The sequence below is a fragment of the Psychrobacter sp. PL15 genome, assembly GCF_035984995.1.
Classification (GTDB): Bacteria; Pseudomonadota; Gammaproteobacteria; order Pseudomonadales; family Moraxellaceae; genus Psychrobacter.
Genome location: NZ_JAXCIB010000003.1, coordinates 57,672 through 115,342, shown reverse-complemented (window position 1 = coordinate 115,342; position 57,671 = coordinate 57,672). Strand labels below are relative to the sequence as shown.

Here is a 57,671-nt window from a genome sequence, read left to right as displayed (position 1 = left end):
ACGCGAGTGAGCTTCATGAATGAGATGTCGCGTCTTGCCGACAGTCAGCAGGTAGATATTCAGCAGGTCAGTCGAATTATGGGTCTCGATGAGCGAGTCGGTAGCAGCTACTTGCAAGCAGGGTGGGGCTTTGGGGGTAATACCTTACCAACTGAGCTTGACAAGCTACAGCAATCAGGACAGAAAAATAGTGTAGATATGCCATTATTACAGTCGGTTATGCACATCAATAAGGATCAAAAAGAGCTGATATTCCGTAAGTTTTGGCAGTATTTTGACGGCTTTATTGACAATAAAACAGTGATGATTTGGGGCGGCAGCTACAAATCAGGGTCAGGTCGCACGGCAGGATCTGCTATCCATCCATTGTTAGAGCTACTATGGTCTTATAATATCCGCACCCTAGTTTATAGTGATAAAGCGCAGACTGAGCTTGCTGCGAGTTATGATAATCAACCACTTTTACAATTGGTCACCAGTCCTTATCAGCAACTTGACATGGCGCAGGCCATTTTTATCATTACCTTGTTACCCCAACATCAACTTGATGTGGCACAGCTTAATCAACGAGCACTGCCTATATTTGACGCTCAAAATGCCTTAACACGGCCACAGATTGATGCCTTAGTAGGTGATTATATGGGTATTGGCCGTGCTAAATAGCCTATCAACTAATAATCTACTGCGTTAGATATAGTTAAAATACCTTAAAAACGCGACGGTACTGCTGGTATACGCTTTTTGCAGCCTCTGTCTGCGTAGGCACAGCAAGCAAGAAAAACGTATGCCAGCAGTAGGTTAGGTATCGATATTACTTTTCATTAACTATATAAGTATTTATTAGATGCAAGCCTCCAAAAGATCAAAAAGCGCCTGTTAATTTAGTGATTAACAGGCGTTCTTTTTGTGCTGTAACAAATATAATATAAGTGGTTGATATAAAGGCTAGGCAGGCACAGCGCCTTGATTTGCCAGCCACTGTTGAATATCGTGGGTTTTGGTGGCCAGCAAATTCTCATCACCGCGTGTTTCAATATTTAAGCGAATTAACGGCTCAGTGTTAGAGGCCCGTAGATTAAAACGCCAGTCATCAAAATCAAGGCTCAGCCCATCCAGTGTTGATTTGGTCGGATTTTCCATGCTGAATTTTTCTTCAATGTCTTTAATAATAGTTGGTGCATCGTGATCAGTCAGTCGAAAGTTCAACTCACCTGAACTTGGATAGGCTTTAATGTAACCAGTAACTAACTCCGATAAGGTCTTGCCGGTAATAGATAGCAGCTCAATGGTTAATAGCCAGGGAATCATACCGCTATCGCAATAGCAAAAGTCGCGAAAATAATGATGGGCTGACATTTCACCACCATATACAGCGCCTGACTCGCGCATGACCTGTTTAATAAACGAATGCCCTGATTTACTGATTACTGCTTTGCCATTATGAGTATCGACCACGGCTTCGGTGTTGTATATCACTCGTGGATCATAGACGATTGATTCGCCAGGGTACTTATTTAAAAATGCTTGGGCGAGCATGCCTACTACATAGCTGCCATCAATAAATGCGCCATTTTCATCGAATAAGAAGCAGCGATCAAAGTCGCCGTCAAAGGCAATACCAAGATCTGCTTTATGGTTGATGACCGCTTGCTGAGTAGCCGTTCTGTTGGCTAAAATCATTGGGTTAGGGATACCATTAGGGAAGCTACCATCGGGCTCGTGATGCAGCTTGATAACCTCAATTGGTGCACCTGCTTGCATTAGCTTGTCGACTAGTAAATCCACTACTGGTCCGGCACTACCATTTCCTGAATTGATAACTAGCTTTAGAGGCTGTAACTTATCAATAGCAACAAAGCTCATGACGTGGGCAATATAGGCGCTTTTATCGGTCAATAATTGCCGTTTGCCAGGTTGGTTATTTTCGCCTTGTTGATTAACAGTCGCAAATTGCCCAGATTCTGCCAGCTGCTGAATTTCTGCTAGGCCATCGTCGGCGCTGATCGGTTTTGAATGTTCTTTGACTAATTTGAGGCCATTATAGTTGATAGGGTTGTGACTGGCGGTGACTTCTATGCCGCCAAGCGCCTGATAATGACTGGTGGCAAAATAGACTTCTTCAGTGCCAGTCATTCCCAAATCAATGACATCGACACCCGCATCCATAATGCCAGCAATGGTGGCTTGTTTTAACTGCTCACTGGAATCACGAATATCACTGCCGATAACGATGGCTGGTTTTAAGCCTTGTAATTCATTACGGTCATTAACAGTAGCGTCATCAACACTATTAACGTCGTTGTTATCAATAGTGTCACAAGCTGCATTATAACGCTGAAATAAAATCTGGCCAAAGGCGCGACCGATACGATAAGCGATATGGTCATCAAGAGTCACCCCAAGCTCACCGCGAATATCATAAGCTTTAAATGAGTCAATATTGATAGGGGTAAAATCATTGTGAGAATTGATATAGCCAGAAATAGGAGCAGGGTCGGAGGTGGACATGAGTATAAAATTCCTTTCGCATAAATATTTGTATAATAACGAAATAAACAGCATCACCATAAGCTGATAAGTATTAAATGATACACTAAACTAAAAATAAGTCCTAAAAAGTCAGTACTAAAAAATATGCCCTAAAAAATACGTGGGCAGTCAGTCCTTAATCATTATTCAAAATAAGTAAAATATAAGAGTAAGTTACTATGAGCATCCAAGGAAATAATCGTCTATCAGCGGCCTACCAGACCGCAATATTAACTGGTGAACCACGTTTGATTTCTGCGCCCAAACCTACTCAAGGCTTGCCTATAGCTACTGGTCAATTGGATGACTTATTAGCGCTGATGGCGAGGCTGCGTGCTGATTGCCCCTGGGATCAAAAGCAAAGCAATCATAGCTTGATTCCGTATGCTATCGAAGAAGCTTATGAGTTAGCTGAGGCCGTACAGACCGATGATGATGAAGATATCAAAGGTGAGCTTGGTGACGTCTTGCTACAAGTTATTTTTCATTGTCAGCTGTATGCTGAGCAAGGACGTTTTGACATCGACGAGGTCATCACTACCTTACAACAAAAATTAATTCGCCGTCATCCGCATGTATTTGAGGCTGAAAACCTTGAAGATGAAGCAGCAGTAAAAGTCCGCTGGGATGAGATTAAAGCTGAAGAGCAGGCAGAACGCTCCGCACGCGGCAAGCCGCGTCGTCGGTTAGATGTCACCAAAGCCGGTAGTGCTCTCATGCAAGCGCAGGAAGTACAAAAGCAAGCATCGAAATTGGGTTTTGATTGGGACGGGGTAAGCGGGGCACTAGACAAGCTTGATGAAGAAGTCGCCGAATTAAAAAATGAATTAAAAGAGCGAATATCAACTGATGCTGATAATAGAAATCGCGCTCAGGTGACCGAAGTACAACAGACACATATCAAAGAAATAGAAAAAGACAGAGAAATAGAAAAAAACAGAGAGATAGAAAAAGAATTAGGTGATTGTATGTTTGCATTGGTTAATGTGGCTCGTAAACTAAACCTGGATGCCGAAGCGGCAACTCTAACCTGCGTACATAAATTTAAATCGCGATTTGGCTATATCGAAGCGCAATTAGAGGCCGTTGGCAAGCGCTTAGAAGACAGTAATGTGACCGAGATGGACGCGCTATGGGAAGCGGCAAAACAGCATGAATAGTAGCAAGTTTATAATGCTCCCTAGGGCTATAGACAGTATGGGTAGCTTTTACCATCATAAATTTTGGTGGACGAATATACTGCTAGGTGTCACTCTTTGCTTGATACTAATCTTCAGTATTATGAGCAATAAAGCGCAGGCTGCTCCCTGTTTTGACAGTGCGCAAAGTGCTTATAGCTATCTCTTAGCACAAGAGACTGCAGAGACTCAGGCGCGTGATTATAGTGACGTCAATATCAATCATGCAAGCGAAGGTGAACTGACCTCGTTATACGGTATTGGGAGTAGCAAGGCGCAAGCGATTATCTTATATCGTGATATGTTTGGTGAGTTCAAAACGGTAGATGATTTAGAAAAGGTCAAAGGCATCGGACCAAAAACTTTAGAGAAAAATCGAGAGCGTTTGCAGCTAAGGGAGTAGCCTAATCAATACTAGCTAGAACTTTATGAATAAGATTTATCTAAAAATAAAACCGCGATTTTGAGCACTTATCGACTACTAGGTGGAAAGGACCCTAATGTTGCTAGCTGTTATACTAGTGGTTGTATAAGGTAGCGTGGTTAATTCAATACAGAAATAGTGAAAAATTGCCTAGTACTGGCTATAACTGTTCTCTCAGAACAGCCATGGCAAGCTTGGTTGACCACAGATTACAAATATAATGAGTTGACTATAATGCTAATATTGACAAAATAGCATGTAAGTAAATGTCTAAATACACCTACCGCGTGCAAAATTTGTTAAACTATAGCGTACATCCGCCTGATAAACGTTGTGTTGATCAGGGGTGGTTAAGAATACCGGCGAGGAGTAGATGCATGGCCGAGCGTGCCGCCAAGCAGTTAGAACTGAACAAATCTGAATTACCCAATTCCATTACTGAAGTAATTGCCACCTTATCCCGAGCTGGGTTTGACGCCTATATCGTTGGTGGTGGTGTGCGCGATACTTTGTTAGGGCTGAAGCCTAAAGACTTTGATGCCGTCACTGATGCCAAGCCGCACGAGATTAAAGACGTGTTTGGCAAGCGCTGCCGCATTATCGGTCGTCGCTTTCAGTTGGCACACGTGTACTCAGGGCGTGAATTAATCGAAGTGGCCACTTTCCGCGGACCACCAAATAGTGATGCCAATACCACCCAAGATGGCATGATTATTCGTGATAATGTTTGGGGCGATATTAAGCAAGACTTTTCTCGTCGTGATTTTTCGATTAACGCACTATATTATCAGCCGCTCAAAGGCGTGGTTCATGATTTCTGTGGTGCGCTCGATGATATTGACAACAAAATTATTCGTCTGTTAGGTAACGCTCCGGTTCGTATTGAAGAAGATCCAGTACGGTTACTGCGCGCGCTACGTTTTAAAGCCAAGTTGGGTTTTGAGTTTGACCAAGAGTTAGCTGAGCAGTTTCATGATGGTAACTGGGCGCGTCTAGAACAAATATCGCCGCATCGTCTTTATGATGAGACTCAGAAGATGTTCTCTGGTGGCTATCTGGTACCCCTGTTGCCGCTATTGTTTGAATCAGGCGCTATTGATAGTTTGATTATTTATCCTCCTAATGAACCAAGCTCTTTGGTACAGCAAGTCGCTATCAATACCGATAAGCGTATTGGCGCAGGTAAAAGTATCAATCCAGCATTTTTCTATGCCGCCTTATTGTGGGAAAACTACCTACATCAATTAGAGAAGGCCAAAAAACGTAATATGCCGTTCGCTGAAGCGCAAATGCAAGCAGCCAGCAAGGTCATTGATCGTCAGAGAATCAAAACGGCCATTCCAAAATTTGCAGAACAATTTATCCGTGATATTTGGATCTTGCAGCCTAAGCTTGCCGCGCCACGTAGCAAGCAAATCGAGCAGCTTGCCGAGCATCCCCGCTTTCGCGCCGGCTTTGACTTCTTATTATTACGCGAGCAATGTGGTGATGCTGAGCATCCGTTATCCGAGTCTACTAACGATATGGGTGACTGGTGGCAGACTTACCAAACCTTATCTGAAAGAGAGCAACAGCAAGCTATTAACGACTTTGATGAAAATATCCGCCGTGGCGCCTATAAGCGCGGTCGTGGGCGTAATCGCCAAAAGGAACAGATGACTGATAATAATGAACAAGTGAATCAAACCATAAGTCAAACCACAACTAACGCTCAAGCGAACAGCAATAGCCGTGCTGAGCCGTTAGCGGTTAATGATGCGTCGAATATACCAGCGCGTCGTCGCCGTGCTGCCAATAAGTCACCATCCTCAGAAACACAATCAGAAACACAATCAGTATCACCTGCTAGCAATAAGCCCGATAGCAACAAGCCTCATCATGCGCAGCAAACCAAGCAGGATAGTAGTGAACTTGCGCAGCTGCAGCAGTTGTCTCTTGCTAATAGTGAATCTAAGCCAAACAAACGCCATACGCCTAAACCTGCACCACTATTTGTAATAGAGCACGAAAATATCGTACCGAAACTACAAAAACAGCTGGGTATAGACCAAGCAGGGCAGTCTGAGACTAGTAAGGCGTCTTCTCAGAATAAGGCACCGGCTACCAAAAAAGCACGAGTACAGCCGTCAAAAATGGACGCGCAAGTAGATAGTTCAAATAAAGAGCAGCCGGCTAAAGCAACACAATCTGACGTTAAGCCTGTATCTGCTACTAAAACCAATGCTAAAATCAATGCTAAAGCCAGTGCAACTCGTACAGTAGCTACCATAGCAAAGTCGCCAGCATTGGTGAGTAGCAATAATGAGCCGATACCGCATAAGCGTCGTCGCCGTCAGCCAGGATCAGAACCGCAAGTAGCTGCTGCTGTGCCTACAAATACTAGTACCAGTCAGGGGACACAAGATTTCGCTGTTGAGACTGAGGCTAAGAATCACAGCGCTGCCAGCGATAATAACAGCAAGTCAAAACCAGCTAAAAGTGCGACTGCTGGTCAGCCAGCTAAAACGATTAAAAGCCCTAAAGCGGTTAATACCAATGACCTGGCTCAGGCCAAAAAATCTCAAGCCAAAGCCGCTCAGGTGAATACCAAACCAGCGGTTAAAGCCAGTAAAGACGCCACTAATAAAGGCCCATTACCATCAAAACGTCGGCGCCGTCAGCCCAGTACTGACACGACAGTTGTAGAGCAAGTCGCTATCAAACAGTCAGAGTCAGCTGGTGATAAAGCCTGATATTGGCCACAAATTGTAGAGCAGACTAACCATCATGAACACTTCTCTAAATAGTAGTACGCGACTCAGCAATATTAAAACCAGCAATATCAATAATAGCGCTGAGCAGTGGATAACATGCTATTTAGGATTGGGTAGTAATCTGGCTACTGAGCTCGGCTCACCGGCCGAGCATTTACAACAAGCGCTGGCGGCCTTGTGTCATCATCCAGCGATACGAGGTGTACAAGCATCATCGTTTTATGCTTCTGTGCCAATGGGACCGCAAGATCAGCCAGACTTTGTCAATGCTGTGGTCGGCTTTGAGACTAGGCTGCTGCCGTTTGAGCTCTTGTTGCTTTGCCAACAGTTAGAACAGCAGGCCAAGCGCGCACGCCTGCGCCACTGGGGCGAGCGTAGCCTTGATATGGATATTTTGCTTTATGGTGAGCAGCAGATTGCAGCGCCACAATTAACGGTACCGCACGCCGGACTGGGTGAGCGCAACTTTGTATTGATACCACTGCGAGAGCTCGCACCAGAATTGTTAATTGCGGGCAAGCTGATAAGTAGTTATCCCCAAAGTGAAGATTGGACAGGGTTAAAGCTCTTTATAAGCAATACACCCGCTGAAAGTGTTACTCAGTCTTGCGTAACGACTACGGCAGATCAGTCTGTTTAGCGCTGTAAGGTTGGCAACTTAGGCCAGTTATGGTTGCAATCACATTTTAGCACTTATTATAAATCATATTATAATCGAGTTATTGAGGGTCATATGACGACTTTATCTACCTTAAATAAATTAAAAAAAGACGGCACCAAATTTACTTGTTTGACCTGTTATGACGCCATGTTTGCACGCATGATGGATCAAGCGCAGATTGATACTATTTTGATAGGTGATAGCCTAGGCATGGTCGTACAAGGTCATGATTCAACCTTGCCGGTGACAGTGGTTGACATGGTTTACCATACCGCTAATATTGCCCGTAGTAACAAGCATGCTCTGATTTTGGCCGACTTACCCTTCATGAGCTATGCCACGCTGCCGGAAGCGATAGCTAACAGTCGTCAGTTAATGCAAGCGGGCGCGCATGTTATTAAAATAGAAGGCGGTAGTGAGCTATGCGATCTTGTGACCACTTTGGCGCAAGCAGGTACCCCAACCTGTGTTCATCTGGGCTTAACGCCACAGTCTGTCAATATTTTTGGTGGTTATAAAATCCAAGGACGCGGTGATGAAGCCGCCAATAAGTTACTAGACGATGCCAAAGCGGTGGTGAAAGCAGGTGCTGCATTGTTGGTGTTAGAATGTGTTCCGGCTGAACTGGCTAAAGCGGTAACGCAAGCGGTAGCCGTACCAGTCATTGGCATTGGGGCAGGCGCGGATACTGATGGTCAAGTCCTAGTGATGCATGACATGTTAGGTATGGTGCATGGCCGTGTCCCACGTTTCGTCCATGACTTTTTGACGGATGAGCGTAATACTGAACACAGTATCGTAGGGGCGTTTGAACTGTATCAACAGTCAGTGCGTGACCGCAGTTTTCCTAGTACGCAACACGAGTTTAGCTAATAGCCCTTCAACCAACGACTTTTTAAGTAACAGCTTGCTTGTTAACACTATGCAGCTAGCTCCGTTACCTCATTGATACCAATATCAGATGACGTATTTTTAATAACTTAAACCGTTTAAACTGGCTTATAGTCTAATCCTAATAGCAAATAGTTGAATCCTAATAGCCAAATCTACGGGATTTTGATAGTAGAAGACCGAACGTAGATAGTACGCTTATTAAAGTAAAGATGGCGCAGTAGCAAATTTATATGGGTTTGATTATATTTAGCAAGAGAAGAAGAGTTAGTAATGCCCATTATTCATCATCGTATCAAAGAATTGCGAGCAGCTGTAAAACCCTATCGCAGCCAGCAGCGCGTTGCTTTAGTGCCTACTATGGGTAACCTACACGACGGGCATCTTGAGCTAGTTAGACTTGCCAAACAGCATGCTGATATTGTGATCGTGAGTATTTTTGTGAACCCTACTCAGTTTGGAGTGGGGGAAGATTTTGACAGCTATCCACGTACCCTTGATGACGACGTTGCCAAGCTTGCGACGGTCGAAGCCGACTATGTCTTTGCCCCTAGTATCGATGAGATGTATCCGGTTTTGCCGCCACCTACCTTAATAAGGGCGGGCACTATCACCGATCAGCTGTGTGGACAATCGCGGCCCGGTCATTTCGATGGTGTCGGTATTGTGGTCTCTAAGTTATTTAATATCATACAGCCTGATATAGCGATATTTGGGCAGAAAGACTATCAGCAATTAGCGATCATTAAGCAATTAGTACGTGACTTGAGTTACCCGATCGATATTGTTACTGCGCCCATTGTCCGTGCTACTGATGGACTAGCTTTATCATCGCGTAACCAATACTTGAGTAGTGCAGAGCGGAAAATAGCACCAGTATTACATCAAGAATTACAGTACTTGGCACAACAGTTCGTGGATCGTAAGCACATTGAGCAGGGGTCTGACATCCTAATAGCAGAAGCTGGTAAACGCATTACTGCGGCTGGTTTTGTTATTGATTATCTAGAGGTAAAAACAGACCAGCTAGAATCACTATTAAATAATGATACCGCAGAGTCTCAAACTGAAGCTCAAGATTTGATTATTTTAGTGGCTGCGGTGCTTGGGCGAGCGCGCTTGTTGGACAATCAACTAGTCACTGTTAATCAGTAGTAGAGCAAACTAGAAAATAGTGATGACCGCAGATGCAATAGTAGTAGAAATAACTTGATGTACACAATGTACTAGGATGATAAACCATGGAATCCGCCGACAACGATAGGAATACCAAATCAGTAGCGCAGGTAGCGTCGACATCATTGTCTGATGATAACCTCAGTATTCTTGTCGTATCAGGGCGCTCAGGATCGGGCAAGACCTCCGTATTAAATATTCTAGAGGATTTAGGCTACTACTCTATTGATAACTTGCCGTTATCATTGGTTCCTGAAGCTGCTCAAAAGCTAGTCAGTGAAAGTGGTATCAGACGCATTGCGCTTGGCGTCGATATTCGTACCCCACGTGCAGATTTATCTAACTTTTCAGCGATTCATGACGCGCTAAAACAGGCTTATGGCGAACAGGCTGTCAAAGTGCTGTATGTGACTGCGCAAGAGTCCACACTGGTGGCACGCTTTAATGCTACTAGACGTGTGCATCCATTAATGTCACAAGACGCTGAGGGTGTAGAGCATACGGTTTATAACTTGCCAGCTGCTATCAAAAAAGAAGTGCAGCTACTGGAACCAATAGGTAGACGGGCTGATATCACAATAGATACCAGTATGCTGAATATTCATCAGTTAAAAGAGCGTCTCCGTGATTACACTGGGGTGGACAATCAGATTGTTATTAATCTATTATCGTTTGGTTTTAAATATGGCAGTCCCATCGATGCTGACTTCGTATTTGATGTGAGGATTCTGCCCAACCCACACTGGAATCCTGCCTTACGTACCGCGACGGGCCTTGATGCTGAGGTCGGTGAATTTTTTGCAGATTATCCAGAAGTGGCAGAAATGACCGGCGATATCGACGCATTCTTAACACGTTGGTTGCCAGATTTTTTACACAATAATCGTCATACTGTAACGGTTGCGATTGGCTGTACTGGTGGCAAACATCGTTCTGTGTTTATCACAGAGCAATTGCAGCGTAAGCTTTCAAGTAGTCTGCCACAAGGCTTGACGGTCGCTGCTAAGCATCGTGAAAAACGCCGCTGGTAAGCACTGAACGCGCCCTTTATCTTATTATTTATTATTTTGGAAAGCTTTTATGATTGATTGGTCAGAACACGACATGCGCGTTTCGCGCACCGAACTAAAAAAAGCCCATGAGCGCTTACAAACGCTGTCGGTACCGCTGTCGGGCTTATCCAAAAAGCAGCTAAAAAAACTCCCTGCTAGTGACTATTTTATGGCAGAGTTAATGGCGCTTGCTGACATTACCAGCGCTAATGCGCGTATCCGCCAAACCAAACGGGTCGGCAAATTAATTAGTGAAGAAAACCGTCATGAACTGGTTAAAGCGTTGTTTGAGGCGTTCTTTGCTAATGAACAAGTTGCTAAAATCGAAAGTTGGGCTGAGCGCTTGAATATCAATGATGAAGGGACGCTCAAGCAGTTCGTCAAGCAGTACAAAGCATCAGAACGCAACAGCCTGTATCAGCTGCTTTTATGGATTGAATACGCCAAGCACACGCAAGATGACGAGCTGATGCAAGAGTCTAAGGAAGATTTGGTCAGCTATATTCGTGAAGTGGCTATTCTGACAGAGTTAAAATAGGGCTTAAAAAGGTATTTTAATAGATAGATAGATAGATAGATAAATAAATACAAAAAAGCCAATCTTTAACGATTGGCTTTTTTGATGGGTTTGTCCTGTCCTAGAATGAGTTGACACATTCAGGACGATATTATGAAACTATTTATTTTATTATAGACCTCTATTTTTTCGCAGCGCGTTCTTTAGCGACTAGGTAGTCGACCACTTTAGCGACCTCATTGCCTTCACCAGTTACTACATATTTGCCTTGTACCACGACCGCGGGGACACCGGTTAATTGGTAACGTTTAGCACCTGCTTGTGAACGGCCAATCTTAGTACCAACGGCAAAAGAGTTATAAAGACTGTTGAATTTCTTTTGATCCACACCTTTTGAGGCATACCATTTGCTTAATGACGCTTGATCAAATAGTTTTTTGCCATCTTTATGAATCGCCTCAAATAGGGCGTCATGGGTCTTATCCTCATAGCCCAATAGCTGTGTGGCATAAAAACCACGAGCACTGGCTTCCCAAACAGGATTCAGAGCTGCTGGGGTTTTAAAGAATGCCACGTCCTTACCTTTAGTTTTTGCCCATTTTTCCATAAGTGGGTTAAGATTATTACAATGTGGGCAGCCGTACCAAAAGAACTCCCGGACAATGATAGCGTCACCGCTGATTTTTTCAGGATTATCCAGCACGCGATAGTCTTTTCCGGCGACATAATCGGCGGCTTGTACGCCCATATTGGCTATCCCGATGGCAAACGCCAGACCCGTCAATGCGATGGCACGTTTCATATTTTTTCCTTGAGGTATAAAGACTTAAGGGTTTCTTAAGAAGTTGCTTATGTTTTAAAGTGAGTATTCTAAAATGAGTGTTTTAAAGTGAATCGACAGAGTTTAAAGCCAATAATCTGTCAAGCGCAATCTAACTATAATAACGTAAAATGACGGCGGTTGTGAACTGTATTCTTAACTAACGGTTGTAAAGCTGTGAGGCATTATTAACAGTCATTCATTAATGCCCATTATCGCTGAAAAATATACGAAATATATGATAATAGGCCGTCAAAAACAGCTAATATCTAATGAATGATGTACTGATTCACCTGGTTATTAATATCGTTATAAACCTCTAAAAGTATTCACAATCAGGCACACAAGCTTTCACGACAAACGGTCTACTCCCATGCTAACATTAACCCTAATTAACAAGAATGATAGTAAAGGAAAAACGCTATGAGCTCAGCTTCTTCTTCTTCTTCTTCGCAGTCTAACGACATGCAAGAGAACACCAGTACAGATGATATTATGACTGCCACCACTAATGTTGATCCTAGCGAAGTTGATAAGTTCAATAAACTGGCTGGCGAATGGTGGGATAAAAATGGTGCGCTTGCGACCTTACATGAGATTAACCCGCTACGCCTCAACTGGATAGAGGCAAATACCAAACGTGGCTACCTTAGTAACGATATAGATAAAACAGCGGAGATGGGTCTGTCTGGCAAAAAAATTCTCGACGTTGGCTGCGGTGGTGGTATCTTAGCTGAAGCGATGGCACGTCGCGGTGCTGACGTGACCGGTATTGATCTCGGTACTGAAAACTTAAAGGCAGCCAGCGTCCACGCCACCCAAAGTGGTTTAGATGACACTTTACGTTATCAACATATCCCCATCGAAACCTTAGCAAAGACCCAAGCTGGACAATTCGATGTGGTGACTTGTATGGAAATGCTAGAACACGTCCCTGATCCTAGTGCCATTGTCCAAGCCTGTTTTGAGCTATTGGCACCAGGCGGTGTTTGTGTGTTGTCTACCATTAACCGCAACCCCAAGTCTTATTTATTTGCCATCGTTGGGGCAGAATACGTGCTGCGCTTGTTAGATCGTGGAACTCATGATTATGCTAAATTTATCACCCCAGCTGAGCTGGATAAAATGGCCCTAAACGCAGGTTTTACGCGGCAAGATATGATTGGACTACATTATAATCCCCTAACCAAACGCTACTGGTTGGCACAAAATGTCGATGTCAATTATATGATGGCAGTACAAAAACCACTGGCTTAGGTGGTCGTCCCAATGAGAGATATCTTTAGCAAAACCGCTGTTTGATAAAAGAGGCGTTGATGATAGTTATAATCGAGTTAACTCATAGTTAACGTTGGTAGTGTCGTTCAATAATTCAATTATCTACCTCGACTACTAAACATTTCACTAATAATAAGAGCCTATATTATGACCCAGTTTGTAAAAGCTGTTCTATTTGACCTTGATGGAACCTTGATCGATACCGCTGCTGATTTTGTACGCATTATTGGTAAAATGAGTAGCGAAAACCATTGGCAACCACCCGCCGAGGCTGACATTCGTGAGCAAGTATCTGCTGGCGCATCAGCGATGGTGCAGCTTATGCTGCGGCATAATGAGCAACTAACAACCAATGAAGAGGCGCTACTAAAATTTCGCCAGCAGTTTTTGGATGATTATGAGGCCGAGATTTGCGTGGACAGTTGCGTATTTCCTGAACTTGAAGAAGTATTGACCACACTTGAGCAAAAAGGCGTGCCATGGGGCATTGTCACTAATAAGCCGCGTTATTTAGCAGAGCAGCTGTTAAAGGTTATGCAGTTAGATGAGCGTTGTGCGGTCTTGGTCTGTCCTGATGATGTATCACGTCCCAAACCTGATGCAGAACCCATGTACTTGGCACTAGAAAAGCTTGGTATTCCTCGTGGGGCGTCAGGTTGTGTCCTGTATGTGGGTGATCATGTGCGTGATATCGATGCAGGTAAAGCTGCTGGCATGCCGACCATTCTCGCCGCTTATGGTTATATCCCGCCTGAAGACCAGAAAAGCTTGAAGAAATGGGGTGCAGATTATATTACCGAGACCCCTGAACAGTTGAATAAGCTACTGTTATCCTCAGGTAAGTTTGAATATCTATAAACAACCATACTTCCAATTATTAAATGTTAAGTAGTGAGTAATGCCATGAGTGACCGTACAAATCAGCCAGCCCACCAAAACACCGACCAAGAACAACAAGTTGAGCCACGTCCCGAGTCGCTGTTGTCCCACGATGATATTCGTAACTTTGTACCAGCAGAAAATTGCTTAGACGGCAAGACGATCTTGGTGACGGGTGCGGGCGATGGTATCGGACGGGTAGCCGCATTGACTTATGCCCGCTATGGCGCAACGGTACTGTTATTAGGCCGCACTAGTAGCAAGCTTGAATATGTTTATGATGAGATTGAGAGTTTTGGTGGCAAACAGCCAGCGATGCTACCGCTGAATCTTGAGAGTGCTACTTATGCTGAGATGCAGCAGATAGAGGGAATGATTAATAAAGAAGTTGGACAACTTGATGGCATATTGCATAATGCTGGCATACTAGGTGAGTTGACACCGCTTGAGATGTACGATGTGGATATCTTTGCTAAGGTGATGAAGGTCAACTGTACCGCCACCTTTATGCTCACTCAAGCATTATTACCGCTGCTCAAAGACGCTGTACATGGTTCTATCGTCTTCACCTCTAGTACAGTGGGTACCCATCCTCGTGCGTTCTGGGGCGCATATGCGCTCTCTAAACAAGCGACTGAAGGCATGAGTGATATCTTCACCCAAGAGACTCAGAACACCACTAATTTGCGTTTTAACTGTATTAATCCTGGTGGCACCCGTACCAATATGCGCGCCCATGCTTTTCCAGGTGAAAACCCGATGTCTCTCAAAACACCAGAAGACATCATGGCAGGTTATGTGTGTCTAATGAGCGATGCTAGCGTTAATGTGCGCGGCCAAGTAGTGGCGCTGCAACCTAAAAATTAGTGGCGATTGTGCAGGGTAAGGGACCTTATTTTAGTGCTTTTTTCATACACATCTATATATTGAAGTTAACGCTAAATAACCCCATCTATCTGTTATAAAAAACTTTTATAGTATGAATAATAAGCCATCAATAAATTAAAGAGGGTACAATTATGGCAGGTGGATGGTCAAGAGATGGGGCAGAGCACGAACAGATGGATGCAACGGTCAGTGATGCCCTAGATCGAGTCAGGAGCTCACTACCGAAAGGTGAGAGTGCAGAATTATGTGATGAATGCGGTAATGCCATACCAGAAGCGCGGCGAATAGCAGTGCCAGGGGTGCAACACTGTGTTGGTTGCCAGACTGAACTTGAGCAAGAAGCTAGGGCGGCTGAGCTATTCAATCGCCGCGGCAGTAAAGACAGTCAATTGCGTTAGCAGGTAGTTATTGATTGATAAAAAGAGGCTAGCGTTGATATTCAACGCTAGCCCTTTTTTATGCTAATTATTCTATCAAATTTATCTCTAGTTATTTATGTCCGGCTATTTATGGTTGGCTATTTGACGGGACAACCAGCGCCATCAATTCACGGTCACAGCGTTCCCATTCTATTAACGATTGCTGCTCACTCTTAGTCTCTGAGCTGTTATTACCTACCCTAGTAGTGGCACTGCTTTTTATATCTGAGTCAGCAAGTAAAATAATCTCTAGTCGGCTATCAATCTGTGCGCTGGTGGTGGTAATGGTTAAGCTATCGGGCGTGAAATTTAGTTGTAGCCAGCCATCAGAAGTATTGACGATACCCTTGATACGTTGCCAGTTTGGCAGTTGTAATAACCATTGTTGTAACTCGTCAGCAGCAAATGTCCAATGCGGTGGTAATCGCCACCCAGCTAATAGCATGCCTTGCTGTTCCTCATGATAACGATAGGGTAGCTCATTTTGCCCATCTGCCTCAATACTAGTGTCAGCATTAGCATTTGTAGGCATGTTGGACGGCAAGTGGGTAGGCGGGGTTAGGCTCACACGAGACTTCTCTATATTTGCTATGCGTTGCTGAGAAATAGTACGACTGGGCTTAATAAGCTGGGCGGCTAATTCTGTTAAATAAGGGTTCGAAGGTTTTATAACATCGAGGTTGTTAGTTACTGCTTGACAGTGAGGTGTCGTTTGCGGTTCAGGCGCTGTCTCAGAGTCAGCAGTTGCCCATATTATTTTTGCTGGTTCGTTTAACGTCGCAATCCACGCTTGCAAATCTTGCCGGCAAGCGCTGCTCAGCTGCTCGTAACGATTAATCACTAGCACATCAGCATCGCGGACATGCGCTTGAAAGCCATGGTGCGTGCGATACTTCTCTTGTTGCCATTGTAAGCCGCTCAGCACCGTAATGACCGCTTGCATGCTCAAGGCTGTCTGCCAGTGTGGCGCACTGAGCTGACGTATCAGCTCGCGTGGATGCGCCAGTCCGGTCGGCTCAATAATCAGCCGCTGTGGGTGATGATCACTTAACAGACGTGTAATAGCGATTTGTAAGGGCAGTTGACTGGTACAACAGATACAACCACCGCTGACTTCGCGAATGGCTATACCGCCTGACTGACCTTTTGCATCGAGTGTATTTTTTAGTAGAGCACCGTCAACACCAATACGACCAAATTCATTAATCAGTAATGCCCAGCGCTGTTCAGCCGGCTTAGTGGCAAGTAATTGGTTAATAACGGTGGTCTTGCCAGAGCCCAAAAACCCTGTCACAAGTGTGCAGGGTATATTTTGAATGATTGCGGAGGCGTTCATAAAAAATGGGTCATAAAGGCCGGTTCATAAATACAGGGTCATAAGGCGTAAAACGCTCAGCGACAACTAAACAGGCGTTGCAGCAGGAGCTTCTGGTTCTGCTTCGTCAGGCACAAACACATAGCCGACGCCCCATACGGTTTGGATATAACGCGCTTGTGAGGGATTATCCTCAATCAGACGACGTAGACGTGAGACTTGTACATCGATAGAACGTTCCATCGCGCCCCATTCACGGCCACGGGCAAGGTTCATCAGCTTATCGCGCGTTAATGGCTCGCGTGGGTGCTGTACTAAGGCTTTTAGTACTGAAAACTCGCCAGTGGTCAAGGTCACTACCGTACCATCGCGTTTTAGCGTACGGGTAGATAAATCAAGCGTCCACGGTCCAAATTCAACCACTTCTAGCTGATAGCTTGGCGCACCAGGTAGCTCACGATTTTGACGACGCAATACCGCTTTGATACGGGCTAACAGCTCTTTTGGGTTGAAAGGCTTGGGTAAGTAATCATCGGCGCCGGCTTCAAGTCCAGCAATACGGTCAGCATCACCGCCTTTTGCAGTTAACATGATAATTGGAATATCACTGTTATCTTCACGTAGACGTTTACAGATGCTAATGCCATCCTCGCCCGGAAGCATTAGATCTAAGACCACTAGCGAGAACAGTTCGCGCTGCATCAATTTGTCCATCTGACTGCCATCATGAGCGGTACGGACGACAAAACCATCATCTTCTAGAAAGCGTTGTAGCAACGAGCGCAGACGCGCATCATCGTCGACCACTAAAATACGCTGAGTCAGGGTGTCGGGACTTTTATTGTCAGTCATGAAGGGATCCTTTAATAAACATTATTATTGTCAGAAGTTATTGAATGATTTGGTGGCTTATAATTCATAAGCCAATCGATGCTGTTGTTATTAAGGTGCTGCTATTGTTAAACAATCATTATTGGTTTTTATTCAGCCATTATTATCAGATTATTAGTATTTAAACCTGGCGAACTTTTTAATAAAAATGCTGATAAAAATCAACCTTGCCTTTATATTGACTTGCGTTATTATGGTTTACATATTAAGCACAACCTTTGTGCAAGAGATTACTATTGATTGATATTTATAACGTTACTGCTTTAGTGTATAAGATTGCACCCCTAATTGCATCACCCATAGACATAAATGCTGTATGGGTTTGTTTAATAAGGGCTCAGAAACTAATATATAGCGTAATTTACGCCATAAAAATAGTAATAAGTAACGAAAATATAAAAAGGATTTTTATTCATGCAGCTTTTGCTATAATGCCAAACACCATTTCTCAACGATTGATACGTATATGAGTAGCATTGATACCTTAACGTCATCTCAGGCCCCGACAAATGCACAGGGGTTGGATGCAACCACACACGCGAATATTCACGACAAGCTTGCTCGCGCGCTTGGCATTAAGACTGCTCAAGTCAATGCGTTTGTGAAGCTGTACGATGAAGGGGCAACGGTCCCATTTATTGCGCGTTACCGGAAAGAAAAAACCCAAGACCTTGACGACGCACAGTTGCGCGCGCTAGAGAAGTCGCTCAACTATGAACGTGATATGGCAACCCGCCGACTCAAAATCGTAGAATTGCTGAGCACGCAAGGCAATTTAACAGACGAGTTGCAAGCCCGCATTGATAATGCGACTTCCAAGCTTGAGCTGGAAGATATTTACCTGCCATACCGTCCACGCCGTCGTTCACCAGCAGCTAAGGCCCGCGCGGCAGGTCTAGATAATGCAGCACAAGCGGTCTTGACCCAAGAAGTTACCCCGACAGAAGCATTAGCAGGCTATCAAACGCCCACTAGCATTACTGATGATAGTGGTAATGATATTGAAGTCGACTTTAGCGATTTAGACAAGCAACTGGCTGGCGTGCAAGCCATCATCGTCGATGAATGGACGCAAGCGTTGGATCTGCTAGACAATCTGCGTAACGGCTTTGCCAAAACGGCAAGTATCGTGTCGGCAGTAGCCAGTGACGAAAAGCGCGAAGTGGGCGAGAAATTTAAAGATTACTTTGAACATAGCGAAGGACTGGCGCGTTTGCCCAATCATCGCTTATTAGCCATGCTGCGTGGTCGTCAAGAAAATGTCCTAGGTCTGAAGATCGAAGGCGAAGATGCTCCATTCATTGACAAAATCGTTAAGCATTTCGATATTGATACCAAGGCTCCAGATGCCCGTCGTGAATTTTTGACTGAAGCGGCTAGTAGTTTATGGAAAGATAAGTGGCGCCCACATATTGAGCATCGTTTATTGACTGAAAAGCGTCTGACCGCTGAGTCTGATGCCATTGACGTGTTTGCCAATAACTTGCAGCACTTATTGATGTCAGCACCTGCTGGCCGTAAAGTTATTTTGGGTGTTGATCCTGGTATCCGTCATGGTGTGAAAATGGCTATTATTGATGCCCAAGGTCATGTCATGCTCAATGATGCTGACCAGCCAGTCATTGCTACCGTTTATCCCTTTGCGCCTGATAATAAAATGGCTGAAGCTAAAACAGTTATTGATAAATTACTAAGCACTTATCACGTCGATTTAGTAGCCATTGGTAATGGTACCGCCAGCCGTGAAACGGATGCGATGGTCAAAGAAATCTTAGCCGCTAATGACAAACTACAAGCCAAAGCCGTTATCGTTAATGAATCCGGCGCCTCGGTCTATTCTGCTAGTGAGCTGGCTAGTGATGAGCTAGCCAATATGGATGTCTCTGTACGCGGAGCGGTATCTATCGCCCGCCGCCTACAAGATCCGCTGTCAGAACTGGTCAAGGTCGATCCAAAAGCTATTGGTGTGGGTCAGTATCAGCATGATGTCAACCAAACGCAATTGGCTGATAGCCTTGATAAAGTGACTCAAGATAGCGTGAACGCGGTTGGTGTTGATGTCAATACTGCCAGTCCTGCAATCTTGGCGCATATCGCGGGTCTTAATCGTAACGTTGCCCAGCAAATTGTTACCTATCGTAAAGAACATGGCGCTTTTGCTAGCCGTGAAGCTTTAAAAGATGTGCCACGCCTAGGGGTCAAAACCTTTGAGCAGGCCGCAGGTTTCTTACGGGTGTATGACGGCAGTAACCCACTCGATGCGACTGGTGTACATCCAGAAAGCTATGCGCTAGTGGATAGCTTAGTAGCCTTGTCTGGCAAAGGTCTGGCCGAAATACTCGGTAATGATGGTGTGCTCAATACCATTGATACTGCTACCCTTGCTGCCAATGATGACAATATCAGTGTCAAAGCTATTATAGAAGAGTTGGCTAAACCTGCACGTGATCCACGTCCTGAGTTCAAAACGGCTAATTTCCGTGATGACGTGAATAGCATTAAAGATTTGACTGAAGGCATGACCCTAGAGGGTGTCGTTACCAACGTGACGGCCTTTGGTTGCTTCGTTGATGTGGGTGTACATCAAGATGGTTTAGTACACATTTCGCAGATGGCCAATGATTTCGTCGCAGATCCTATGAACCGTGTCAAACCAGGTGATATCATTTCTGTACGCGTGATTGCTATTGATGAAAAGCGTGGTCGTATTGGTTTTAGTATGAAACCAGAAGTCGCTAAACCGACGCGCACTGCTAATAAACCTGCTGCGGCAAGTAACGGTAGCAATGACAGCAATGCTAGTAGTGATGATAAATCCAGTCGTCCACGTAGCACTCGTCCAGATGCCAATAAACGCCCGTCAGCACCGCGTGGCAAGCGTCCTGATAGAAGTGGTGACAACAAGAGTGATAAAGGCAACGCAGGCGCCACTACTAACACTCGTAGCAGTACGCCGAAGGCCGCCAAATCAGAAGCGCCTATCAAAATGGGTACTCTTGGAGCATTATTAAAAGAAGCTGGTGTGTCTAAAGGCAAGAAGTAATGGGCCAAAGACTCTACAGCGGTATTTAAACCGCTCACTCATAATCAGTCATTAAAAAAGGCAGCCATCAGGCTGCCTTTTTTTGGTCGTAATAATGCAACAATTTTTACATCAATGTGTCGTTGCTCTATGGCGTAATCTAGGCTCAATAAAACGCTCATTTGGCTTTATTTTTGCTGCTAATATAATAATAAAATAAGAAGAGTGGTAATAAGCAGCACCATAACCGGCTTGATCTTACATCAGTGATATTTGGCCACTACTTTTGAAACCTTAAAAACTAAGATCGTTGTTTTTTACAGAACTTATCGAATAAAATAAAAAATTATCACCTTTAAAAATTATCATCTCTAAAAACCAACTGTCGCCAAAAATTAATCGCTACCACATTAAATCGTCTGGAATCACATAGGCTGCATAAGGATCGTCAGTTTCTAGCTCAATACCTGGCTTATCGTTAGATACCACCATAAAGCCTTCTAATTTCGTATTTATACGATCCGCCAATGGACGAGGGAGCAGGGCATAGTTTAATACCTGGTTTTCTTCCAATCGTGCAATAACCACATGACCGGCCACTATTTGCTCATATAATTTTTGGGTGATATTAATTTTTTTCACTTTAGAGTCATCAACAAATTGATAGCTGACTTCACCAGCTGTATCAGTAATCTGATGCTGCTTAATCATTTGAACAATATTGGCTGTCAGCATTTTTTGTTCTAAAATTTGTTGTTTTTCTTGATTAAGCTTTTGATCTTTTTCCATTTTTTTTGCTTGAGCGTCTGCCACAGAGTTTTTTGCTTCAATATCTGACGAATCGCCAGTACGCTTGGCATGTTGAGACTGTTTGCTTAATTGCTTGGCTTTTTTGCTATCAACCAGTCCAGCTTTTAAAAGTTGAGCCTGTAGGGCGTTTTTGGCCATAATCCAATCACCTAAATAATAAAACCTGAATCATAAAACTTAAAAATACATGATAGCAAATTTTGCTGGTTCATTTATGAATTTTGCTCTGTTGTTTGTGGTTTAAAACAACATATTATTATAGTCAATGAAAAGTAATATCGAGACATAACCTACTGCTGGCATACGTTTTTCCTGCTTGCTGTGCCTAGGCAGACAGAGGCTGCAAAAAGCTTATACCAGCAGTACCGTCGCGTTTTAAGGTATTTTAACTATAGATAAGCGCGAGTATCAATATAAGAAAAGTTGGGTAAGAAAACGATCCTCTTGTATTTTGCATCGACTGTATGACAAACCGCCACATCTTATTGCTAAAATGTGGCGGTAAAGATATGGCTAACATAACCCATCTAGAAAGCGCTTTAACGGTTGTTAATTAGAGCTAAGGTCATCAACCACTTCAAAACAAAGTCCGGCATGGTCTTCCAACCGCGTTAGCAGCTGATCACCCATAGCGACTGCTGGCGTCCAAAAGCCACCTGTGACTTCGTCTTTACTAATATCCTGCGCAAGACATAATGCGGACTGTGCCAGCATACGCGAGGTACTGCCGTAGCCTGGATCTTTGTCACCAGTGACTTTAGTGTTAATAGTATCTTTTTTAGAGGTTTCACCAAAGAAGCGAATATCAAAAAAACCATTTTCTTGTTCGGATTTAGAAGGACCAGAGCCTGATTTGGGTAGAACGTGCTTTGATAGAAACTCGCGACTGGGCTTAAAAGTCATAGCCGTGGCGAAACCTAATAGTCCCACACTCATACCATAGCTCATCAGCTGACCTTTAATGCCATCCTGCATCCACATCGCTTCATCATATTTAAACTCGCGCCCATATTCATAACTGAGCAATTGGTTACTACGATGAACGATGCGCGTGTTAATCACTGCCATCACAAAGGGGGCTAGCCAGCGGTCATGTTCAATATCGTATTCAGGCTTACCAACATTGTCTTGGCGTACGCTAGGCGCATCTTTATCGTCATTGAGTAGATAGGGATTGGCCAGTTGGCCACGACGTGCTTTATCGGTCCCTACTTCCTCAAAGATAGTGGCCATCGACGCAATGGTACCACCGGATAAGCCACCTTTGGCCGCTTTTACGCGCATATGAATGACATCACAGGGTTTATCGAATTGGGCTTGGGCTTGCTGTTGGGTAAAGTAAACACCTAAATCTGAAGGAATAGAATCAAAGCCACATGAGTTGACGATACGAGCGCCGCTTTTCTTAGCCGTATCTTGGTATTTATCCAGCATGTCTTTGATAAAGATCGCTTCGCCTGTGAGATCAACATAGTCTGTACCATTAGTAGCACACGCTTTAATCAGTGATTCACCATATTTAAGATAAGGGCCTACCGTTGAAATGATGACTTGGGTCTGTTGGGTCATCTCATTGAGGCTGGCGTCATCGGTGCTGTCAGCAATTATAATATCAACTTTATTGCTAGAATCAGAATCAGAATCAGGGTTATTAGCATCAGCGCCACTAAGCTCAGACTGTAGCTTTTTAAGCTTGTCTTCATCACGTCCTGCTATCGCCCATGTGACAGTTGCGCTATCTTTAGCCGCTTTAGCCGCTGGGCTAGATAAAAATTGCGTTAGGTAGTGGGCAGTAATTTGCCCAACAAAGCTAGTAGCTCCGTACAAAATGATCGCATAGTGACGCTTTTCATCGGTGGCTGTTTTTGTATTATCTGATTTATTAATATTTGTCGCTGTATCGGTCGTGGTGTCCATAATTACTTTCCTCAATCGTCATTTTGCGTGAATAGTTGTCGTTAATAAAAGCCAGGATTTTTATTATTAAAGGGGTGTTGGTTTTTAAGCTCAGCATAATAGACTAATATTTATAGCAGATTTATTAATAATAACGATAGGTATTAAGTAAACACAAATTACCCATACACATAAATACTCAAAGACCATATAAAAAACCATGAGTCGTGAAACTCCACTAAAAACTAGGTAATAACGCTACAAAGGTTACATAACATAGCGTGTTCATTACCAAAGTGAACGTTATTTTCATCTGAATGTTGTTAATCTATCTTTTTAAGCAATAAGTAAGTTTTAAAAAAAGTACTGACCAACGTTAGGTCTAACAAGGCTTGAATTGGTTCTCACCGCAAGGTGGCAACACAAGCTATTGAGAAATGAGTGGTAAGGTAATAAATAAAAATTAATTCGTTACCCATCTTAAGATCTAACCATTCAACATTTATTTTGAGGAGAATAATTATGTTTCGCTGGGCTATCATTTTTGCAGTCATCGCACTGTTAGCAAGTTTACTAGGATTTGGCGGTGTTGCTGGACTATCGTCTAATTTGGCGTATATTTTCCTAGTAGTCGCAGTAATTCTATTTATTGTCGCATTTATCGGCCGTAAGACCTAATAGCGATAATATTAAGCAAATCCTAATTAGTTTTCACAAAAAATGTCCTCAATCGAGGACATTTTTTTTATCTATCAGTTTAATTGACTATAGTCAGTTCACAATAAAAAAATTGTGCATAGCAATGTGCCACTGGTATAAACTTTTCTTGCGTGCTGTTCGCAAGCGTGACAGAGGCTGCCAAAAATTCATTCCAGTAGCATTGCATCTTGTTTAAATTGAATTGACTATACTGCACAAACTGTAAATAAATAGTTACAAGCGTTTCGGTTGAATAATGTGTTCCATGCGTTTTGCTAGGCGAATATCAAGGCTGGTAATACCACCCGTATCATGGGTCGTTAAACGCACCTCAACGACGTTATAAGTATTACGCCATTCAGGGTGATGTTCGAGCGCTTCGGCATGAAATGCTGCTTGATTCATAAAGCTGATAGCTTCAATGAAATCACTAAAATGATAAGTTTTAACGATACTATGGCCATCGCGTTGCCAGCCCGGCAGCTCTTCTAGCTGCAAATTGACTTGTCTATCAGATAAACTGCTCATCGGAATATCCTTTATTAGTATCTTAAATTTAATTTATGGAAAGAGTCTATGGAAAGAGTCTATGGAAAGAGCCTATGGAAAGATAGGGCTGATCATTGACGTCCAATTCTCAATAGCTATTTAAAATTTTAGATAACGGTAGTATTAAGTTATAGGGTATGGAGAATAAAACTACTGTCAGCAGGTCGGCTCTAACTCGTAAGCAACAGATGTAAGAAAGTCAGCTATCTCTCGTATCTTGCCATATATCTACTTATAAATATAACGGCGGGCTCACAAATCCCAATCTAGACTAAATCTTGATAGTCAGGATGTTGATTAATATATGATGAGACAAATGAACATTGTGGAACAACCTGTTTGTTATGTTCGCGCGCATAATCTAGAGCATGCTTAACTAATGCTGAACCGACACCGCGACCACCTAACGCTTGGGGTACGATAGTATGATCATAGATTAACGTATCACCACGCTCTTGATAACTGATATAACCGGTCTGATCATCAATTGTAATTTCAAAGCGTTCAGCGTCTTGGTTATGGGTAATATCTAGCTCTTGCTTAGGGGTTTCTTGACTCATGATGGCACTCCATTATTAATTCTTATATTCAAATTTTTATGATTATAATTTAAACATGTTGATAACTTAATAACTTAAGCAACTATTCAGTCGCAGCCAGCCCTACCCATTTGAGCGATTTCTATTTGAATGTGCCTTTATCCAAATAAGTTTATGGTTAAGCCAGCTACTACTTAAAGGTTTTTATTCAGACCTATCATTATAAATAAGCTAACGTTTGGCGAACGATTTCAGGTAGAAATCTACGCAAGCCACCTGTCGTTTGCTTATCGGACTTAGTCTTCTTAGCAGCTGACAACGAGTCAGCATCACTACTAGAGTCAACATCACTACTAGCCACTGACAGATTATAGGCGTCCCATTCTTTTGCGCTGGGCTTACTAAAGTGGTGAATGCGTTTCAGTACTTGTTTAAATTGAGTACCAAAGCGCCCAGTGTTATAAGCCAAGTCATATTTGTGACATATGGCTCGTACCTGCGGTGCAATACGGGCATAGTGGCTAGAGGGCATATCAGGGAAAATATGATGTTCTATCTGATGTGACAAATTACCGGTCAAAATATGGAACAGCTTGTTGCCTTGGATGTTGCTAGAGCCAAGTATCTGGCGCACATACCAGTCACCTTTACTCTCATCAGGATCAAGATGAGTGTAAATATGAGCTTGTTCAGTAAAGTGTCCACAAAATATTACTGCCCAAGTCCACAGATTGCGAGTAATATTAGCAGTGATATTACCGCTCAATGTCGTCATGGCGCTACCACGACCTAATGCTAGCCCGGCTATCGTAGGCAGAGCAATATAGTCCTTACTCACTTGCCGTGCAATTTTAGCTAATAACGCGTGGGTTTTTTGTTGCATGATATCCATCAACTGCGGCGAGTCCGCGTATTCTACATCGCTGATTTGGATATCATGGAACGCGACTGCCCATTCAAAGCCTAAAGCCAATACCGCAGTCTTAAATAAGTTATAACGATCGCTTGGCGTCCAAGGCTGCTCATCGGTAACCCGAATCAAGTGGTAGCCTACATCATGATCACGGCCAACGATGTTGGTAAAGGTGTGATGCAGATAGTTATGCGAGTGTTGCCACAGCGGTGCAGGACAGATGATATCCCAATCAAATTTTTGACTATTAAGGTGGGGATGTTGCATCCAGTCATATTGTCCGTGCATGACATTATGGCCAAGCTCCATATTGTTTAATATTTTGCTAAAGCTCAATAGGGAAGTGCCGAGTAGCCAGGTCCCTACTTTTTGCCGCCGTGATGGCAGTCGTCCAGCTACAGCCAGTAGGCCACGCGCCACTAGTTCGCTATAGACTACCGTTGCATACACGCGTTGAATGTATCGTGCTTCATCGGCGCCTAGTGAGCCCATTACACCTTGATAGAGCGTATTCAACTCTTCAGCGAGCGCTTCGGTCTGCGCTTTTGGTAACGGCGCACCTGTCAACGTTGGGTAGGGCGCCGCTTGAGACTGAGAATTTTGGGACTGAGTATTTTGGAATTGGGCAGCAGTGCTATTAATATCACGTTGGTCTTTATTGAGTGCTGCACTGTTATCAAGTGCTACATCATCGTGAACAGAATGAGTAGTTGACGGCGTCAATAGCAGACGACTTTGGGCCGCTAACTGGGCATCGGTTAGCACAGTAAGTATAGGTACAGCAGATTGTGCGGTGGATATAGGCGGTAATAAGCGCATTTATAATCCTTAACCAAAACGGCTTAAATAAACAATAAGCACGAGGTTCGGTTTAATAGTGAGTCTAGATTTTAGCAAAAATATGAGTGAAAATTTGTCTCTTCTTTGTGTAATAAGCTGTTGTAAGCGAGTGTCTCGGTGCCAAATGCTGCTATATATCAAGCACTACGTCAGTCATGGCCACATTGATACAGGTTTGGATAGATTCGTAGCCATCACTGCTTATTTTTCCTGTTTGGATATTTTTGACTACACCGCTCACTTTATTGCAGCGGCACAATTGGCAGATGCCTTGTCGGCAGCCATAGGTCAGACGAATACCGGCGTCCTCGGCACCCATTAGCAACTTGTCACTGGTATTGAATTGTTGTTGTCGTCCCCGTAAATAGACCGTTCGCTCTTCTATGTCTGCTGTTGTATCGTAAACTTGATCTATATCAGGGTCAGATACCGCATTGCCAAAACGCTCGATGATAATATTGTCGCGTAGTGATGGTTGAGCAGTTAATGAGTGGACATTTGGTAGCGTAATCTCTGTAGCAGCGCGGTACAATCCTGTTAGTAATGCTTGCGAGCCACAGGCAAATATCACCGTATCAGCCAGTGGCAGATCTAGGGCCAATAAGCTCGATGCGTTTAAATGCCGTGTACCCGCCAAATAAGTGCTAGAGTCTTCAGTGTTCACACAATAATAGCTGAATAGTGGATATTTAGCGGCCAAGTGCTGCCAGTGGTTTTGAAAGGGGCTTTCTAATAGCGACGCACGATTATAGTATAGCAAGGTTACCTTGTGCCCATATTGCAAGGCTTCGGTAATCAAACCTAGCATTGGCGTAATGCCACTACCACCAGCGATAAACAAAAGTGGTGATTGCTTTTCAAAACTCGATTCTTTCACCGATGAGCTGGCCGGCTTGGTTAACCTAGCCTGTTCTAAAGTAAAGTCACCATTCGGTACACTACTTGCCAATACTGTGCCAAGCGGCAGGTGCTGGGTCAAATAATTAGAAATCAAACCTTGGGGCTTAATCGCAATAGTGACGGTATGACGTTGGTTATTTTTGTCATATCCATTACTTGCAGCAGAATCATCAGAAGTGTTGCTCAACCAAATGGGCTGTTGTGGCAAGCCTACCAACGAGTAACTGCGCTGATGATAAATACCGTCAATAACAACGCTTAGATTAATATGTTGACCACCATGCCAGCCCCCACGTAACTCAACTGCCTGCTTTTTGAAAGCGCGGTTAGGTTCAAATTGTAAGGCTATCAAGTCATCACCTAGCGCGCGGCGGGCAATCAGTCGCAGCTTGGGCACTGACAGTGACCGAAACGGATGCAGCTGTGACCCAATAAAATCAATAAAAGAACGTTGAATAATTTCAGGACGATAGCCACTGGGCATAGTTAAGTTACCTTTTAAAAAAATTTTGTACCAATTCGTAAGATGGATTGGTTACTACAATTGGTTTTATTAAGATTACCTTACATAATAACGCCTATTGATTAAATTTGCGAAAGGTTTGATGCTATTTTTTGTGGGCTTTATAAAACAGCAGTAATTCAAAAATACCATTTAGTCAGTCAAACAATACTTTTAATACTAGCTTTTAGGTAAAAGGGCGACTGCTTTGTGGTAAAAGGTGCAAAACAGGCTGCAAAACAGGCTGTCAGCTTGCAGGGCATGCGCTACAATGCGATAATAGCAGATAATTTGTACCCTTATTTTGAGGCACAGCAAGCGCAGTCGCTTTGTTTTCTTTATAACGAGAGCTTGCTGACCTCGTTTATGCAGTCTATCGGAGTGTTAATGGCTCAATATATTTACACGATGAACAACGTGTCAAAACTTGTTCCGCCTAAGCGTGAGATTTTAAAAAATATCAATCTGTCCTTTTTCCCTGGCGCTAAAATTGGCGTATTGGGTATCAATGGTTCGGGTAAATCGACCTTGCTACGCATTATGGCTGGTGTTGACACTGAATTTAGTGGCGAGGCGCGGGCCCAAACTGGCACCAAAATCGGTTATTTACCACAAGAGCCACAGCTCGACGACAGCAAAGATGTGCGCGGTAATGTCGAAGACGGTATGCGTGAAGCCTTAGATGCGCTATCGCGCTTGGATGCTATTTACGGTGAGTATGCGGACCCTGATGCAGACTTTGATAAGCTTGCTGAAGAACAAGGCAAAATGGAAGATATCATCCAAACGTGGGATGCCCATAATCTAAGCACGCAGTTAGAAAAAGCGGCCGATGCGCTACGCCTGCCACCATGGGATGCTGATGTCAGTAGACTGTCTGGTGGTGAAAAACGCCGTGTGGCATTATGCCGTCTGCTATTGTCTCGCCCTGACATGTTACTCCTCGACGAACCAACCAACCATTTGGACGCCGAATCTGTTGCATGGCTTGAGCAATTTTTGCAGAACTATAGCGGTACCATCGTGGCCATTACCCATGATCGTTATTTCTTGGATAATGTAGCGCAGTGGATTTTGGAGCTTGACCGTGGCCATGGTTATCCGTATGAAGGTAACTATACCCAGTGGCTCGAACAAAAGAACACTCGTCTAGAGCAGCAGAATAAACAAGAAGAATCGTTTGCCAAAGCTTTGAAAAAAGAGCTTGATTGGATTCGTAAAAACCAAAAAGGCCAACAAGCCAAATCTAAATCTCGCGTGCAGCGTTTTGAAGAGTTAAACTCGCAAGAGTTCCAAAAACGTAACGAAACCTCTGAGATTTATATTCCGCCCGGTCCACGTCTCGGGAACAAAGTTATTGAAGTAAACGATATCTCCAAATCATTTGGCGACCGTTTGCTGTATGAAAACCTAAGCTTTAATGTGCCAGCGGGTGCCATTGTTGGTATTATTGGTCCGAATGGTGCCGGTAAAACCACGCTATTTAACATGATTACCGAGCGCGATAAGCCAGACGTCGGCGACGTTGATTTGGGCGAAAGTGTCAGCGTTGCTTATGTCGGTCAGGTTCGCGATAATTTAGACGATGACAAAACCGTATGGGAAGAAATTTCTGACGGTCTTGATATCATTACTGTTGGCGAATACACCACCCCAAGTCGCGCTTATATCGGCCGCTTTAACTTTAAAGGTGCAGACCAACAAAAACGTGTCGGTCAACTATCCGGTGGTGAGCGCAACCGTCTGCAATTAGCGAAGACGCTAAAGCAGGGTGCGAACGTACTACTCCTTGATGAACCATCAAACGATTTGGACATTGAGACTTTACGTGCGCTAGAAGATGCGATCCAAGTCTTTCCTGGTACGGTAATGGTAGTGTCGCATGATCGTTGGTTCCTTGACCGTATTGCTACCCATATCTTAGCATTTGAAGAAGAAGGCCCAATTTGGTTCGACGGTAACTACTCTGAGTTTGAGACTTATCGTAAAAAACAACTGGGTGCTGACTCTGGTCCTAAGCGTATGAAGTATAAGAAAATCACTAAATAGTTTATTGATTAGGCTAAGAGCTGTTTAAATTAAGCTATTCTTACTAACCTAATAAGTATTTAAAAAAAGACCTCTAATTATTTAGAGGTCTTTTTTATTCAGCGGCTGTTTTTGTCAAACTAGTAATAACTAACGTTTACGGCCAAATTTACGCTGCTTTTTATTGTGAATCTCAGTAATAGCGTGCGCAATTTCGTCGTCGTCGAGGCTCGCTACTTGTTGCAACGTTTGCATCACATCAGGGTTGAGGACGTATTTGGCATAAAGTGCAATGTCATCGATACGCTGATCAAAAGTTAATACCCCAGTCTCATCATCTTTTCGCAAATAGTCGAGGCGGATAAGGGCATTGACGAAGCTGAGAAACAGTGAACGATCAAAGAAATCTGGGATGTTATCGGCATAAAGGACAGACAAGCGCTGACCGAGTAAGTGGCACAGATCGACCACTTCTTCTGCGGTGAAGTTGCCTGACCCTTGCTGAGCAAGTAGGGCAAGGGTCATAAAGTAGCGCTCAAGACTATTCCCGACTGGTGTCGCGAGCACTTCAAGCTGCTGGTAACTGTTACTATTGGTTTCAGGAATGCTAAGCACACCGTCACTTAATTCGACGATGAGGCCATGCGTCAATAGATTATCAATTTTTTGATTGAGGGTATCGGTCAAACCATGGGCTGGATAATATAAAAATAATTCACTCTGTAAGAAGGGATACAGCTGCGCCACAATATCATCTAAGCGACTGCGTTCAATACGGCCATTGCGTGCAACCAAGGCCGCTAAGAACGATATTAGAATAAACACATGCAATATATTATTACGGAAATAACTGAGTAACGCCGCTTGCTTATCAGCAATCTGAATAATATCGCCCAAAATATGCGGTGTGCGCTCAATGAGCTTGAGCTTAATACCGTAATCGATAATTTGTTGTGGGGTCATATCTGTGATGACCGTATCGTCAGCATAAGGTAGCTGGTGAGCGATACCTTGGTAAAGGGCGATCTGCTCGCGACAAATATCTTCATCCAGTGCCGCTTTTGGTGCTGACAGCAGTACTAATGACAATAGCGATATGGGATTGACCACCGCTGCTTTATTAATGTGCTGCATGATTTTTACGCCAATATTATCAACCATAGCGCTGGCTTTGGCATCAAGTGGGGTATCTGTACGATCAGCTGGCAAGCTATCAGCATCCACATCGAACTTTTGCATAAAATCATTCAGATGTAGCGGGGTACCAAAGCTGAGATGCACATTGCCAAAGATTCGCTCAATCTTACGACCCACCTTGAGCAAGCCCATCAAGGATTCAGTCTCTTTGGGTTGGCCTTTTAGCTCACCGACATAAGTACCGCCTTCCATAATACGCTCATAGCCGATATAAGTCGGAATGAATGCCACCGGCTTGTTAGTATGGCGTAGCTGACTGTGTATAGTCATTGCTAACATACCCATCTTCGGTGGTAGTAATCTTCCTGTGCGCGAGCGCCCACCTTCAATAAAGTATTCAATGGGCGTATTACGGGTGATAAGCGTGTGCATGTATTCGCGTAATACAGCAGTATAAAGCGGGTTACCGCGAAAGCTGCGACGAATATAAAAAGCGACGGCACCGCGTAACAGTGGGCCTAATACCGGCACATCTAAGTTATCACCAGCAGCGACATAAGGAATACTCAGTCCGCGCTTGTAGATGACATAGGACAACAGCAGATAATCGACATGGCTACGATGACAAGGCACATAAATAATCTCGTGATCGGCTGCAAGTTCTCGCACACGCTCGAAATGATGCACTTCTACACCGTCATATAGCCGGGTCCATAACCAGGTCAAAAATCGATCGAAGACTCGAATAATCTGGTGAGAATAGTTATTCACCATCTCATTGGCATAACCTTTTGCCAGACTGCGTACCTCATGAACACTGACACCGCTTGCTTGGGCCTCGTTTTCTATCGCATGTTTGATCGCCGGTGAATAAATCAGCTTGTCTACTAAGTTACGCCGATCTGACAAGTCAGGACCAAGCATACTGGCCCGCTGTTTATCCAGGTAAACATTGAGCTGTTGCTGTAAGGTGCGCACCAGCTCGCGATTGGCATCAGCAGATGGCACCAAGGTATGAGGAGCTGGTTGGTTATCTGTATTATTTAGGCCATCTGTAGTAGTACTGGCTCGATTAATGATGGTCTGGTTATTGCTGCTTGTTAAATTAACCGTATCGACGCTGTCATCGGTGTCACTGAAGCTATCGGTGTCATTGAAGCTATCCTCAATGCTACTAGTGATTGCTGCTTCATCTAGGTCGTCGTTGAGGCTTTTATAAACAACACCACGCAAATCTTGGGCAGGGTGGAACTGTAAAAAGGTATCGCGTCCCATCACGCCAATATTAAATAATTGCTTGCTAATACTAGGGTCTTCCCAGTTGTCGGCCGTCAGTAGCTTAAATAAAGAGTCTTCTTTTTCAGGTGCGCGTCCCCAGAGGATCGACACTGGTACTAGCCGTATCTGCAAGTCTGGATATTGTAAGATGGCCGAGACCAAACGCGAAAGGCGTGGCGACAATTGACTGTTTTTAGCTTTTGGGTGGTGCAAAAATATAATAGCCGCATTCTCGTAAATATGATGGGCAGCATCTTTGACTGCGACCAAAGCAGGCGGTAGCTTATGCTCTTGAGTTTGTAGGTCAATCAAGATACTGTTAGAGCGCGAATAATCTTGTAGCACGTAAAAGGTCAGCGTCTGATCGGCAGCATCAAATTCTGGTAGCTCGCCTAAAATTTTAGCCTTAACGGCTACATCTAGCGTCCGCCCCGAAATCTTGCGATACAGTTGATTAATAGGGGCATTAGAATAGGATTTTGCTGCCACTGGCTTGGCATCAGTTACTGACGTAGTGTTATTAACTACGGGCGCCTTAAAAATCCGTTTCTTTATGAACTTTGGTATCATAATCAAAAGTCAAATTCGTCAAATATAATGGCCTCATGATGCCATAAAAGCACGCAAAGCGATATATAGTGTCTGTATATACTAATAATATTATCCTGCCATAATATTATGGTTCGAAACACCATTCAAACTACCTTATATTCAAGCTATTAGGCATTTGAGATATTAGGTATTTTGAGATACTAGGTATTTAAACCATTAGGTTGTTGGTGTCAAACGAGTAAATCTGTACTTGATTTTATCCCTCATCATAACTTATTGGATATGAATGCTTATGACTCCTGCTATCAAGCTTGCCAAACAGCGTGGCCTCAATTATCAGCTGCATGAATATAGCCATGATAGCCATGCCGCCTCTTATGGGTTAGAAGCTGCTGAAAAACTAGGTGTCGACCCTGTACAAATTTTTAAAACTTTAGTCGTAACCACAGAAACGGGCACGTTAGCAGTGGCTATTGTGCCCGTTGATACGACATTAAGTTTCAAAAAAATGGCCAAAGCCCTTGGTTGCAAAAAAGTGCAAATGGCTGATCCCAAACTAGTCGCGCGTAGTACGGGTTATGTATTAGGCGGTGTCAGTCCGTTAGGGCAAAAAAAGCGCTTACCGACTGTGCTTGATCGTTCAGCTAGAGCCCAGTCGACTATTTATGTGAGTGCGGGACGCCGCGGACTTGAGATTGAACTACCACCCGCACAACTGGCCGAAACGCTTGGCGCTCGCTTTGAGGATATCGCGGAGAGTTAGCTCTGGGGTGTTTTTTATAGGTCGCTAGTCATAGACCAACCATTACTACTCATATTCACTCTTAGGTTATAGCCAAACCTGTTAAGCCTTCATTTGATAGGTCTCACTCCCGCTTAATTTATAGTCAATGAAAAGTAATATCGATACATAACCTACTGCTGGCATACGTTTTTCTTGCTTGCTGTGCCTACGCAGACAGAGGCTGCAAAAAGCTTATACCAGCAGTACCGTCGCGTTTTTAAGGTATTTTAACTATAGTTTACGTCTATCAAGCTTTGGCATGAACATTCGGTAGAAACCAATCCATTCCCTTAATACGGCCAACTCATCGGATCGAATGTGCTGATGAGTTGGTGTTGATAGACGGCACTGATATCCAAATGTGTCAACTCATTTTAGGACGGGACAAATAGCAAAAATAGCACAAATAGCACAAATAGCACAAAAAAAGCGCCCATTATATGGGCGCTTTTTTATAGGTGGTTTATGATTTTAAACACGCTTAGTCTAAGAAAGCAAAGCTTTCAATAGGCATTGCCGTCATGCTGTTGCTTGGTGCAACCATACCTTCGGCATGGCCTGACGTACGTGGCAGAATTTTATCAAAGTAGAATTCTGCAGTCTGGATTTTAGCCTTATAGAATTCTGGTGATTCAGTACCACCATTTTCTAGCTTGTCATAGGCTACTGCCGCCATACGCGCCCAGTGGTAGCCCATCATGGCATAGCCTGAGTACATCAAGAAGTCATCTGATGCTGCTGAGATGATTTCGCGGTCTTTACGTGCCATTAGCATCAAGCGCACGGTAAGGGTATTCCACTCAGCACACAGCTTAGTCAATGCCCAAACAAATTTACGCATATCTTTGTCAAGTGCGTACTCGCCACACCACTTCATAATGCTTGAGGTATAATCGCGGATGACCTTGCCTTTTGACTGCAACAGAACTTTACGACCCAATAAATCTAGCGCTTGGATACCGGTAGTCCCTTCATACATGGTCGCAATACGAGCATCACGAGCGATAAGTTCCATGCCCCATTCTTTAATGTAGCCGTGGCCGCCGTAGATTTGCTGACCGTGTTTGGCCGCTTCAATACCCAGTTCAGTCAAGAAGCCCTTAAGGATAGGCGTATAAAAGCCAAGCTTGTCATCCCATTTTCTAAACTCTTCGTCATCACCATTAGTGATGCCTTCTGACATTTTATCTGCATAGCGGGCTGAATGATAAATCATTGAGCGGCCGCCTTCGGCAAAAGCTTTTTGAGTCAGTAGCATGCGGCGAACATCGGCGTGATGAATAATAGCATCAGCGACTTTTTCAGGGTCTTTAGTACCGGATAGCGCTCGCATAGAACGACGATCTTTAGCATATGGTAGGGCGTTTTGGAATGACAGCTCGGTATGTGCAAGGCCTTGGATACCAGTACCGATACGGGCAGTGTTCATAAAGGTGAACATCGCTTTTAGACCTTTATTAGGCTCGCCGATCAGGTAACAGACCGCACCGTCAAAGTTTAGAACACAAGTGGCTGATGAGTTAATACCCATTTTATGTTCGATAGAGCCACAAGAGAGGCCATTACGCTCGCCAATTTCACCTTCAGCATTTGGTAGGAACTTTGGTACGATAAATAGGGAGATACCGCGTGTGCCTTCTGGCGCATTTGGTAGGCGAGCTAGCACGATATGAACGATATTTTCGGTTAAGTCATGCTCACCACTTGAGATAAAGATTTTGGTACCACTAAGCTTATAAGTACCATCATCTTGTGGAATAGATTTTGATTTGACCTGACCTAAGTCAGTACCACATTGTGGCTCGGTAAGACACATGGTACCAGACCATGAGCCATCTACTAATTTCGGTAGATATAAGTCTTTTTGCTCATCGGTACCATATTGCATGATGGTATTGATACAGCCAGTTGCGAGGCCTGGATACATCGCAAATGGCCAGTTCGCCGTGCCCATCATCTCAGATTTAATGAGGTTGATGGACATGGGTAAGTTCATACCGCCGTATTTTTCAGGATATGAAATACTCTGCCAACCACCCTCTACAAATTGGTCATAAGCTTCTTTAAAGCCTTTAGGAGTCGTTACCACACCGTTATCAAAATGGCAGCCTTCGGCATCAGCTGGTTGATAAATAGGCGCCAAAACATTTTCAGCAAAGTCAGCAAAACCTTGCAAGACCATATCAACTGTTTCAGGATCAGCATTGTGGCCATTACTTAAGTCTTTATAATGGGTTTGATAATCAAATACGTCATTAATCAAAAACTTGATATCACGTAATGGGGCTTTGTAAGTTAACATAATCAGTCTCTTTAGTCAGTGCGCTTAAATAAGCTTATCAGCCAGTTACTAAGGTGTTAAGCGTCGTTTTTGATAAGGATCAATGTATCTAAGAGCACCAATGTGTCGAAGATATTTAAATATTATTAAGTACTTATTATCCGTTTTGGCTATGGTTACGTTTTTTTAATAGGATCATCAGTCATAGGCTTGAGTTTAGTATAAGTGTTCTCCCCTAACAAATATATAACCTATAACTAATATTCATTTCAAATTAAATTATATATGACATTAAGTTATGTGTCACTACTAGATTACACATTTATCGAGTTTTATATTATCTTTATAGCAGTAATAAATAAATCAATGAAGATTAAGATAAATAGAGTAATAAGGACGGTATTTTATGGCCGCATCAAGGCTCATGGTAGGGCTAATACTTTGGATGAAGTATTTGCTTAGTGGTCTCAAGCGTTTGATTGGTGGTGAGCTAACCCACTTGCTAACAATCAAGCAAAGCCAACGGCCATGGCACATGCCGATTATCGCTGCTATTGCTATCAGCTTTCCAGTATTTGTTGGCGCCTATTTTGGTGCGCTATCTTCGGGGATTAAAGCCTCATTAGGGGCTATGGTCATTTTAAACTTACCGTTAGTAGGCAAGCTTCCTTATCGCTTGGTGACTATCATGGCTTGGGGGTTTGCGATGTCGTTATGCTTTGCCTTCGGTCTAATCGCACAGCAAGTGCCTATTCTTAGGCTGCCTGTATTTGTACTGATGGCTTTTGGCATTATTATTTTTGGGCGCTATTATCGTCAGCCGCCGCCAGCAGGACTGTTTGTGATGATGGCAGGGGCTATTGCGTTGTTTATACCGCTCCCTTTAGAACAAATCATGCCAGCCACGGGGCTAGTGATGCTTGGTAGTGGTTTTGCCTTAGTGATGGGACTGCTGTATTCGCTGTTTTTATTGGCGACGCGTCCTTCTATGCCTATGCCGACTTATAATTATGAGCCGGATACTATTAGTGAAAGTGTTATTGTGGCAGGCTTTGTCAGTTTAGCGTTATTGATAGCGGTAGTGCTGAATATGTCTAACCCATACTGGGCGGCAGTCAGTTGCTTCATTATTATCCAAGGTATCCACCTGCGTACCATGTGGATTAAACAATTCCATCGTTTGCTTGGGACACTAATAGGCGTAGGGCTGGCCAGTTGGATGCTGTCTTGGGGCCTACCGATGTGGGGAGTGGCGGTTTCGATACTAATCATGATGTTATGCATCGAGTCATTGGTCGATCGCCATTATGGGCTGGCCGTGATATTTATCACGCCGCTGACGATATTTATTGCGGAATATGGCAGTGGCTTGCCGCATTCACCGCAAGCCTACCAAGCAGTCATTCGTACGCGATTGCTTGATACGTTATTGGGCTGCATGGTCGGCCTTAGCGGTGGGATAGTGATGCATTCAACCAATTTGCGCGTCCCGCTACGTCGTATAGAAACTTGGCTACTGGCGCGTTTTGGTTAAAGTAGCTTTAGTTAAAATCAGCGTATCGGTAACGACTTAAAGACTAGCTAAGGGTGCCAAAGCGCTTAAGTCTACTCGTGCTGTTTGCTTAACGTCGTAGTTGCTTGCTCGACGTTAATAGCGTGTCCGGTCCAGCGCTCAAAGCTTAATGCCGCTTGTCCAATAAGCATGCCATAGCCTTCGGATGTCTGCGCATCCCGATCGGCAAAGTGCTGTAAAAATGGTAGTGCCCGTCCATACATCATGTCGTAAGCATAATGGCAATTTAAATCGTCGGCTAATGGTAGGGTATCGCTTGACAGTCCGATAGACGTTGCATTAATAATTAAATCAAACTGCCCTGTCAAATCGGCAGTTGCGCAAGTGGTTATAGGATGTTGTTCAATAGTAGGACTGGCAGCGCTCAGGTCAGTTACCAATTCTGTTGCCTTGCTTACCGTACGATTAGCAATAGTCAGCTGTGCGATACCCGCTTCAATGAGCGGCAGTATTATTCCACGTGCTGCACCGCCTGCACCAATAAGGGCCACGCGTGCTCCGCTGAGTGGCCAGCCCAAACGCACGATATGATTGACCAATCCTTGTCCGTCAGTATTGTCACCATATATCGCGTCCTTTATGGAACCACCGTTTTTTAACACGGCCTCGTTTAGTAATAGGGTATTGACCGCCCCTGCGATCTTGGCATGCTCAGATAAGCCGCCACGCGCCAGGCAGTTATCATAAGCCCGCTGTTTAAACGGCACGGTAACATTAGCGCCAACGCCACCACCATGAAAAAACGCTTCAATCACTGCGCTAAAACTAGCCGCGTTATCGGGGCAGTGTTGACGCTGATAGCAAATATCGATATCGACCTGCGTGGCGAACACCTGATGAATTTGAGGAGATTTACTGTGGGCAATCGGGTTACCAATAACGATAAAATGTCGAGTCATCTAAATCATAGCCTGTCTGTTACCCGCAAAGGATAAATGAGTTAAAAAGTATTAATGATAAAAATAATAAACCGCCTTTATCATAGGGGATAACAATATGTTTAACAAATTTCTACTACCTGGGATTGTTAACCGTAACGTAAAAGGTAGTCAAGTGTCAGGCAGTTGGGTACACTGTAAGGTATGACAGCGAGGTATTAATACCTACTAATAATCGCTACTTAAAAAAACTTATAAAAACTGATAGAAGTTACTTTTTATTATCGGCGGCGCAGTGCCAGCTGGTTAATACTATTTTGAGACCAACCTAAAAAGTGTGAGTAAATTGCCCATGTGGAATAACAACCTACAGACCTTGTTGGTCGGTATAACGATGGCGGCGGGAATCTCGTTGAGCGCGTGCGACGGCTCTAAAAAAGAGGTGGTGCAAGAAGAAGAAATAGCCTCTGACACCACAAGCGCGCAACCAGCTGTTAGTGAGCCTGTACCGGCAAGCCCTGACTTAGATGGGGCGGACGTTGATCAAGGTACGCCGGTCAGTTATGACATATCGACCTGGAGTTCTAATAAGGTAAAGCCACTCAAAATCGATGAGCTTGATCGGATCAAGTCTACTTTTGGAAAAGTGGTGGACACTGATGAGAACAGCTTAGACTATGCCAGTAATACGGCATCCAAATATCGTTTTATGGCGGCTGATGCTCCTTACTTAGATCTTGTTGACTCTGAAAAATATCTTGAACTTGGTTGGTATTATGCCAATCCCACTGACTCTGATAAAGAAAAAGAAGTCAGTCGCGACCACGCCAAAAAATCCTATAAGCTAGCGCGGCAACTGATGAGCGATGATGGCGGTAAGTTGATCGCTGATATCCTTAATGGTCAAATTATCAAAAACAAAACTATCGGCGAACAAAAAGTAGAACTGGCAAAATGTGAGTTTTATAGTTGTATGTTGGTACTTAATAAATCAGGCGTAAAAGCCGATGACAGTTAAACTATGACCGCTCAGCCTGATGGCTGGTCGCGTTTACAGCCACCAGATTATGCAGAGGATAAGGCCACAGATAAGGTTTCGGTGACGCTAGACAATCGAGGGCTGACATACGCAGATGGCTTCTTTACCACTATGGGCGTCATTGACGGTCTAATATTATGGCAAGACTGTCACCATCAACGGCTCATCTCTCACGCCCAGGCCTTACAACTTGCTATCGATGACCAAGCCCTGCTCGCTATGTTGCAAGTTCACGCTCAGCAGCTTCAGCAAGGGATGTTAAAACTAATCATCACCCGCGCCGTGCAAGACGTTCGTGGTTATGGTTTTACGCCAAGTGTGTCCGGTAGTGTGTGCGAGATTTGGCTGAAGTCCTCTGCCATGACTATTAACACTACTGAGCAGGCGCATCTGCCGGATGGGCGAGTGGTGTTAATGCAGCCTGCCAGCTCAGCGGTCTGTTTAACCTCACAAATGGCCTGTCTACCGCCTATTTTGGCAGGTCTTAAGAGTCTCAACCGCCTCGATAGCGTGCTGGCAAGTGGTGAGCTGCAACGCATTAAGAGCACAGAATTGAATCTCGATAAAAGACTGGGCGAAGGACTGGTTCGTGACATGATGGGAAGCTGGGTGGAGGGCACGATGAGCAATGTGTTCTATCAACTAGCAAGTGACGATCAACTAGCGGATGACAGCAAAGCAAGTCTCCAACAGTCATTCTCAAGCTCAGAGATAACCACTCAAAATAATATCAAAAACCCTCATTTAAACGAAGACTATCTACTAAACGGCCAATGGTTGACGCCACCGCTCACTCAATCAGGGGTTGCCGGTGTTATGCGTCAAGTCGTTATTGATGGCTTTGCTACGACTGACAATCCGGTGCAGATGCGAGTTTTAACTGACGACGATTTACCGCATATTACTCGGCTGTTTTTTTGTAATGCTGTGCGCGGTGTGATGCCGGTGACAGCGCTTACGCTGTTATCGGGTGACAGAGTTTGTTTCTCAGCATAATCATCTATTCATACTTAAAAATATTGTATTTGGTATCGATACAATCATCTGCGTATAAAACCACTTCTTCATTGCTATAAAGTTCCTGCGCCTTTAAAAGAGCGGTTTGCTCGTCCTCAGCTATAATCTCAACTATTTGGCTAAGGGTCTCAACAATTTCAATGTGAAATGTTTTTGCGGCTGTTGCGTTTTTGCTCATAATATCCTCTCTCAAAATCATCAAACAACTCTCGCCATTTATATTATATTTATTATGTCACTCGGATTGTCAAAAAGACTTAAGAGAAGTGATCGTCTTTTGTTACCTAGACTTGCACCCTAAAGAAAAGTGATCAATGATCCTGTTTTTAATACAGGATAATATTTCATGCGCTCAGTCTATGAAGATGCAAGAATACCGCTACAAATTCGCCGTTTAATGATTTTTAATGACATTTGCCGTAAAGCGAAACAGTATCCTGACGAAGTTGTGTATTTAACTCCTGAATCTCAGTTAGCTTTAGGCGTCATGTATTTACAGAATAGTAAGAAATATATCGCATTTGGTGGCGTGTTTGAGTATGCACACACACGCAAAGACGTTATTGAGCAGGGCGTGCATCATCTGCCTCATGATGAATATGTGATGTGTGCCATTACCGTGAAACCTCAAGCGTTTACCAAACCCGTTCGTACGTCCTTTGAGCTATTATGGCATTGGAATAATTATATAAAAAATAGACGGTATACTTATGTAGGTACTGACATTCACTGTTTTTTCCCTGTGAATGACGAGTTAGAGATGGATTATCCACCACATAAGTTTCATGATCGGTTAGTGGCTACAGCACGTTTGCCGCTCTGGGAGGATAGAGATAAACTAATTTCAGATGTTTATCGTGATAACAAAGGTCGTCTAAGACCTAAAGGTTATCCTGAAAAATGCTTAGTTTAATTTGTGATAATTACCGCCTCCCAAAAATTCAATAATGCCTTTATCTCGTAAAATTTGTAGCTGCTGACGGATTTTGTCATGAATGTGATGGTTATCAGGATACTTGAGTTGTAGCTCGCCTGCAAAAGTATAAACCTGATTCAAAGAAAAATTTGCACCAAGCTTATCAATACATTGCCAAACATCCAATGTCCAGCCACGCGCACGTTGCGTTTGCCCACGTAAAAATAACGTTTGCTGGAACCTTTGGGTGACAGTATCTCGTGGTATCACTTGTTGGTTTTTGACCAAAAACACTTTGCCTAATTCTGGCACTTGGCGTAGGTCAATATTACAGCCAATCCAACCAGCACGTTTTGCCTTGGGTGATAAAGGCTTACGCTTCACAATCATATCCGACTTAAAAAAATGCTTAGGAATGATTAGAAAGTTATTGACGCTATACTGTGCTGAGTCACCCTGATGCGCTGAATAGGTCAAAAAGAAAAAGCTTGGATTATCTTCACTATTAATGCGTTGCATCATGGAGTCATAAGCGCCATCGTTAATCACATTACTTAACTTGGCCTTTTTACTTTTAAGCTCGTATTGCTCATTACAATTCGCACAGTAAAAGTCTGCAACTGGTCGATTATTAGCAAATTCAGCCAACGGCTTAACGCTACAATTAGGACAGTAACCATGGTCTTTTACCCAGGCTTCACTAAGCACACGAATAATTTGTGATTCTGAATGGTAGTTGGTAGCTAACTTAGTATCAAAGTTTAAGTCCATAGTGTTTAAATCCATTGTGTTTAAATCCATAGTAAAGAGCTATTGTTATAATATTTGAACATAAATGTAGTCAAAACCAGGTGTTGTATTTATTGTTTAAAATTTTTATGAATAGTGGTTATTCAACTACATTTTTCTATCTAAACACCAAGTTAATTCACAAGCTAAGCAAATGCCATTGAAAAGCGCACGGTTCAATGCTAAATTCTAACAAACTTCTGCCTCGCGAGTTGCCATGAGCAAGCTAACACCCGAAACACCCTCCAATCACTCTGATGATACCCCACCAAATAAAAAAAATGGCGAGATTAATGAGCCTGTCGATACACCGATAGACTCAGAACCAGCAGCAGTTGATGAGTCGCGCGTGCAGCAAGAGCAAACAGATTCGAGCGCCGATAAAATAGAAGCAGATAAAGCGCCAGCGACCGACATCTCATTGATCGGTGCAGAGAAGACTTCGCGACACTATGAAACAGACCATCAATCATTTTTTATGCAGCGCGGCTATCAGATATTGTTAGTGGTCGGGTTGATTGCTGCATTTTTATTAGTGATGGTTTATCAGACTCTGTTTGGACGTATTACCCAGTCGCAGCAGATGGTCACTATTGAGCCAGGCCAGACTTATTATGGGTTATTGCCGCAGTGGCAGAATGTTCCATTGTTTTCTGCCAGTATCGCCAAGTTTTATATCAAGTCGCAAGTCGATGCACCGCTACATGCTGGCATTTACCAAATACCTGAGAACCCAACGGTCGCTGAAGTGTTGCAAGTGTTAGAGCAAGGCGCAAAAGCGGCCATGGTAAAAGTGCAAATTATTGAAGGTAAAACCTCTAAGGATTTATATCAAGCGTTACGCGATAATAAAGGCATCAAAAAAGAAGTGCTGACCGCTGATGCAGATAATGCCAGTATTGCACAAGCATTGGACTTGGTTGGTATATTGCCGGACTCTGTAATTAATAGTGATGACCCTATCGTCAATCATAACCTTGAAGGTTGGTTTTCACCTGATACGTATTATTATGGTGAAGGCACCAGTGATAAGCAGGTACTGACGGACTTGTATAAGCGTCAGCAACAAGCACTCGCTAAAGCGTGGGAGAATCGTGCACCAGATCTGCCCTATAAGAGCCCTTATGAAGCGCTAGTGATGGCCTCTATTATTGAAAAAGAAACCAGCGTCGCTGCAGAGCGTCCAATCGTTTCTGCGGTCTTTAACAATCGTTTGAATAAAGGCATGCGTATGCAAACTGATCCGACCATTATTTATGGTATGGGCAGCCGCTACGAAGGCAATATTCGCCGCAAAGATATTGATGAAAAAACATCTTATAACACCTATCAAATTGATGGCTTGCCGCCCACGCCAATTGCGCTACCTTCAGCAGCTTCTATTGAAGCGACCTTACATCCTGCTGATAGCCAGGCGCTATACTTTGTGGCAACTGGTAATGGTGGGCACAAATTTACCAATAGCTTGGCTGAGCACAATCAGGCGGTAAGAGATTATTTGAGCGTGATGCGTGAAAAAAAATCACAAACGCCGCCGCAATAGATTCGCGTGTGCTATTACTTATTAGTAGCCATTAATCGTTGATAGTTGCCATACACACTGCTCAGTTTTTATAAAGGATAACGGCTATTTATTTAAAATTAATCTTGCCAAGTCATAAAATACACGCGAAATATAAGGCGACATCATGTCAGCATCGTTAACCGCTGGTTCGACCCAAACTAATATTGACTCTGCTGCTACTCATAAAGCGCCAGCTAGGCCAGAACAGCAAGGGCGCTTTATTAGTGTTGAGGGTACAGAAGGTGTGGGAAAGACGACTGCTATTGAGCAGTTATGCGTACGTCTACAAGCTAATAATATCGACTATCTGCGCACACGCGAACCGGGTGGTAGTCCTTTTGCTGAGCGGTTACGAAGTATATTGCTAGATCCTGCGACTGATATCAATGACGATACTGAGCTGCTGTTATTATTTGCCGCACGTTGTGACCATCTGCAGCAGATTATTCTACCGGCATTACAGCGTGGGACTTGGGTGATATGTGACCGATTTATAGACTCGACCATTGCTTATCAGGGCTTTGGCCGTGCTCATGGTGACAGTGCTGTATTGACTAAGATTGAGACGCTCATTGCGCAGTTTGTTCCGCAATTGCCTGAGCTAACGTTGTGGTTAGATTTGCCCGTATTAGAGGGCATGGCACGGGCTGGCAAGCGCAGTGCTGCCGATCGCTTTGAGCAACAAGCAACGGCATTTTTTACACGAGTACATGAAGGCTTTACCACCCTTGCTGCTGAGCATCCTGAACGCATTCAGTGTATTGATGCGTCAGGTAATGCTGATGAAGTGAGCATGCGAGTGTGGCAAGTGATGCAAACGCAATTCCAGTTGAGTTAACCTATAGTCAATGAAAAGTAATATCGATACATAACCTACTGCTGGCATACGTTTTTCTTGCTTGCTGTGCCTACGCAGGCAGACAGAGGCTACAAAAAGCGTATACCAGCAGTACCGTCGCGTTTTTAAGGTATTTTAACTATAGGTCACGCCAACCTTCATATCGGTTGCAATCCACAAATCCCCATTAAAAAGCCCAGCGTGCTGTTATTAATAGCCGCTGGGCTTTTTGTCAATACAGTTGAGTCAAGGTCACCTGTTATTTGTCTAAGTCTTCATCAGGGCTAGCCTTGATAGCGCCTTTATCATTACTGGTGTCAGGCAGACGATTGGGATCAAGTGCTCCTTTCTTCGTTTTGGGGGCACTGCCATTACCATTAGTACTGCTACTAACGGTTTTCTTGGATGTTGCTGAGTTTTCAGACACGATGCCTTTAGTTTTTACACTAGCTACCTTTTCTTTCAAAGCGGCTTTTTTATCGGTGACTTCTTTAACCGTTTTCTCTATTACTGTTGGCGATGCTATGTTGGCAGTCTTGAGTGATTCATCTTGCGCGGCGTTTTCTTTGTGTTCTACCAACTTGTTCTGCTCTTGCTCTGACTCATCTACTATGTCATTAGGCAATTCTTTTTCTTTACGCTTTTCAGGTGCTTTGGATTTGGCTTCAAACTCAGCATCTGCAATCGCGCGAGCTTGCTCTTGTTTGGCAGTGACATCTACGGGTCTCGGCTGGATATCATCATCAACCACTAAAGCGATAAGTTTGCGATCGCGCGAAACAGTACCATCAAACTTATCGGTAAAGATTTGAATCTTACCTTCTTTATCGACGGTATAGAGTGGCACAAACTGCTTATTATCCGCTTTATACTGCTCAAAACTATAGCTGTCAGTAATATTGGTAATTTTAATACGCGCTTTTTTTGATAGCATGCTGGCCAGCTTGGTATAGGTCACATCTTTACCAAACAGCCACTGGGAATGAAAGTTTGATTGCTTATCATCGCGTTCGCTTCTGACTTTTTCATCACTGAATTTGAGTCGAAAGAGTCTTCTTTCACCGAACTCGTGGCGATAATGAATCTCAGACAAGGTGTTCATTTCCTTATCCATACTCATGGCGAACAAATGACCGATACCGATTAAGTCGAGGTGATGATCAGCGTGATCAGAAATTGGGTTACCAAAATAGGTGCGCAGGCCACTCATGCGCGCGCGTGCAATGTTGGTGTAGTTATTATGAGCGACAATGACATCGAAGCCTTGGTCTTTCAATGACGTAGCGACCAATAGTGCGACGGGATTGGAGCCGACTACTAAAATACCATTGGTCTCAGGCTCGCGCACGCCTAACCAATTGCCAACCATCTTTGCACCTAAGCCCTGAATCATCACAGTACCGATGATAACTATAAATACTAACGGTACCAATAGCTCAACGCCTTGAATATCATACTCTTGCAAGCGAATGGCAAATAGTGAGGAGATAGCTGCGGCGACAATACCGCGCGGGCCAATCCAGCTGATCATCAGTTTTTCGTTGGTTTTTAGGTCGGAGCCAATAGAGGACGCCCAGACTGATAATGGGCGGGCGATAAACATGACTATGGCCAACAATACTAGACCTGCAAAGCCAATACTCAATAGACTCTCTAACTCAACACGAGCGGCGAGAATAATGAATAAGACCGAGATTAATAACAGCGTCAGCGACTCGTTAAATTCCAAAATCGTATCACGCGGGAACTTAGGCCAGTTGGCCAGCGCTACCCCCATTACTGTGACCGTTAATAAGCCGGATTCGTGCTCTAAATGATTCGATATCGAAAACAAAAGCAGCACAAAAGCTAGAGTAAACACATTGCGCAAAAATTCAGGCACCATATGTCGGCGCATGAGGAAAGCCAGCGCCCAGGCGCCAGCCAGACCGATAGCTGTTGCCAAGACTACAATCTTGGCAAATAGCAAAATACTACTGGCCTCGCCGCCGGAAATGATATATTCATAAACCAATACCACCGCAATGGCACCGATTGGATCGATGATAATGCCTTCCCATTTCAAGATATTAGAAATAGTCTTATTCGGACGGACACTGCGTAGGAGCGGCATAATCACGGTTGGGCCAGTCACACAAACCAGCGCACCAAATAACAAGGCGATTAAGGGATCAACGTCGAATAATAGATAAGTTGATAGTGCCACGATGGCGATAGTAATGAGTACCCCGACCGATACCAGCATCTGTACCACAGTACCGTGTTGCTTGATCTCATCAAATTCTAGGGTTAGCGAACCTTCAAACAAAATAATCGCGACCCCCAAAGAGATAAAGGGAAACATCAGTTCACCCAAGACTAAATCAGGATCGAAAATGCCCAGAACAGGTCCAACAATAATACCAATCAGTAACAAAAACAAAATGGACGGTTGCTTTAAATACCAAGCCAACCATTGGGCGGCAATGCCAATCCCAACCACGCCGGATAGCAAGAGGGCGGTATCCATAAATTAATCCTTTTATAATCTTGTTATACTTTATGTCGAGTAATGGCTGCCATAGAGCTTACTATAGTGAAATTATGACAAACGGTTATAACGGTTTTGGTAATATAAGCCATCTAGTGTAGTCGTGTTATAGAGTAGCAGGGACAAAAGTGCTCCGAGTTAAAAAAGGTCGTTGAGGGTCTCAACAGATAATCAATAAAAGCTAATGATAGCCAACTTAGCAAGCTTATAGGCGGTCAATAATAATATTTCCATGTTGACTTTTGTTTGCTTTTGAATTTATTTGGCTTATTATAATAGCATGATTTTATTTTATTGATGTCGAGCCCATTGTTCATTGTAATGGTAGGTAAGAGTAGTCGTTCTATTTAAGCTATTATTTGGTTACCTAAATAGCCCTGCCTTAGGTTATTCTACTTCGTAGCGACTATAATAAGATAATAATAAAATTTATCATACAATAGCTGTGTCTATTGGGTTTATTAAGAATATGGCTGCAAGTTTTGGCACGGCTCACTATTAAACTGATAAACTCTTAGATGCACAGATGTCAGGTAAACTAAATAATCAGTCATTCATTCAATACCGATATCTATAAATGTTAAGTTTATAACCAGTCCCCAATATTAACTTATAAGCGGACTAAGCATTGCTAGCAATAACAGTTATAAAATAGGCGGCAATAATTAATTATAGATATAAAGACCACTCATATGGGGACAACATGCCTAAACAACGCAGTACTCGTCAGATGCATAATTGGTTACAGCGCAGTACACTGGCGCTAGCTATTGGCACGACCATGATGGTTAGTGTCAGTGCTGCGACCATGCCAAAAGCACATGCAGCAGTGACTACCGCAGATTTTTCAGATCTGGTACAGCAAGTAACACCAGGGGTGGCGCGCGTTAATGTGACTAAAACGGTTAGTGAGGAAGAGCTGGCCAAAGCCCAAACCGCTGAACTACTACGGCAGTTCTTTGGTGATAAAATACGTATTCCTGAACAAGCGGTGACCCCAGCGATTGAGTATGCTTATGGGACCGCTTTTTTTGTCACAACCGATGGCTATATGCTTACCAATCATCATGTGATCGTCGGGGCAGATAAGATCACTGTGACGCTCAATGACCGAACGGAGCTAGATGCAACCGTTATTGGCAGTGATGAACGCTCTGATGTGGCCGTGCTAAAAGTTACTGGTAGAGAGTTCCCAGCCTTACCCATTGGCGATTCTAATATTATCAAAGTGGGTGAACCGGTATTGGCTATTGGCTCGCCGTTTGGCTTTGATTATTCAGCATCTGCAGGCATTGTTAGTGCCAAATCACGCAACTTCTCTCGCGAGACCAGTGTCCCGTTTATACAAACTGATGTGGCATTGAATCCTGGTAATTCAGGTGGACCACTATTCAATCAACGTGGCGAAGTTATTGGTATCAACTCACGTATCTTTAGCGGCACGGGTGGTTATATGGGGCTATCGTTCTCCATTCCGATCGACGCGGCGATGGATATCTACCAGCAGCTCAAAACTAACGGCGAAGTAAAGCGTGCCTATTTAGGTATTTATCCACAGGATATTGATCGTAATTTGGCTGAAGCTTATAAGCTAGCCCGTCCTCAAGGTGCATTACTGACCCGAGTATCACCAGACTCACCGGCACAACAATCAGGCTTGAAGTCGGGCGATATTATTTTGCAGTATAATGATATCCAGATTATGCGTGCATCAGATTTACTGAATCTAATTAATCGGGCTCGTCCCAATGACTCATTTCGCGCGTTGATTCAGCGTGATGGTAAGCAAATGAGCATGGCGGGTAAGCTCAGTCATGCCCCAAAAGATGTACAGGCCCAAGGCCGTGACCAGCAAGACGATGACGTAAGCTTAGGGCTGCGTTTGCGCAGCTTAACCCCAGAGGAACAAGCAGAGCTGGCTGCCGACAATAAGACCGGCATATTGGTTACCGCCGTTGACCCGACAGGCCTTGCTGCGCGCTCAGGAATCTTGGCAGGGGACGTTATCACGAACTTTCACCAAAAACCTATCAAAAAGTTAACTGACTTTTCAAGCGCCATCTCAGCACTACCCAAAAAAGGAGTGGTCACCATTGAAGTAATGCGCCAAGGTCTTCCTAGCATCATTGGCTTGCGTATTGAGTAACTAATGCAATAAGGTCGTGCTTTTGGTAGTCTCCCACTTATCGATGTGTTGACGATTCGTTAAAACCACTCAAAATATTTCATCAACACTGAGAAATTACGCTAAACTAATTATTAAACGCATGTGATTTGTTCGTGCTATTTGTTCGTGTCAACAGTTGGGCAAATAAAAGGCAAATTGCTGCTCAATGGGTAGACTGCTTGTCAATTGATAGATAGCGGTCAAACCAAAATATGCTACACTAACGGGCGTTTCTATTGCTATATACGTGTTAAACGCAAATAATAGTAAGGTTTAATTGAGCATGCTGTCATTCGCTGCGAGCTCACTGCGTGAACGTAAATGTAGTATATGAACAAACGGTATTAACATCGTGCAAGGCATTGTTATTAACATTGATACTTGCAAACGACCTATCATGTGACGGCTTTGATAAAAGCTATGATAATACAGTAAGGCAGGGTTATGAGTACAGCATACGACGACATCAAAATCCAACTACAAGGCTCAATGGTAGCGTTAGTAACGCCCATGCATCCTGACGGCACAGTCGACTATAAACGTCTGGCAGATCTCATAGATTGGCAAATCGAACAGGGTACCCATTGCCTAGTCGCCGTTGGTACTACTGGTGAATCGGCGACCTTGTCCATGCAAGAGCACAGCGATGTCATTCGCTATTTTGTTAAGCATGTCAAAGGTCGTGTACCCGTAATTGCGGGGACGGGTGCCAATAATACTACTGAAGCAATCAAGTTGACTCAAGACGCCAAAGAGGCTGGTGCGGACTGCGCATTATTAGTAGCCCCTTATTATAATAAGCCGCCCCAAGAAGGTTTGTATCAACATTATAAAGCCATTGCGGCTGCAGTTGATATGCCACAAATGCTCTATAATGTACCAGGACGTACCGTAGTTGATATTGCTCAAGCGACCGTTGAACGCCTAGCGGATATTGATAATATTGTTGCGATCAAAGATGCAACCGGCTCTGTCGCTCGCGGTGAACAATTAATCAAAGCGGTGGGTAGCAGAATGGTGGTGTTATCAGGTGATGATGGTACCGCGCTTGATTTAATGAAAGTAGGCGCTAAAGGTAATATTTCTGTCACTGCTAATGTTGCCCCAAAAGCGATGAGTGAGACCTTTACCGCCGCACTACGCGGTGATTTTACCGCTGCTAATAATATACATGATGTCATCAAGCACCTACATCGCGACCTATTCATTGATTCTAGTCCTATCCCTACCAAATACGCGCTACATAAAATGGGTATGATAGATACTGGTATTCGTTTGCCGTTAGTATGGTTGGCTGAAGAGCATCATGCGACCATTGATAACGCTTTAGTACGGGCAAATTTACTATAATTTTTAAGCTATAAGTCAGTATAGACGCTACGCTAACCACTATCAGCGATACGTCCATACTGACGTCGATTGCTAACTCTGAGAGACAGTATGATGAAGACATCATTAACCACCCCAAAACTGCTTACCGTCATATTTACCTTAGTGTTAGGTAGCACTGTCGTATTGAGCGGCTGTCAAACTACAAAAAGCTTGATTGGTAAGCGGGATAATGGCAGCTTGGAGTATCAAGAGAGCAAAAAGCTTGACCCTTTACAGCTACCTGCTGCGCAAGAGACAGCACCATTCGTACCTTTATATCCCACGCCTAATACGGGCGCAAATACGCTGACACTAGAAAACGAGTCGGGCAAACAGTACCAACTGCCTAAGCCTGAGCGCTCCGTTACTGTGACTACGGCCCCTTCTGAATAAACACCCTAGGTCTCCATTTATACGGCTAACGTACTTTTTCTATTATTAATATAGTCATCAATAACATAACTATTGAACTGCTTATTAATGCTGTTGTAGAGAGTACTTAGCGGTAGCTGCGCGTTTTTACCACATAAGCTTGAACGAACAGGAACTCCCATGATGCAAAAGCAACAATTGCTATATAAAGGCAAAGCTAAATCTGTCTACGAAACTGATAACAACGATTTTTTGATTTTACACTTCCGTGATGATACCTCAGCTCTTGATGGCCAGCGTATCGAGCAGCTAGCACGTAAGGGTGTGGTTAATAACCGCTTCAACACTTTTATTATGCAAAAACTAGCGGAAGCGGGTATTGACACCCATTTCGAAAAGCAATTGTCTGCCGATGAAGTATTAGTCAAACGTCTAGAGATGATTCCGGTTGAGTGTGTGGTACGTAATTTTGCTGCCGGTAGCCTGGTACGCCGTTTGGGATTAGAAGAAGGCCAAGTGCTAACACCGCCGACCTTTGAGCTATTTTATAAAGACGATGCACTCGGCGATCCGATGGTTAATGAATCGCTAGCAGTAACCTTGGATTGGGCAACAGAAGAGCAGCTAGCAAAAATGGAAGAGCTGACCTATCGAGTTAATGAGGTACTCAAAAAGTTGTTTGATGCTGGTGATTTAATGTTAGTAGATTTCAAACTAGAATTTGGCGTCTTTCATGACCGTATCGTTTTAGGTGATGAGTTCTCCCCAGATGGCTGCCGTATTTGGGACAAGAACACTAAGAAAAAATTAGATAAAGACCGTTTCCGTCAGTCATTAGGGGACGTTATTGAAGGTTATGAAGAAGTGGCCAAACGTATTGGTGTGCCATTAAGCTAAGCGTAAAATTGAATGAAGTGTTTAACCAATTTCATTACAATAAAAAACTGAGCCATGTGCTCAGTTTTTTTATGGCAATTTCGATTTAACGTAAGCTTGACTATAAGGACAATCGACTAGAGTTTGAGGGTTTGTTAGTATAAAAAATTGTGATAAATATAGTTCATGAAAAGTAATATTGATACATAATATACTGCTGGCATAAGTTTTTCTTGCTTGCTGTGCCTACGCAGACAGAGGCTGCAAAAAGCTTATACCAGCAGTACCGTCGCGTTTTTAAGGTATTTTAACTATATCTTCAGAATATAAGAAGGGAACTAAAATGTGAGCGAATGCAGAGTGATTGCAGAATGGCTGGATTAAGGCGTATCGTACTAAGTGGTAGCTGAAACAAACTAACACTTCAAAGCCCTGAGTAGAGCCAGTATCATAGCAATATTGATTGACCCCTAAATTATTTATTGATAATAACAAAAGGAAAACACAGTGTCGCAGGCTCAGTCAAATGCCAAACAAATACCCGGTCTTAAGAAAGAACAAAACACCGCCTTAAAAAACCTCACGATTATAGGCTACCTAGAAGGCACCTCTTTCTTGTTATTGCTCGGCATCGCCATGCCACTAAAATATATGATGGGCATTCCAGAAGGTGTGAAATATATCGGTATGGCACATGGGGTATTGTTCATCGCCTATATCTTGATGCTTATGGTCGTCGTCAACAAAATCAAAATGCCACTCTGGGTCATGCCCGCGGGCGTACTCGGATCGTTCTTACCGTTTGGCCCGTTTATATTCGACCATTTGTTGAAAAAAAACTTAAAGAAAGATGTGAAGAAAGCAGACTAAAACTAACCCTACTGCGGATGAGGCAAGCACACCCCATCAAGCAGGCCCAATGATGTAGGAAAAACGACCAAGTCATCTCCTTCTTGCCATGGCTGAAATTTGGTCATAGCTTGCAAGAACAATGGGTGCTCCAACCAGTGTTGTAGCCATAGCTGCAGCTTTGGGTAAGGTAAGCTGTAAAAAACATCACGATCCACATGAGCGAACTGGCGGACAAAAGGCATGATACCAATATCGGCAATGGTCGCATTATCCCCTAGCAAGTAAGGATTTTTAGTTAACAACTCTTCTAAAATCTGTAAAAAGGTTTCACCCCGTTGCCGGTACTCGGTCTGGGTCATCTCAAAATGACGATCGGCGTATTTATAGCGATCTAGCCAATGTTTAAAGTCGTTGTCGTTTTGTTCGATCAAAGTATTGGCCTGATGCAAAACCTTGGTATCCAATAGCCCCTGCGGATCTTTTTGCACAAGCGCCCACACCATTATCTCGCGGCTTTCTTCAATCACAGCATTATCCACAGTAGCACCAAAAATCTGTAAAACAGGCACGGTACCTTTTGGGCTGATCGCTAGCATCTGGGCTGGTTTATTTTTCAAAGTTATCTCCCGCAACTCCACCTGCACTTCTGCAAACAACAGGCCGAGACGGGCACGCATGGCATAGGGACAGCGACGAAAAGAGTACAGGCGATGCAGTGAGGAAGTCATAGGTATTTATGGTAACCACTTAAGTTGGATATGAGGACTATCATCTTACTACTAACTACGTTCGATTAAAAATAGCAGCGGCAACAGTAACTGGTTATAAATTAGCTTCCTTTGGAATTTGAGCCAATAGAGCCGTCATCCCATCTTATTTTTATGCTAAGTTATTGATTATCTATACTTATATCATAAAGATAAAAATAAGGTCTAACTAATGACATCCTCTAAATCCTCACTTCCCCAAATAACCATACTAGACTCCTCTTGGTTCACCCGCCCAACCTGTGTGGTTGCTGGTGATTTGGTTGGCAAAATACTATGTCGACAGCTGACAGACAGTGATGGCTCACAAAAAGTGCTAAGGATGCGGATCTCTGAAACTGAAGCTTATATCGGCGAAGATGATGGATCAGTTCAGGCGCATGTGGCAAAAGGAAAAGAAAAATCTGAAATCATGTATCGCGAAGGGGGCGTATTTTATGTATATCTGACTTATGGCATTCATCATATGCTTAACTTGATCAGTGGGCCTTCAGAATCACCAGAATCGGTTCTTATACGGGCGGGGTTTTTAACGGTCAATAGTGATCGACTGGTAGAGGAGCAATTGCTCAGCGCGGATAAGCAGCTGACACATCCTAAGCAACTTGCCGGCCCCGGAAAATTGACTAAGCGTTTGCAAGTCAATCGGGACTTATATGGCAAGTCTATCAGTCCAGAATCTGAGGTTTGGGTTGAGGACGATGGTTGCCAGCCGCCAGTATCGCTGCGACCGCGTATCGGTATTGATTATGCTGGCGATGCCAAGGACTGGCTATTACGTTATATATGGACCGATCATCCCTCTTTATCAAAGAAGTAGAGCATGGCTATTTATTCAACATCGATTATTCAACATTGATTACTCAAAAGTGTTTTTTAAATATTTCTTTTCAATGCCTCTTCTAAAGATCTTTTCAAAGTTGCGTTGTCAAAAAAATTTGCGTTGTTAAAATTAGATCATAAGGTGATGACATGTATAAGCTAACGGTTTTTATTCCTGAACAAGCTCTGAACGAAGTAAAGTCTGCGCTGTTTGCAGCGGGTGCAGGGACAATCGGCAATTATGAACAGTGCTGCTGGCAGGTACAAGGAATAGGGCAGTTTATGCCGCTGGCAGGTAGCACACCGCATATTGGGTCAAAAGATAGTTTAGAGATCGTCAATGAATGGCGGGTTGAGATGGTGGTTAAAGACTCTGCTATTCAGGCTGTTATTGCAGTGCTAAAGGAAGCCCACCCTTATGAGACACCTGCCTATGACGTGATCAAGGTGTTGGACTTTTGACTTAATTAATCATAAGAGAGGTCATAAAAGTGCTCGGTAGACAACTAAATATACCGAACATTGACTTATTTGGCTTTAAGTATAAAGACAGAAATATGTAGAAATAACTATTATGAATTTGAGTGACTGCTCGTCCTTGCTGACCTTAAATATATTACAATTGGGATAGCCAAGCTCGATGTTATAATCTTTGTGGTCGTGCTCAGCTTTGACTTCAATAATATAGCAGCCGACTCAGTAGTGGACTTCTTTTTTGAAGAAGTTTCTGAGTTTTTAGGGTATCTTCGAGATAATTCTTCCACTTATACTGCCCTCTTATTTATGACGGTATTTGTTATTGTTGTCGTTTGGCGTCACAGTAGTGCAACCAACAGCGGTACCTAATAAAACAACCACTAGACTGGCAGAGAGGGCGGTTTTTGATATTAAGGGTGATAAAATTTTTATAATAAAACTTTCTATCATGCTGTCAATACTCCGCTGATAGGTATTTTGGTTTTATAAAATTTTAGAATAGGACTTCATAATAAAAAAAGCCGGATAGAACCAAGGACTGGTTTATCTGGCTATAGACGTCAAGACATAAACAACGCCAAAATTTTAGCTTAACATTGAAAAAAATATAGGCATCAAGCGTTAATCTTTTTCAATTTTAATCACGTTTAGGTTGGGATAGCCTAGGGTGATCTCGTAGTCTTGTGAGCCGCGTTTGGCTTCAATTTCAAAGATACCACGATTATTCTTTTCCTCAAGCTCAATATCTTTGACCCGATAACCCATCCCTTGAACCTTATTAATTGCCCGCTGCTTAACGGCAGGGTAACGCGCTTCTCTTTTAATATTGTCTTCAACATCATCGTTCTTATAACGTTTATTATTATTTTTATGTTTACCGTTGTTTTTATATTTGCCGTTATCGTAATAGTCATTACCATTATTATGCTTGTTGTCTTGCCAAACGTTCGACCAGTCTTTCTTGTTCGAACTTATGAGCTTTAGCCCAGGATAACTATATTTCAGCTCATAGGGTTGATTGTTCTTTTTAGCATATACCGTAACAGCTTGGTTACCACGGTAATTATCAGGTTTTATATCCATCACCTGATAGCCCTTACGGCGTAAATCTTGGCGTAGCTGTTGGGTGATACGACCAAAATTACTATCACGATAATTATTGTCACGATAATCGTTATCTCTATAGTCACCACCGCCATATGTAGGCTGGTTGTCGTAGCCTGAGGCCACAGCGGTACAACCGGCTGTAGTGAGCAATAAAGCTGCTGCAAGTCCAGTAGCTATTGCTGTATTGAGTGTTGAAGGTTGTAAAAATTTCATAATGTAATCTCTCATAGTATTTGGTAGCTTACTGTTTATATGTTTTTCTTAACGTTATTTTTTTGCTCTGATAATGGTGGTAAACAACTTATCTAAGAATATTTTTTGATATGACTCTTGTCAAAAACGAGCAGCCACTAAATAGCGTTCGTACAGAAATTGCCTATCAAAATAAATATTTAGGGCTGGTCTAATACCAAAAATCAGAGTCATTAGCTTTATTGTTAGCCGATTTCTTGAAATAATTTCTTACATTCGTATACTAAGGTGCCAAACTTGATAACAGATGTCTCCGGCGTTAATAAGTTGTAAATATTGCAAATGCTTGCGTAAGAATTAAAGGCTTTGAGTGAATGGGGGCTTGCTAAGTGCTGTTTTTATCGCTAACACTACCGCTATTTATCAAGTACGGCATGCCCGTAGTAAGAAGGAGTAATTATAATGTTATTAACGCTCATTTTGTTTTCAGGCTTTGCTGGAGCGACCGTATTTATAGGGGGATTACTGGCCAATTTATTCGATCATCATGTTAAAGACAGCCCAATTAAATATGAAGTTATTCATACTTTGATGTCATTTGGGGCAGGCATTATTTTATCCGCACTGGCCTTAGTATTGGTGCCCAAAGGTATGGAGACACTCAGCATTTGGGGCGTGGTGGGTTCGTTTTTATTGGGGGCAGTGCTGTTTATGCTCATTGATCGCAAGCTTGCCAAATCAGGCAGTCAGCAAGCGACGCTTTTGGCGATGATGATGGATTTTGTGCCAGAGTCTATCGCACTCGGCGCCGTATTTGCCATTGAGCCACAGATGGCATTATTATTGGCTGTATTTATAGGGTTACAGAATCTACCGGAATCATTTAACTCGTTTCGCGATTTGGTACAAAGTGGTTTTAGTGTCAATAAAACCTTATTTATTTTCTTTGGGCTCAGCTTCTTTGGTATTCTCTCAGCGCTTGTCGGTCATTTCTTGTTGAGTCAGCATCCTAACCTCACTGCGCATCTGATGATATTTGCCAGTGGTGGTATTTTATATTTACTTATTCAAGACATCATTCCTGAGAGTAAGTTGAATAACAACCATTTGACCTCACTAGGTG

At 43.3% G+C, this 57,671-nt stretch carries 49 protein-coding genes (2 of these 49 cut by a window edge); 31 read left to right on the top strand and 18 right to left on the bottom strand.

Annotation, left to right across the window (positions count from 1 at the left end; all coding sequences use genetic code 11):
* Positions 1–663, top strand: partial view of a UDP-glucose/GDP-mannose dehydrogenase family protein gene (locus tag RCH20_RS03545; protein WP_327192618.1) — the 3' end only. It extends 747 nt beyond the left edge of the window; the window shows 663 of its 1,410 coding nt (coding positions 748–1,410); its start codon lies beyond the left edge, outside the window; the stop codon is at positions 661–663.
* Between the two features lie 282 nt (positions 664–945).
* On the opposite strand, the gene RCH20_RS03540 is transcribed toward RCH20_RS03545, so the two are convergent.
* A complete protein-coding gene (locus tag RCH20_RS03540; RefSeq protein ID WP_327192617.1) occupies positions 946–2,508 on the bottom strand; it encodes a phosphomannomutase CpsG in 1,563 nt (520 codons plus the stop codon).
* A 341-nt stretch (positions 2,509–2,849) separates the two neighbouring features.
* Between RCH20_RS03540 and mazG the strand changes: the two genes are divergently transcribed.
* The 8 genes from mazG to yjgA all read left to right on the top strand — a co-directional run bounded on the left by mazG (position 2,850) and on the right by yjgA (position 11,202).
* A complete protein-coding gene (gene mazG / locus RCH20_RS03535; protein WP_442793096.1) occupies positions 2,850–3,689 on the top strand; it encodes a nucleoside triphosphate pyrophosphohydrolase in 840 nt (279 codons plus the stop codon).
* Between the two features lie 121 nt (positions 3,690–3,810).
* On the top strand, positions 3,811–4,110 hold the full coding sequence (locus tag RCH20_RS03530; RefSeq protein ID WP_327192615.1) for a ComEA family DNA-binding protein: 300 nt from the start codon (positions 3,811–3,813) through the stop codon (positions 4,108–4,110).
* A gap of 398 nt (positions 4,111–4,508) precedes the next feature.
* Entirely contained in the window at positions 4,509–6,863 is a 2,355-nt protein-coding gene (gene pcnB / locus RCH20_RS03525; RefSeq protein WP_327192614.1) for a polynucleotide adenylyltransferase PcnB, read from the top strand.
* 34 nt (positions 6,864–6,897) lie between these two features.
* A complete protein-coding gene (gene folK, locus RCH20_RS03520; protein ID WP_327192612.1) occupies positions 6,898–7,524 on the top strand; it encodes a 2-amino-4-hydroxy-6-hydroxymethyldihydropteridine diphosphokinase in 627 nt (208 codons plus the stop codon).
* 93 nt (positions 7,525–7,617) lie between these two features.
* On the top strand, positions 7,618–8,418 hold the full coding sequence (gene panB / locus RCH20_RS03515; protein ID WP_327192611.1) for a 3-methyl-2-oxobutanoate hydroxymethyltransferase: 801 nt from the start codon (positions 7,618–7,620) through the stop codon (positions 8,416–8,418).
* A gap of 291 nt (positions 8,419–8,709) precedes the next feature.
* Complete coding sequence (gene panC / locus RCH20_RS03510) at positions 8,710–9,591, top strand: pantoate--beta-alanine ligase (protein WP_327192610.1); 882 nt, start codon at positions 8,710–8,712, stop codon at positions 9,589–9,591.
* An 86-nt stretch (positions 9,592–9,677) separates the two neighbouring features.
* Positions 9,678–10,643 (top strand): RNase adapter RapZ, encoded by a 966-nt coding sequence (gene rapZ, locus RCH20_RS03505; RefSeq protein ID WP_327192609.1) that lies wholly within the window; start codon positions 9,678–9,680, stop codon positions 10,641–10,643.
* Between the two features lie 49 nt (positions 10,644–10,692).
* Positions 10,693–11,202, top strand: a complete 510-nt coding sequence (yjgA, locus tag RCH20_RS03500; RefSeq protein ID WP_209955836.1) for a ribosome biogenesis factor YjgA — start codon at positions 10,693–10,695, stop codon at positions 11,200–11,202.
* A gap of 160 nt (positions 11,203–11,362) precedes the next feature.
* Here yjgA and RCH20_RS03495 read toward each other — a convergent pair whose 3' ends face one another.
* On the bottom strand, positions 11,363–11,983 hold the full coding sequence (locus RCH20_RS03495) for a thiol:disulfide interchange protein DsbA/DsbL (RefSeq protein WP_209955833.1): 621 nt from the start codon (positions 11,981–11,983) through the stop codon (positions 11,363–11,365).
* A gap of 483 nt (positions 11,984–12,466) precedes the next feature.
* Here RCH20_RS03495 and ubiG point away from each other — a divergent pair, with 483 nt between their 5' ends.
* The 4 genes from ubiG to RCH20_RS03475 all read left to right on the top strand — a co-directional run bounded on the left by ubiG (position 12,467) and on the right by RCH20_RS03475 (position 15,444).
* Positions 12,467–13,258 carry a bifunctional 2-polyprenyl-6-hydroxyphenol methylase/3-demethylubiquinol 3-O-methyltransferase UbiG gene (gene ubiG, locus RCH20_RS03490; RefSeq protein WP_327192752.1) on the top strand — a complete coding sequence of 264 codons (792 nt, stop codon included), beginning with the start codon at positions 12,467–12,469 and terminating at the stop codon, positions 13,256–13,258.
* A 168-nt stretch (positions 13,259–13,426) separates the two neighbouring features.
* Positions 13,427–14,137: an HAD family hydrolase gene (locus RCH20_RS03485; protein WP_209955831.1), complete on the top strand. Its 711-nt coding sequence runs from the start codon at positions 13,427–13,429 to the stop codon at positions 14,135–14,137.
* Positions 14,138–14,182: 45 nt separating this feature from the next.
* The gene (locus RCH20_RS03480) at positions 14,183–15,025 is read left to right on the top strand and encodes a YciK family oxidoreductase (protein ID WP_209955829.1); all 843 of its coding nucleotides are present in this window, start codon (positions 14,183–14,185) and stop codon (positions 15,023–15,025) included.
* A gap of 152 nt (positions 15,026–15,177) precedes the next feature.
* On the top strand, positions 15,178–15,444 hold the full coding sequence (locus tag RCH20_RS03475) for a DksA/TraR family C4-type zinc finger protein (RefSeq protein WP_209955827.1): 267 nt from the start codon (positions 15,178–15,180) through the stop codon (positions 15,442–15,444).
* Between the two features lie 109 nt (positions 15,445–15,553).
* Here RCH20_RS03475 and RCH20_RS03470 read toward each other — a convergent pair whose 3' ends face one another.
* Positions 15,554–16,801, bottom strand: a complete 1,248-nt coding sequence (locus tag RCH20_RS03470) for a CobW family GTP-binding protein (protein ID WP_327192608.1) — start codon at positions 16,799–16,801, stop codon at positions 15,554–15,556.
* Between the two features lie 66 nt (positions 16,802–16,867).
* Complete coding sequence (ompR, locus tag RCH20_RS03465; protein ID WP_209955822.1) at positions 16,868–17,632, bottom strand: osmolarity response regulator transcription factor OmpR; 765 nt, start codon at positions 17,630–17,632, stop codon at positions 16,868–16,870.
* A 505-nt stretch (positions 17,633–18,137) separates the two neighbouring features.
* Between ompR and RCH20_RS03460 the strand changes: the two genes are divergently transcribed.
* Positions 18,138–20,714 (top strand): Tex family protein, encoded by a 2,577-nt coding sequence (locus tag RCH20_RS03460; RefSeq protein ID WP_327192607.1) that lies wholly within the window; start codon positions 18,138–18,140, stop codon positions 20,712–20,714.
* Positions 20,715–21,095: 381 nt separating this feature from the next.
* Here the strand turns inward: RCH20_RS03460 and RCH20_RS03455 are convergent, their stop codons facing one another.
* Both RCH20_RS03455 and RCH20_RS03450 read right to left on the bottom strand, forming a co-directional pair.
* Complete coding sequence (locus tag RCH20_RS03455) at positions 21,096–21,641, bottom strand: DUF2058 domain-containing protein (RefSeq protein ID WP_327192606.1); 546 nt, start codon at positions 21,639–21,641, stop codon at positions 21,096–21,098.
* A gap of 411 nt (positions 21,642–22,052) precedes the next feature.
* Complete coding sequence (locus RCH20_RS03450; protein ID WP_327192605.1) at positions 22,053–23,420, bottom strand: saccharopine dehydrogenase family protein; 1,368 nt, start codon at positions 23,418–23,420, stop codon at positions 22,053–22,055.
* A gap of 501 nt (positions 23,421–23,921) precedes the next feature.
* Here RCH20_RS03450 and RCH20_RS03445 point away from each other — a divergent pair.
* Positions 23,922–24,077, top strand: a complete 156-nt coding sequence (locus RCH20_RS03445; RefSeq protein ID WP_209955814.1) for a DUF1328 domain-containing protein — start codon at positions 23,922–23,924, stop codon at positions 24,075–24,077.
* Between the two features lie 255 nt (positions 24,078–24,332).
* Here RCH20_RS03445 and RCH20_RS03440 read toward each other — a convergent pair whose 3' ends face one another.
* The 4 genes from RCH20_RS03440 to RCH20_RS03425 form a co-directional block, all read right to left on the bottom strand.
* The gene (locus tag RCH20_RS03440) at positions 24,333–24,626 is read right to left on the bottom strand and encodes a 4a-hydroxytetrahydrobiopterin dehydratase (protein WP_209955811.1); all 294 of its coding nucleotides are present in this window, start codon (positions 24,624–24,626) and stop codon (positions 24,333–24,335) included.
* Positions 24,627–24,913: 287 nt separating this feature from the next.
* Positions 24,914–25,207: a GNAT family N-acetyltransferase gene (locus RCH20_RS03435; protein WP_327192604.1), complete on the bottom strand. Its 294-nt coding sequence runs from the start codon at positions 25,205–25,207 to the stop codon at positions 24,914–24,916.
* 199 nt (positions 25,208–25,406) lie between these two features.
* Positions 25,407–26,918 (bottom strand): fatty acid desaturase family protein, encoded by a 1,512-nt coding sequence (locus RCH20_RS03430; RefSeq protein WP_327192603.1) that lies wholly within the window; start codon positions 26,916–26,918, stop codon positions 25,407–25,409.
* Positions 26,919–27,069: 151 nt separating this feature from the next.
* The gene (locus RCH20_RS03425) at positions 27,070–28,323 is read right to left on the bottom strand and encodes a flavin reductase family protein (protein WP_327192602.1); all 1,254 of its coding nucleotides are present in this window, start codon (positions 28,321–28,323) and stop codon (positions 27,070–27,072) included.
* A gap of 405 nt (positions 28,324–28,728) precedes the next feature.
* Here RCH20_RS03425 and ettA point away from each other — a divergent pair, with 405 nt between their 5' ends.
* On the top strand, positions 28,729–30,390 hold the full coding sequence (ettA, locus tag RCH20_RS03420; protein WP_209958806.1) for an energy-dependent translational throttle protein EttA: 1,662 nt from the start codon (positions 28,729–28,731) through the stop codon (positions 30,388–30,390).
* A 129-nt stretch (positions 30,391–30,519) separates the two neighbouring features.
* On the opposite strand, the gene plsB is transcribed toward ettA, so the two are convergent.
* Positions 30,520–33,354, bottom strand: a complete 2,835-nt coding sequence (gene plsB, locus RCH20_RS03415; protein ID WP_327192601.1) for a glycerol-3-phosphate 1-O-acyltransferase PlsB — start codon at positions 33,352–33,354, stop codon at positions 30,520–30,522.
* Positions 33,355–33,628: 274 nt separating this feature from the next.
* Here plsB and ybaK point away from each other — a divergent pair, with 274 nt between their 5' ends.
* The gene (gene ybaK, locus RCH20_RS03410) at positions 33,629–34,099 is read left to right on the top strand and encodes a Cys-tRNA(Pro) deacylase (protein WP_327192600.1); all 471 of its coding nucleotides are present in this window, start codon (positions 33,629–33,631) and stop codon (positions 34,097–34,099) included.
* A 502-nt stretch (positions 34,100–34,601) separates the two neighbouring features.
* On the opposite strand, the gene RCH20_RS03405 is transcribed toward ybaK, so the two are convergent.
* On the bottom strand, positions 34,602–36,422 hold the full coding sequence (locus RCH20_RS03405; RefSeq protein WP_327192599.1) for an acyl-CoA dehydrogenase C-terminal domain-containing protein: 1,821 nt from the start codon (positions 36,420–36,422) through the stop codon (positions 34,602–34,604).
* A 385-nt stretch (positions 36,423–36,807) separates the two neighbouring features.
* Here RCH20_RS03405 and RCH20_RS03400 point away from each other — a divergent pair, with 385 nt between their 5' ends.
* Positions 36,808–37,935, top strand: coding sequence for an FUSC family protein (locus tag RCH20_RS03400; RefSeq protein WP_209955800.1), 1,128 nt, complete (start codon positions 36,808–36,810; stop codon positions 37,933–37,935).
* A 71-nt stretch (positions 37,936–38,006) separates the two neighbouring features.
* On the opposite strand, the gene aroE is transcribed toward RCH20_RS03400, so the two are convergent.
* Positions 38,007–38,873 (bottom strand): shikimate dehydrogenase, encoded by an 867-nt coding sequence (gene aroE / locus RCH20_RS03395; protein ID WP_327192598.1) that lies wholly within the window; start codon positions 38,871–38,873, stop codon positions 38,007–38,009.
* Between the two features lie 331 nt (positions 38,874–39,204).
* On the opposite strand from aroE, the gene RCH20_RS03390 reads away from it, so the two are divergent.
* Positions 39,205–39,870 carry a hypothetical protein gene (locus RCH20_RS03390; protein ID WP_327192597.1) on the top strand — a complete coding sequence of 222 codons (666 nt, stop codon included), beginning with the start codon at positions 39,205–39,207 and terminating at the stop codon, positions 39,868–39,870.
* A gap of 3 nt (positions 39,871–39,873) precedes the next feature.
* A complete protein-coding gene (locus tag RCH20_RS03385) occupies positions 39,874–40,887 on the top strand; it encodes an aminotransferase class IV (protein WP_327192596.1) in 1,014 nt (337 codons plus the stop codon).
* A 4-nt stretch (positions 40,888–40,891) separates the two neighbouring features.
* Here the strand turns inward: RCH20_RS03385 and RCH20_RS03380 are convergent, their stop codons facing one another.
* Positions 40,892–41,086 (bottom strand): DpnD/PcfM family protein, encoded by a 195-nt coding sequence (locus RCH20_RS03380; RefSeq protein ID WP_327192595.1) that lies wholly within the window; start codon positions 41,084–41,086, stop codon positions 40,892–40,894.
* A 168-nt stretch (positions 41,087–41,254) separates the two neighbouring features.
* Here RCH20_RS03380 and RCH20_RS03375 point away from each other — a divergent pair, with 168 nt between their 5' ends.
* Positions 41,255–41,821, top strand: a complete 567-nt coding sequence (locus tag RCH20_RS03375) for a hypothetical protein (protein WP_327192594.1) — start codon at positions 41,255–41,257, stop codon at positions 41,819–41,821.
* Here RCH20_RS03375 and RCH20_RS03370 read toward each other — a convergent pair.
* Positions 41,813–42,595 carry a DpnI domain-containing protein gene (locus RCH20_RS03370; RefSeq protein WP_327192751.1) on the bottom strand — a complete coding sequence of 261 codons (783 nt, stop codon included), beginning with the start codon at positions 42,593–42,595 and terminating at the stop codon, positions 41,813–41,815. The genes RCH20_RS03375 and RCH20_RS03370 overlap by 9 nt on opposite strands.
* Positions 42,596–42,830: 235 nt before the next feature.
* On the opposite strand from RCH20_RS03370, the gene mltG reads away from it, so the two are divergent.
* Together mltG and tmk are read left to right on the top strand one after the other, a co-directional pair.
* A complete protein-coding gene (gene mltG / locus RCH20_RS03365) occupies positions 42,831–44,156 on the top strand; it encodes an endolytic transglycosylase MltG (protein ID WP_327192593.1) in 1,326 nt (441 codons plus the stop codon).
* A gap of 145 nt (positions 44,157–44,301) precedes the next feature.
* A complete protein-coding gene (gene tmk / locus RCH20_RS03360; protein WP_327192592.1) occupies positions 44,302–45,015 on the top strand; it encodes a dTMP kinase in 714 nt (237 codons plus the stop codon).
* Between the two features lie 259 nt (positions 45,016–45,274).
* On the opposite strand, the gene RCH20_RS03355 is transcribed toward tmk, so the two are convergent.
* A complete protein-coding gene (locus tag RCH20_RS03355) occupies positions 45,275–47,524 on the bottom strand; it encodes a cation:proton antiporter domain-containing protein (protein ID WP_327192591.1) in 2,250 nt (749 codons plus the stop codon).
* Between the two features lie 724 nt (positions 47,525–48,248).
* Here RCH20_RS03355 and RCH20_RS03350 point away from each other — a divergent pair.
* From RCH20_RS03350 to RCH20_RS03330, 5 genes are all read left to right on the top strand, one after another.
* Positions 48,249–49,691 carry a Do family serine endopeptidase gene (locus RCH20_RS03350; protein WP_327192590.1) on the top strand — a complete coding sequence of 481 codons (1,443 nt, stop codon included), beginning with the start codon at positions 48,249–48,251 and terminating at the stop codon, positions 49,689–49,691.
* Between the two features lie 465 nt (positions 49,692–50,156).
* A complete protein-coding gene (dapA, locus tag RCH20_RS03345; protein ID WP_327192589.1) occupies positions 50,157–51,062 on the top strand; it encodes a 4-hydroxy-tetrahydrodipicolinate synthase in 906 nt (301 codons plus the stop codon).
* 90 nt (positions 51,063–51,152) lie between these two features.
* On the top strand, positions 51,153–51,476 hold the full coding sequence (locus RCH20_RS03340; RefSeq protein ID WP_327192588.1) for a hypothetical protein: 324 nt from the start codon (positions 51,153–51,155) through the stop codon (positions 51,474–51,476).
* Positions 51,477–51,638: 162 nt separating this feature from the next.
* Entirely contained in the window at positions 51,639–52,352 is a 714-nt protein-coding gene (gene purC, locus RCH20_RS03335) for a phosphoribosylaminoimidazolesuccinocarboxamide synthase (protein ID WP_327192750.1), read from the top strand.
* A gap of 516 nt (positions 52,353–52,868) precedes the next feature.
* Complete coding sequence (locus RCH20_RS03330) at positions 52,869–53,201, top strand: DUF3817 domain-containing protein (RefSeq protein ID WP_442793095.1); 333 nt, start codon at positions 52,869–52,871, stop codon at positions 53,199–53,201.
* A gap of 8 nt (positions 53,202–53,209) precedes the next feature.
* Here the strand turns inward: RCH20_RS03330 and RCH20_RS03325 are convergent, their stop codons facing one another.
* On the bottom strand, positions 53,210–53,911 hold the full coding sequence (locus tag RCH20_RS03325; RefSeq protein WP_327192586.1) for a glutathione S-transferase: 702 nt from the start codon (positions 53,909–53,911) through the stop codon (positions 53,210–53,212).
* 211 nt (positions 53,912–54,122) lie between these two features.
* Here RCH20_RS03325 and RCH20_RS03320 point away from each other — a divergent pair, with 211 nt between their 5' ends.
* Positions 54,123–54,770: a DNA-3-methyladenine glycosylase gene (locus RCH20_RS03320; RefSeq protein ID WP_327192585.1), complete on the top strand. Its 648-nt coding sequence runs from the start codon at positions 54,123–54,125 to the stop codon at positions 54,768–54,770.
* Between the two features lie 152 nt (positions 54,771–54,922).
* The gene (locus RCH20_RS03315) at positions 54,923–55,234 is read left to right on the top strand and encodes an NGG1p interacting factor NIF3 (RefSeq protein ID WP_209955771.1); all 312 of its coding nucleotides are present in this window, start codon (positions 54,923–54,925) and stop codon (positions 55,232–55,234) included.
* Positions 55,235–55,870: 636 nt separating this feature from the next.
* Here RCH20_RS03315 and RCH20_RS03310 read toward each other — a convergent pair.
* Positions 55,871–56,569: a hypothetical protein gene (locus RCH20_RS03310; RefSeq protein ID WP_327192584.1), complete on the bottom strand. Its 699-nt coding sequence runs from the start codon at positions 56,567–56,569 to the stop codon at positions 55,871–55,873.
* 441 nt (positions 56,570–57,010) lie between these two features.
* On the opposite strand from RCH20_RS03310, the gene RCH20_RS03305 reads away from it, so the two are divergent.
* Positions 57,011–57,671, top strand: the 5' portion of a protein-coding gene (locus RCH20_RS03305) for a ZIP family metal transporter (protein ID WP_209955766.1). 47 nt of this gene lie beyond the right edge of the window; the window shows 661 of its 708 coding nt (coding positions 1–661); its start codon is at positions 57,011–57,013; its stop codon lies off the right edge, out of view.

Coding starts and splice junctions, on each gene's coding strand:
- dapA (WP_327192589.1), top strand. CDS start 50,157: ATGAGTACAGCATACGACGACATCAAAATCCAACTACAAGGCTCAATG.
- ettA (WP_209958806.1), top strand. CDS start 28,729: ATGGCTCAATATATTTACACGATGAACAACGTGTCAAAACTTGTTCCG.
- RCH20_RS03530 (WP_327192615.1), top strand. CDS start 3,811: ATGAGCAATAAAGCGCAGGCTGCTCCCTGTTTTGACAGTGCGCAAAGT.
- mazG (WP_442793096.1), top strand. CDS start 2,850: ATGGCGAGGCTGCGTGCTGATTGCCCCTGGGATCAAAAGCAAAGCAAT.
- RCH20_RS03450 (WP_327192605.1), bottom strand. CDS start 23,420: ATGGACACCACGACCGATACAGCGACAAATATTAATAAATCAGATAAT.
- RCH20_RS03340 (WP_327192588.1), top strand. CDS start 51,153: ATGATGAAGACATCATTAACCACCCCAAAACTGCTTACCGTCATATTT.
- RCH20_RS03485 (WP_209955831.1), top strand. CDS start 13,427: ATGACCCAGTTTGTAAAAGCTGTTCTATTTGACCTTGATGGAACCTTG.
- yjgA (WP_209955836.1), top strand. CDS start 10,693: ATGATTGATTGGTCAGAACACGACATGCGCGTTTCGCGCACCGAACTA.
- RCH20_RS03405 (WP_327192599.1), bottom strand. CDS start 36,422: ATGTTAACTTACAAAGCCCCATTACGTGATATCAAGTTTTTGATTAAT.
- RCH20_RS03390 (WP_327192597.1), top strand. CDS start 39,205: ATGTGGAATAACAACCTACAGACCTTGTTGGTCGGTATAACGATGGCG.
- RCH20_RS03350 (WP_327192590.1), top strand. CDS start 48,249: ATGCCTAAACAACGCAGTACTCGTCAGATGCATAATTGGTTACAGCGC.
- RCH20_RS03400 (WP_209955800.1), top strand. CDS start 36,808: ATGGCCGCATCAAGGCTCATGGTAGGGCTAATACTTTGGATGAAGTAT.
- RCH20_RS03540 (WP_327192617.1), bottom strand. CDS start 2,508: ATGTCCACCTCCGACCCTGCTCCTATTTCTGGCTATATCAATTCTCAC.
- mltG (WP_327192593.1), top strand. CDS start 42,831: ATGAGCAAGCTAACACCCGAAACACCCTCCAATCACTCTGATGATACC.
- rapZ (WP_327192609.1), top strand. CDS start 9,678: ATGGAATCCGCCGACAACGATAGGAATACCAAATCAGTAGCGCAGGTA.
- RCH20_RS03385 (WP_327192596.1), top strand. CDS start 39,874: ATGACCGCTCAGCCTGATGGCTGGTCGCGTTTACAGCCACCAGATTAT.
- folK (WP_327192612.1), top strand. CDS start 6,898: ATGAACACTTCTCTAAATAGTAGTACGCGACTCAGCAATATTAAAACC.
- RCH20_RS03320 (WP_327192585.1), top strand. CDS start 54,123: ATGACATCCTCTAAATCCTCACTTCCCCAAATAACCATACTAGACTCC.
- RCH20_RS03460 (WP_327192607.1), top strand. CDS start 18,138: ATGAGTAGCATTGATACCTTAACGTCATCTCAGGCCCCGACAAATGCA.
- tmk (WP_327192592.1), top strand. CDS start 44,302: ATGTCAGCATCGTTAACCGCTGGTTCGACCCAAACTAATATTGACTCT.
- RCH20_RS03445 (WP_209955814.1), top strand. CDS start 23,922: ATGTTTCGCTGGGCTATCATTTTTGCAGTCATCGCACTGTTAGCAAGT.
- RCH20_RS03475 (WP_209955827.1), top strand. CDS start 15,178: ATGGCAGGTGGATGGTCAAGAGATGGGGCAGAGCACGAACAGATGGAT.
- RCH20_RS03325 (WP_327192586.1), bottom strand. CDS start 53,911: ATGACTTCCTCACTGCATCGCCTGTACTCTTTTCGTCGCTGTCCCTAT.
- ompR (WP_209955822.1), bottom strand. CDS start 17,632: ATGACTGACAATAAAAGTCCCGACACCCTGACTCAGCGTATTTTAGTG.
- RCH20_RS03375 (WP_327192594.1), top strand. CDS start 41,255: ATGCGCTCAGTCTATGAAGATGCAAGAATACCGCTACAAATTCGCCGT.
- pcnB (WP_327192614.1), top strand. CDS start 4,509: ATGGCCGAGCGTGCCGCCAAGCAGTTAGAACTGAACAAATCTGAATTA.
- RCH20_RS03310 (WP_327192584.1), bottom strand. CDS start 56,569: ATGAAATTTTTACAACCTTCAACACTCAATACAGCAATAGCTACTGGA.
- RCH20_RS03380 (WP_327192595.1), bottom strand. CDS start 41,086: ATGAGCAAAAACGCAACAGCCGCAAAAACATTTCACATTGAAATTGTT.
- purC (WP_327192750.1), top strand. CDS start 51,639: ATGCAAAAGCAACAATTGCTATATAAAGGCAAAGCTAAATCTGTCTAC.
- ubiG (WP_327192752.1), top strand. CDS start 12,467: ATGCAAGAGAACACCAGTACAGATGATATTATGACTGCCACCACTAAT.
- RCH20_RS03425 (WP_327192602.1), bottom strand. CDS start 28,323: ATGCCCAGTGGCTATCGTCCTGAAATTATTCAACGTTCTTTTATTGAT.
- RCH20_RS03435 (WP_327192604.1), bottom strand. CDS start 25,207: ATGAGTCAAGAAACCCCTAAGCAAGAGCTAGATATTACCCATAACCAA.
- plsB (WP_327192601.1), bottom strand. CDS start 33,354: ATGATACCAAAGTTCATAAAGAAACGGATTTTTAAGGCGCCCGTAGTT.
- ybaK (WP_327192600.1), top strand. CDS start 33,629: ATGACTCCTGCTATCAAGCTTGCCAAACAGCGTGGCCTCAATTATCAG.
- RCH20_RS03455 (WP_327192606.1), bottom strand. CDS start 21,641: ATGGCCAAAAACGCCCTACAGGCTCAACTTTTAAAAGCTGGACTGGTT.
- panB (WP_327192611.1), top strand. CDS start 7,618: ATGACGACTTTATCTACCTTAAATAAATTAAAAAAAGACGGCACCAAA.
- RCH20_RS03315 (WP_209955771.1), top strand. CDS start 54,923: ATGTATAAGCTAACGGTTTTTATTCCTGAACAAGCTCTGAACGAAGTA.
- RCH20_RS03470 (WP_327192608.1), bottom strand. CDS start 16,801: ATGAACGCCTCCGCAATCATTCAAAATATACCCTGCACACTTGTGACA.
- RCH20_RS03355 (WP_327192591.1), bottom strand. CDS start 47,524: ATGGATACCGCCCTCTTGCTATCCGGCGTGGTTGGGATTGGCATTGCC.
- RCH20_RS03480 (WP_209955829.1), top strand. CDS start 14,183: ATGAGTGACCGTACAAATCAGCCAGCCCACCAAAACACCGACCAAGAA.
- RCH20_RS03370 (WP_327192751.1), bottom strand. CDS start 42,595: ATGGACTTAAACTTTGATACTAAGTTAGCTACCAACTACCATTCAGAA.
- RCH20_RS03495 (WP_209955833.1), bottom strand. CDS start 11,983: ATGAAACGTGCCATCGCATTGACGGGTCTGGCGTTTGCCATCGGGATA.
- aroE (WP_327192598.1), bottom strand. CDS start 38,873: ATGACTCGACATTTTATCGTTATTGGTAACCCGATTGCCCACAGTAAA.
- RCH20_RS03440 (WP_209955811.1), bottom strand. CDS start 24,626: ATGAGCAGTTTATCTGATAGACAAGTCAATTTGCAGCTAGAAGAGCTG.
- RCH20_RS03430 (WP_327192603.1), bottom strand. CDS start 26,918: ATGCGCTTATTACCGCCTATATCCACCGCACAATCTGCTGTACCTATA.
- panC (WP_327192610.1), top strand. CDS start 8,710: ATGCCCATTATTCATCATCGTATCAAAGAATTGCGAGCAGCTGTAAAA.